The organism is Streptomyces sp. DH12, from assembly GCF_020873895.1.
In the GTDB taxonomy this organism is placed as follows: Bacteria; Actinomycetota; Actinomycetes; order Streptomycetales; family Streptomycetaceae; genus Streptomyces.
Map to the genome: position 1 here is coordinate 1 of NZ_JAHWGT010000002.1, position 57,671 is coordinate 57,671.

Sequence of the window (57,671 nt, forward strand, 5' to 3'; positions counted from 1 at the left end):
GGCGGGGGGAGGCCCCCCGGGAAGGCACTCCGACGGACGTGTTTATCGTCAGGAAGACGACTATGATCGCGGCATGCCCCCCTACGACCCCTCGGCCTTCCCGCCCTTCGCCGTGACCGTCGACCTGGTCGTCCTCACCGTGCGCCGGCACGCGCTGTGCGCTCTGGTCGTCCGGCGGGGGGAGCCGCCGTTCCAGGGCCGCTGGGCGCTGCCCGGGGGGTTCGTCCGGCCCGACGAGGACCTGGGCGCCGCCGCGGCGCGCGAACTCGCCGAGGAGACCGGGCTCTGCGTCCACGACCCGGGCGACCCGGCACCCGTCCCGGGCGCCGGCGCGCACCTGGAGCAGTTGGCGACGTACGGGGACCCCGAGCGCGACCCGCGTATGCGCGTGGTCAGCGTCGCCCACCTCGCCCTCGCGCCCGACCTGCCCGCGCCCCGGCCGGGCGGCGACGCCAACAGCGTCCGCTGGGCGCCCGTGGAGGAACTGCTCAGCTTCGGAGCGGGCCTCGACCGCGGCGATGAGCCGCCCGTCCCGCTCGCCTTCGACCACGGCCGCATCCTGGCCGACGGCGTCGAGCGCGCCCGGTCGAAGATCGAGTACTCCTCGCTCGCCACGGCTTTCTGCCCGCCCGAGTTCACCGTCGGAGAGTTGAGACGCGTGTACGAGGCGGTGTGGGGCGTGGCCCTGGATCCGCGCAACTTCCACCGCAAGGTGACCGGTACGCCCGGCTTCCTGGTTCCGGCGGGCGGTACGACCACCCGCCAGGGCGGGCGTCCCGCGCAGCTCTTCCGCGCCGGCGGTGCGACCCTCCTCAACCCGCCGATGCTCCGCCCCGAGGTCTGATGCGCCGCGCGGGGTGCCGGGTGAACCGGCGCCCCGCAACCGCCCAATGTGCGGTGAAAGTCCGAAATGCCGGGTTATTGTGCTGCGGTACCCGCCCTGCCGCCGAGCGGTCTCACCTACCGCGAGAGAAACGATGCTCCAGGCAATCGGACTCACCAGCACGCACCGCAGGAACCGCCCGCCCGCCGTGGACGACCTCACCTTCGAGGCACGGCCCGGAGAGGTCACCGCCCTCCTCGGGCCGCCCGGAGCGGGCAAGACCACGGCCCTGCGCCTGATGCTCGGACTCGAACGCGGCCAGGGAATCGCCTACTTCCGCGGTCGGCCCCTGCACCGCGTCACCCACCCGCTGCGTGAGGTCGGTGTCCTCCTCGGGGACGTGCCCGGGCACCCGGCGCGCACGGTCCGCGGCCAGCTCAGGATGGTGTGCGCGGTGGCGGGTGTCCCGGTCTCCCGCGCCGACGACCTCATCGACGCCGTCGGCCTCGAGGGTCTCGGCGACCAGCGCCTCGGTGCTCTCTCCCGCGGCATGGACCGCCGACTGGGCATGGCGGTGGCCCTGTTGGGAGACCCCCACACACTCGTGCTGGACGAGCCGACGGCGGGTCTCTCGGCACGCGAGGCGAACTGGCTGCACGGCCTCCTGCGGACCCACGCCCGCCACGGCGGCACCGTCCTCTACACCACCTCCGACAGCCGGGCGGCCGCCCGGACCGCGGACCACGTGGTGGCGATGGCCGCCGGCCGGCTCGTGGGCGACCAGGACGCCGCCACCTTCGCCCGTACGCGGCTGCGCCCCCGCGTCGCCGTCCGCACCCCGCACGCCGCCCGCCTCGCCGCCCAGCTCACCCGCGAGGCCCGCGCCGAACACCGCTCCGTCGAGGTCGTCCACGAGCGCGGCAACGGGCTGTACGTGTACGGCAGCGACTGCGCCCAGGTCGGTGAGACCGCCTACCGCCACGGCATCCTCCTCCACCGCCTCGCCGACGAGACCGGCCCCTCACCCACGCCCCCGTACGCCACCGCCCCCGCATTCCCGTACGCCACCCCCACCGCTACCGCCACGGCCGCCGCCCCGACCCCCGCGCCCCCGTACGCCCCGGCCCCCTCGCCGTCACGCGCGGACGACACCCCGGCGGCCCCCACCGGCCGCGCCACCCCCACCGGACAGGGCACCTCCGCCCCCACCGGACAGGGCACCCCCACCCCCGCCGGCCGCGCCACCGGACACGGCACCCCCGCCCCCGCCGCCATCCCGCCTCCCGCCCGCGCCACCCCGCGCCACCCCGCCCCACGCGCCGCCGCGAGGCGCCGTCGCAGGCGCGAGCGCTCGCGCGGGGCCCGGCGCGGGCCGCTGCGGCCGCTCCGCTACGAGCTGCGCCGCCTCACCGGTGTGCCGTCCACGCCGATCGCCCTCGGCGCCGCCGTCCTCGCCTCCGTCGTCCTCGCCGTGCTGATGGGACGGTTCGGCCGCACGCCGGTGCCCGTCGCCGTCGCCGCCTGGCCGGATCTGCTGCCCCTCCCGCCCGCGGCCCTGGGCGCCGGGCTCATCGGCGCGTTCTCCTTCGGCGACGAGTACCGCTACCCGGCGCTCCCCGCCGTCCTGGGGGCCGCGCCGCGCCGCGTCGGCCTCCTGGTGGCCAAGCTCGTCGTCACGGCCGCCACCGCCCTGCTGCTGGCCGTGGTGGTCGCCGTCGTGGACCTGGAGGCGCTGCGGCTCGTCTACGGCGGCACGTTGATCCCCGTCCCGGGCGACTGGCCGTCGCTCTGCGCGAGTTGGTTAGCGCTGGTCGTCGGCTGTGGTTGGGCGGGGTTGCTGGCGGCCGGGGTGTTTCGCGCCGCCGCGGCGGGGCTCGCGGCCGTCCTCGCCGTACCCGTGGTGATCGCGCCGGCCGTCGAGGGCGCCCTCCTCGGGCCCGCGGTCCGCAGCGTCGCCGGACTCCCGGCCCGGCTGCGGGAAACGGCCTGGCCCCGCTGGCCCGCGGAGGGCGACCGTTGGCTGGACGCTGCCCTGCGGGTCATGGCCCAACCGGTGGGCGCTGCGCTGGCCTTGTCCCTCACGGCGCTGCTGTGCGCGTTCCTGTTCGCGGGGGTGCGTCGTACTGCTCGGTGGTGATCAGTTTCCGTGCGAGAAGTGATCGTTGAACGTCAAACGCTCGGGCGCCCTTGGAATTTGCCCGCTTCCTTCCGATTACGCGTCAATTGCAGCGCAGGCGCCGATCACCCTTTCGTGTGCTTTTCACCAAAGACCTCAAGGGGGCCGGGAGCGGCGCCGACAAAGGATGCGTGAGTACCCTTGCGCACACCATGATGACCGCCGCCCGCCACGCCGAGGCCCCCCTCGCCGCCCCGGGCGGTCTCGACCGCTACCCCTACGCGGAGGCGCCGGCCGCCGACCGCGTCGGCGCACCGTCCTGGGACGCCTCCGATTCGGAGTTGGGCCGATTGGGCCGCCGGTCGGCGGGCAACCGCGGTCGCGGACTCCACGGGCAACTCGTCCAGCAGCTCGGTCAGATGATCGTCTCCGGCGACCTCGGTGCCGACCGCCCGCTCGTCCCCGAGGAGATCGGCCAGCGGTTCGAGGTCTCCCGCACCGTGGTCCGCGAGTCGCTCCGCGTCCTGGAGGCGAAGGGCCTCGTCAGCGCCCGGCCGAACGTCGGCACCCGCGTCCGCCCGGTCAGTGACTGGAACCTCCTCGACCCCGACATCATCGAGTGGCGGGCTTTCGGGCCGCAGCGCGACGACCAGCGCCGGGAGCTGGCCGAGCTGCGCTGGACCATCGAGCCGCTGGCCGCCAGGCTCTCCGCGGGCCACGGCCGCGAGGACCTCCAGCAGCGCCTCGCGGACATGGTGGAGATCATGGGCCACGCCTTCGCGCAGGGCGACGCGATCACGTTCTCGCGTGCCGACGCCGAGTTCCACTCCCTCCTCATCCAGCTCGCGGGCAACCGCATGCTGGAGCACCTCTCCGGGATCGTCTCCGCCGCCCTCCAGGTGTCCGGCGCCCCCACGATCAGCTGCGACCGCCCCGGCGAGTCCTGCATCTCCCACCACGCCCGCATCGTCGAGGCGCTCGCCGCCGGGGACGGCCCGGCCGCCGAGGCGGCCATGCGCCAGCTCCTCACCGTCCAGCCCGACGTGGAGCGGGTCGTCCCCGCCCCCCGCGAGCACTGAGCGCGGACCGTGGGCGCGGGGAGCGGCGCGCACGGTGTCCACACGGCACGCCGCGCCATCACGCGACACAGGTGCGCCGTCACACGGCCCGACCCCGCCGCCACACGGCCCGGCTCCGCCGCCACACGGCACAAGCCTGCTGTCGCACGGCGAAGGCCTCATCTCGTACGCCGCAGGCCTCGTCTCATGCGGTGCAGGGAATCGTCGCTCGGAGGCGTGTCACCGGTTCCACGGGGTACCCGAGGGGACCGGACCACCCGGGTCCGGCGGCACGGCCCGGTGACGGGCTTGCGGGGTGTTGCCCCCGTACGCCCCGTGTGCGCCGTTACGTGGTGTGACTCGGGCCACGTGGATTGGGCGTAACGCTCCTCGAAGCACGGCGATGACCTAAGAGGTGACAGCCGAGGAGGGAATACAGCCGCCGTTCACGGCGCTGTCCACCTCCGAGGTTCAGCCCGCGTCGTCGGCTCATTCCCCGCCGGCGGTCGTCGGCTCCGGCTCGATCATGAGCGGGGCCGGAAGCCGTTTCCATCGTTCCGAGAGGTTGTTCGTGTCGGCCAGCACATCCCGTACGCTCCCGCCGGAGATCGCCGAGTCCGAGTCTGTGATGGCGCTCATCGAGCGGGGAAAGGCTGATGGGCAGATCGCGGGCGATGACGTGCGTCGGGCCTTCGAGGCTGACCAGATTCCGCCAACCCAGTGGAAGAATGTTCTGCGCAGCCTCAATCAGATCCTCGAGGAAGAGGGTGTGACGCTGATGGTCAGTGCAGCGGAGTCGCCGAAGCGCGCCCGCAAGAGCGTCGCAGCGAAGAGCCCGGCGAAGCGCACCGCCACCAAGACCGTCACCGCCAGGACGACCGCGGCCAGGACGACCGCGTCCGCCCCGGCGGCGCCGGCGGCCCCGAGCGAGGACGCCCCGGGCGCCGAGGCCGGTACGCCGGCGAAGAAGGCCGCCGCGAAGAAGACCGCCGCCAAGAAGGCGACGGCCGTGAAGAAGACGACGGCCAAGAAGACGACGGCGAAGAAGACCGCGGGCAAGAAGGACGCCGACGAGGTCCTCGAGGGCGAGGAGCTGATCGAGGACGTCCAGCCCGTCAAGGGCGAGGAAGAGGAGCCCGAAGGCGAGGCCAAGGGCTTCGTCCTCTCCGACGAGGACGAGGACGACGCGCCCGCGCAGCAGGTCGCCGTCGCCGGTGCCACCGCCGACCCGGTCAAGGACTACCTCAAGCAGATCGGCAAGGTCCCCCTGCTCAACGCCGAGCAGGAGGTCGAGCTCGCCAAGCGCATCGAGGCCGGTCTCTTCGCCGAGGACAAGCTGGCGAACGCCGACAAGCTGGCGCCGAAGCTCAAGCGCGAGCTGGAGATCATCGCCGAGGACGGCCGCCGGGCCAAGAACCACCTGCTGGAGGCCAACCTCCGCCTGGTCGTCTCCCTCGCCAAGCGCTACACGGGCCGCGGCATGCTCTTCCTGGACCTGATCCAGGAGGGCAACCTCGGTCTGATCCGCGCCGTCGAGAAGTTCGACTACACCAAGGGCTACAAGTTCTCCACGTACGCCACGTGGTGGATCCGCCAGGCGATCACCCGCGCCATGGCCGACCAGGCCCGCACCATCCGCATCCCGGTGCACATGGTCGAGGTCATCAACAAGCTCGCGCGCGTCCAGCGCCAGATGCTCCAGGACCTGGGCCGCGAGCCCACCCCGGAGGAGCTGGCCAAGGAGCTCGACATGACCCCCGAGAAGGTCATCGAGGTCCAGAAGTACGGCCGTGAGCCGATCTCGCTGCACACCCCGCTCGGCGAGGACGGCGACAGCGAGTTCGGTGACCTGATCGAGGACTCCGAGGCGGTCGTGCCGGCCGACGCGGTGAGCTTCACCCTCCTGCAGGAGCAGCTGCACTCGGTGCTGGACACGCTCTCCGAGCGTGAGGCGGGTGTCGTCTCCATGCGCTTCGGTCTCACGGACGGCCAGCCGAAGACGCTCGACGAGATCGGCAAGGTCTACGGCGTGACCCGTGAGCGGATCCGCCAGATCGAGTCCAAGACCATGTCGAAGCTGCGCCACCCGTCCCGCTCGCAGGTCCTCCGGGACTACCTCGACTGAGTGATCCGCGGGCACGTCCCGCACCACGCGCGGAGGGCCCGGTTCCGGAAAAGGAACCGGGCCCTCCGGCGTTGCGGGGGTGCGGCCGACCCGTCGGTGTCTGACGCTGAGTGGGTGACATGCAACCCTGGGTCAGGAGGCCGAATGCGCGGAACGCGTCATCCCATCAGCAGCAGGCGGGCGGCGGTCGTGGTCCTGGCCGCGGCGGCGGCCGCGGCCGCACTCGTGGCGCCCGCCCCGGCCGTCGCGGACGGCGGCGTCGTCGGCGGGCACACGGCCCAGGTCGCGGACGCGCCGTGGGTGGTCGCGCTGTCCAGCCGTGACCGGTTCGGCCGTACGCGGGCCGGGCAGTTCTGCGGTGGCGTGGTCATCGCCCCGGCGAAGGTCGCGACGGCCGCGCACTGCCTCCGGGAGGACGTGCTCGGGGTGGCGCCGAGCCGGCTCAAGGACCTCAAGGTCATCGCGGGCCGCTCCTCGCTGCTGGGGTCGGGCGGACACGAGGTCCCGGTGAGCGGCGTCTGGGTCAACCCGGCCTACGACCCGGACTCGAACTCCGGGGACGTCGCCGTCCTCACCCTGGCCCAGCGGCTGCCGGACGGGTACGCCATCCCCATCGCGCCGGGCGGCGACCCCGCGTACCGCCCGGGTACGGCGGCGACCGTCTACGGCTGGGGCGACACCACGGGGCAGGGCGCGTACGCGTCCCGGCTCCACGCCGCCGACGTGTCCGTCCTGCCGGACGAGTCCTGTGCCCGCGCCTACCCGGCGGGGAAGGGGCCCGTGCGGTACCGCGCCGACACGATGCTCTGCGCCGGGACGGACCAGGGCGGCCGCGACGCCTGCCAGGGCGACAGCGGGGGCCCGCTGGTGGCGCGGGGGCGCCTGATCGGCCTGGTGTCGTGGGGCAGCGGCTGCGGCCGCGCGGACAGCCCGGGCGTCTACACCCGCGCCTCGATGCTCGTGCCCTCGCCGTGACCGCCGCCGTGCGCCGACGCGCGGTCGGGTCGGGACACACCGTCGTGTGAGGAGCAGGACTCCTCCCCGCGCCGACGGGGGCGAGAGGTGAGCCCGGGACGATCCAGCGGCTCGGGCTCGCCTCGGCGGGGGCCCGTCCGGCCCTCCGTACGACGGCGCGTGCGCGCGTGTGTGCCCCGCAGCCCCCCGTGCGCCGGCCCCGCCTGCCCGGCGGCAAAAGGGGTACCCAGGTCCCCTCCCGCCGCCCTCAGGGGGCGGTGGAGGCGGCGGAAGGGGCAAGTCCGGGCGTGGCCGTCGGTGTCCGCTCGGCGGGCGCACACCGACGGGACGCCCTGGCGAACGGAGCGGGGCGGCACCCCGCCGTCACTCAGGGTGCCGCCCCGCGTCACCGGTGGTCCGGGACGCTCCGGCGCGGGCCGGAAAAGCCGCGGGCGGCCTACCCCGCGGTGACGGGGGCGGCCGCCCGATGGCCGGTCCTGGACCGGTCTGGCTCGTCGTGGATGCGCGTGTCAGCGGTCCTCGTCGGGTGCTCCGGCCGGCACGGTGGTGAGCCGGTCCGTCTCATCCTGTATCTCCGCGGCGATCTTCTTCAGTTCCGGCTCGAACTTGCGCCCGTGGTGGGCGCAGAAGAGCAGTTCGCCACCGCTGGTCAGCACGACGCGCAGGTATGCCTGGGCGCCGCAGCGGTCACAGCGGTCGGCGGCCGTCAGCGGGCTCGCGGGGGTCAGAACAGTAGTCACGTCGCCTCTTCTCTAGCTCGACGAGCTGTCGTACCAGGGTCAACATCCAACCAGGCCGAAAACGTTCCCGCTCGCGGCTTTTCCTCGAAAGTTTTTCAAGGTGGCTGTCTGCTGCCGGTTGGCGGCGAATGAGCCGTATTGCGGTGTCGCTGTGCGTTACGGGTTTCGCGTTGCTTGTCTGGTATGTCCCCCCGGCTGGGTTGCCGGTTGTTCAGGAGGACGTGCCCGGAGCCTAAATGGTTCATGCCTGGAAGGGAACGTGATGTCCACGTCACCCGGACGAGGGATCGAACACCCATGCGAGCCTGGACTAGCATGACAGTTCACGTGGGTGGCGTGACAACCGCTCTACCAGGGCTCTGTACGCTCGGACCGGCACAGACGCCGACCGCCCTACCCCCGTGGGCAAGATCCCAAATTCAGCGAGGAGCGAACCGCGTGACCGCCGAGACGTCCGTTCCGTCCAGTGCGCTGCTGACCGCAGACCGTGACGGTTCCAACTACACCGCGCGGCACCTGCTCGTCCTCGAGGGGCTCGAAGCGGTCCGCAAGCGTCCCGGCATGTACATCGGGTCCACCGACAGCCGTGGCTTGATGCACTGCATCTGGGAGATCATCGACAACTCCGTCGACGAGGCCCTCGGCGGGTACTGCGACAACATCGAGGTGATCCTCCACGAGGACGGCTCGGTGGAGGTCCGGGACAACGGCCGCGGCATCCCCGTGGACGTGGAGCCGAAGACGGGCCTGTCCGGTGTCGAGGTCGTCATGACCAAGCTGCACGCCGGCGGGAAGTTCGGCGGCGGCTCGTACGCCGCGTCCGGCGGTCTGCACGGCGTGGGCGCCTCCGTGGTGAACGCCCTCTCCGCCCGCCTCGACGTCGAGGTCGACCGCAGCGGCTCCACCCACGCGATCAGCTTCCGCCGCGGCGTGCCCGGGATCTTCACCGAGTCCGGCCCCGACGCCCCCTTCGACCCGGGGAACGGCCTGCGCAAGACCAAGCGCGTGCCCAAGACGCGCACGGGCACGCGCGTGCGCTACTGGGCGGACCGGCAGATCTTCCTCAAGGACGCCAAGCTGTCCCTGGAGACCCTGCACCAGCGGGCCCGCCAGACCGCTTTCCTCGTGCCTGGCCTGACCATCGTCGTCCGCGACGACCGCGACCTGGACGGCGTGGGGAAGAGCCAGGAGATCTTCCGCTTCGACGGGGGCATCAGCGAGTTCTGCGAGTACCTCGCCCCCGACAAGCCCGTCTCCGACGTCCTGCGCCTCACCGGCCAGGGCACCTTCAAGGAGACCGTCCCGGTCCTCGACGAGCGCGGCCACATGACGCCCACCGAGGTCACCCGCGAGCTCGGCGTCGACGTCGCCCTGCGCTGGGGCACCGGCTACGACAGCACCGTCCGGTCGTTCGTCAACATCATCGCCACCCCCAAGGGCGGCACCCACGTCACCGGCTTCGAGCGGGCCGTGACCAAGACGGTGAACGAGGTCCTGCGCGCCGCGAAGCTGCTGCGCGTCGCCGAGGACGACATCGTGAAGGACGACGCCCTGGAGGGCCTGACCGCCGTCGTGACGGTCCGGCTCGCCGAGCCGCAGTTCGAGGGGCAGACGAAGGAGGTCCTGGGCACGTCCGCGGCCAACCGCATCGTCGCCAACGTCGTCGCCAAGGAGCTCAAGGCCTTCCTCACCTCCACCAAGCGCGACGCGAAGGCGCAGGCCCGCGCCGTCCTGGAGAAGGCCGTCGCCGCCGCCCGCACCCGCATCGCGGCCCGCCAGCACAAGGAGGCCCAGCGTCGGAAGACCGCGTTGGAGACCTCCTCCCTGCCGGCCAAGCTCGCCGACTGCCGCAGCGACGACGTGGAGCGCAGCGAGCTGTTCATCGTCGAGGGGGACTCCGCGCTCGGTACGGCCAAGCTCGCCCGCAACAGCGAGTTCCAGGCCCTGCTGCCCATCCGCGGCAAGATCCTCAACGTCCAGAAGTCCTCCGTGTCGGACATGCTGAAGAACGCCGAGTGCGGGGCGATCATCCAGGTCATAGGAGCGGGCTCGGGCCGGACCTTCGACATCGACGCCGCCCGTTACGGCAAGATCGTCCTCCTCGTGGACGCCGACGTCGACGGCGCGCACATCCGCTGCCTGCTGCTCACGCTGTTCCAGCGGTACATGCGGCCCATGGTGGAGTCGGGCCGCGTCTTCGCCGCGGTGCCGCCGCTCCACCGGATCGAGCTGGTCCAGCCCAAGAAGGGCCAGGACAAGTACGTGTACACGTACTCGGACGGTGAGCTGCGCCAGACGCTGCTGGAGTTCCAGCGCAAGGGCGTCCGGTACAAGGACTCCATCCAGCGTTACAAGGGCCTCGGCGAGATGGACGCCGACCAGCTGGCGGAGACCACGATGGACCCCCGCCACCGCACCCTGCGCCGTATCAACATCGGGGACCTGGAGGCGGCCGAGCAGGTCTTCGACCTGCTCATGGGCAACGACGTCGCCCCCCGCAAGGAGTTCATCACCAGCTCCGCCGCGACCCTGGACCGCTCGCGCATCGACGCCTGACCGCACCGCCGCGAACCTTGCGCGGCGACGGCACACGTCAGGAGCCCACCGGCCGGAACCGCTTCCGGCCGGTGGGCTCCTGTCGTTCCCGGCCGAATCGGGCCGTCCCCGGCCGGCCCGGGCTGACAACGCGTCCGGCCCAGGGCTGGAGCCGGGCCCGCCCCGGCGTGACACCGGGCCCGGCCCGGGCTGGTTACCGGGCCCGCCCCGGCGTCACCTGATGGGGTGAAACGACCGGGAGAAGAGTCCGGGAACTTCCCGTTCTGCCCATGCTTGCCACGCGGCCGAAACGGTTCGCTGACAAGGAGAGTTACCGGTGGACAACTGGGAAGGACGCGACGCCGCCGCGACGCGCATCGAAGACCCCTGGTACGACGCGCTGGCGTACGGGTGGGGCGAGCCGGGCCGTGAGGCACCCGGGGCGGGCGCCCCGGGCACGGCGGACCCGGCGGGCGCCGGGCCCGACGCCCGGGGCGCCTCGGCCACGGCGGGCGGCGCCGGGGAGCGACCGGGACCGTCCGCCGCCGACGTGCCCCGGGACCGCGCGGCCGACGTCTACCTGGAGGTCCACCGCAGCCCCGCCTTCCAGGAGGTGCGCGGCCGCTACCGCCGGTTCGTCGGCCCGGCCGCCCTCGTCTTCCTCGGCTGGTACCTCGGCTACGTCGTCACCGCGACCGCCGCGCCCGGCCTGATGGCCCGCCCGGTCATCGGCGCGGTGAACGTGGCGATGCTCGCGGGCCTCGGCCAGTTCCTCACCACCTTCGCGCTGACCTGGGCCTACACCCGGCACGCCCGGGTGCACCGGGACCGCGCCGCGCTGGAACTGCGCTGGGACACCCAGCAGATGACCCGGGAGGCGCGCCGTGACCGGTGACCACCAGACCCTGGCCCTGCTGCTGTTCGCCGCGTTCGTCGCGGTCACCCTCGCCATCACCACCTGGGCGAGCCGCCGCCGGCACGGCGGCGCGGAGGAGTTCTACACCGGCGGCCGGCTCTTCTCCCCCATGGAGAACGGTTTCGCCATCTCCGGCGACTACATGTCCGCCGCGTCCTTCCTCGGCATCTCCGGGCTGATCGCGCTCCACGGGTACGACGGGATGCTGTACTCGGTGGGCTTCCTCGTGGCCTGGCTCGTCGTCCTCCTCTTCGTCGCCGAAGCGGTGCGCAATTGCGGGCGGTTCACCCTCGCCGACGTCGTCGCCGCCCGCATGGGCGAGCGCCGCGTCCGTACCGCCGTGGGCCTCTCGTCCGTCGCCGTCTCCCTCCTCTACCTCGTGGCGCAGATGGTCGGGGCGGGCACTCTGGTCGCCCTCCTCCTCGGCGGTACCGGCGACGCCGCCCGCGGCTGGACGGTCGTCGGGGTGGGCGCGCTGATGGTCGTCCACGTCTCGCTGGGCGGCATGCGCGCCACCACCTGGATCCAAATCGTCAAGGCCGTGCTGCTGATGGCGGGCGCCGGCACCCTCACCGTGCTCGTCCTGCTGCGCTTCCGCGGCGACTTCGGCGCGCTGCTGACCACCGCGGCCGAACGCAGCGGGCACGGCCCGGCCTTCCTCGCCCCCGGCCTCGCCTACGGCGGGGGCTGGACCGCCGGCCTCGACTTCGTCAGCCTCGGCATCGCCCTCGTCCTCGGCACGGCCGGCCTGCCCCACATCCTCGCCCGCTTCTCCACCGTGCCCACCGCTCGGTCGGCGCGGAGCTCGGTCGTCTGGTCCATCGGCCTCATCGGCGGCTTCTACCTCATGACCATCGTCCTCGGGTTCGGCGCCGCCGCGATCGTCGGCACGGACTCCGTGCGCGCCTCCAACGCCGCCGGGAACACCGCCGTCCCGCTGCTCGCGCTCGACCTCGGCGGCGGAGCGGGCTCCATCGGCGGCGCCGTCCTCTTCGCGGTGGTCGCGGCCGTGGCGTTCGCGACGATCCTCGCGGTGGTCGCCGGCATCACCCTCGCCTCCTCCACGTCGGTCGCCCACGACCTGTACGCCTCGTTCACCCGCGGCCGGGACGGCCGTCCGGCCGGCCGGTACGGCGAGGTCGCGGTCGCCCGCGTGTCCGCCGTGGTGATCGGGGCGGCCGCCATCGGGCTCGGCCTGCTGGCCCAGGAGCTGAACGTGGCGTTCCTCGTCGGGCTCGCCTTCGCGGTCGCCGCCTCGGCGAACCTCCCCGTCCTGCTGTACGCGCTGTTCTGGCGCCGGTTCACCACCCGCGGGGCGGTGTGGTCCGTGTACGGGGGGCTGGTGCCGGCCGTCGTGCTCGTGGTGCTGTCGCCGGTGGTCTCGGGGAGCCCCGGTGCGCTCTTCCCTGGCGTCGACTTCCACCTCTTCCCGCTCCAGAACCCGGGGGTGGTCTCCATCCCGCTCGGCTTCCTGGCGGGGTGGCTGGGCACGCTCACCTCGCCCGAGCCGCCGGACCCGGCCAAGCACGCCGAGACGGAGGTGCGCGCCCTGACCGGTGCGGGCGCGGCGTGACGGGCGCCGGCTGACGGGTGACGAACGACGGGGACGGGCGCGGGGAGGGGTGTGACGGGCGAGGGCGGAGGGCGGCGAGGGGCGGCGCGGGCCAGGGTGTCGGCGCGGTGGCCGCGGCGTGGCGGGCGAGTCGGGAAGACGGAGGCGTGCTGGATGTCTTGACGACTCGTCACGCCCGCCACATATTACGTACCGGTAGTACGCACCAGTAACTGCGCGCAGTGCCTCGTGACACCGGCAGGCCGGACGGGACCGCCTGCCGTATCCCCGTCCGCTCCCCGGCCTCCCGCCCGCCGGGGGCGACGCCTCCGCCCCCACCCGAGAGGCACCGCCATGCGTTCCGTCCCCCCGGGCCGCCGCGCCCGTACCGTCCTCGCCGCCATCACCACCGCCGCGGCCGCCCTGGCCACGGCCGCGCTCGGCGCCGGGCCGGCCTCGGCCGCCGAGACGTCCGTCGGCCGCTACGTCGCGCTGGGCGACTCGTTCGCCTCGGCGGCCGGCGTGCCCGACCAGGTCGACTCCGCCTGCATGCGCTCCGACCGCAACTACCCCTCCCTGGTACGCGCCGCGCTGAACCCGGCCGCGCACCGGGACGTCTCCTGCGGCGGGGCCACCACCGTGCACCTGACGACGGCCCAGAACAGCTCCGCGCCGCCCCAACTCGACGCGCTCGGCGCGGACACGGACGTGGTGACCCTCACCATCGGGGGCAACGACGTGGGCTTCGCCGACATCATCGTGCGGTGCGTGAGCCTCGGCCTGTTCAACCCCTTCGGTTCGCCGTGCAAGGCCAGCTACACCTGGACCGGCACCGACCAGTTGGCCGCCACCGTCAACGCCACGGCCCCCAAGATCGCGGCGGCCATCGACGGCGTCCGCCAGCGCGCGCCGCACGCGAGGATCCTGGTGACCGGCTACCCCGCGATCCTGCCCGACGACGGGACCAACTGCCCGTCCGTCGTCTCGATCGCCAAGGGTGACGCCCCCTGGCTGCGCGACACCCACAAGCGGCTGAACGCCATGATCGCCGCCCAGGCGGCCCAGCGGGGCGCGGTGTACGTCGACACGTACACGAAGTCCATCGGCCATGACGCCTGCAAGCCGGCCGGGACGCGGTGGATGGAACCGCTCTTCACCAACGCCGCCGCGCCGTTCCACCCGAACGCCGCGGGGGAGCGGGCGATGGCCGACGCGGTCCTCGCGGCCCTGCGCTGACCGGGCGGCGGAACCTGGGGCCTGTCTTGCCGGATCTCGCCGGGACCGGCCTGAACCTGAAGACAGGCCCTACGGGCAGGGTGCCCAGGCAGCCCAGGCAGCCCAGGCAGCCCAGGCAGCCCAGGCAGCCCAGGCAGCCCAGGCAGCCCAGGCAGCCCAGGCAGCCCAGGCAGGTCAGGTGCCGGGCCCGGCCGCCGAGCTCGGTGCCGGTGCGCCCACCGGCCCGGCGGCCTCGCCGCCGGGCCCCGCTCCGCCCCGGGGCCCGGCGGCCCCGGTCCCCGCCTCGGGACCCGCCGGGGCCGGTGCGGCCTCCGCGAGGGCCTCCGTGAGGGCCTCCGGCAGGGTCACCGTGAACTCCGCGCCACCGCCCGCCGCCCCGCCCACCCGTACGCCGCCCCCGTGGCGCTCCGCGAGCCGGCGGACGAGGGGGAGGCCCAGGCCGCGGCCGGCGCCGTGGGAGGGCTCGCGCTTGGTCGACCAGCCCTCCGTGAACACCGCCTCCCGGTGGTCAGCCGGGACGCCCGGCCCGGTGTCGGACACCCGCAGCACCGCCGTGCGCCCCCGGGCCGCGAGCCCCACCTCGACCGCGGCGTCCCGCGAACCGGCCGCCGCGTCCACGGCGTTGTCCACGAGGTTGCCCAGCACCGTGACCACCTCGCCCGGCGCGACCAGGCGGTCGGGCAGCAGCGACCCGGGGGAGACCCGCAGCGCGACGCCGCGTTCGGCCGCCACCGTGGCCTTGCCCACCAGCAGCGCCGCCACCAGCGGGTCGTGCACCTTCTCGGTGACCTGCTCGGCGGTGGCCCGCCGCACCCCCGCCACCTCCACCAGGTACTCCACCGCGTCGTCGTACATCTCCAGCTGCAACAGCCCCAGGAGGGTGTGCAACCGGTTGGCGTGCTCGTGGTCCTGCGCCCGCAGCGCGTCGATCAGCCCGTGCGTCGCGTCCAGCTCGCGCCCCAGCCGCTCCAGCTCGGTACGGTCCCGCAGGGTCACCACCGCGCCGCCGTCGTGCGTCGGCATGCGGTTCGCCACCAGCACCCGCCGACCCCGGACCGCCACCAGGTCCCCGCCCGTGACCCGGCCGCCCAGCACGTCCGCGGTACGCCCGCCGCCGAGCACCTCCTCCAACGGCCGCCCGATCACCTCGGGCCCGAGCTCCAGCAGCCGCTGCGCCTCGTCGTTGACCAGCCGGATGCGGTCGGCCCCGTCCAGCGCGACGACCCCCTCGCGGATGCCGTGCAGCATCGCCTCCCGCTCGGCCAGCAGCGCCGCGATGTCGGAGAACGCCAGGTCCCGCGTCTGCCGCTGGATCCGCCGGGCGATCAGCCACGCGGCCAGCGCCCCCGCCGCCAGGGCCCCGCCCGCGTACGCGAGCAGCGGGGGTATCGCCGCGAGGAACCGGTTCCGCACGCTGTCGTACCCGATGCCCACCGAGACCGCCCCGACGATCCGCCCGTCCCCGTCGCGCAGCGGCGCCTTGCCGCGGGCGGAGCGCCCGAGCGTGCCGCTGTCGATCTCCAGGACGTCCCGGCCCGCCAGCACGCCGCTGGGGTCCGTCGACACCACCTGGCCGACCCTGGCCGGGTCCGGGTGGGACCAGCGGACGCCGCGCACGTCCATGACGACCACGTACTCCGAGCCCGTCGCCCGCCGGATCCGCTCGGCCTCCGCCTGGACCGGGCCGTCAGGCGCGGGGGCCGACGCCAGCAGCTCGCCGGCCAGCCGCGACGACGCCGTGGTCTGCGCGACGGCCAGCGCCCGCCGCATCGCCTGGTCGTCGAGCTGGCTGCTCAGCGGCGCCAGGAACAACCCGGTGACCAGGACCGTCACGCCGGCGGCCACCGCCACCTGGATCAGCAGCACCTGCGAGAACACCCGGCGGGGACGGCCGAACGGCAGCAGGGGCGGCCGGACGCGCGCGGGACCGCGGGTCGGCGGGGCGGGTGAGAGGACCGGGCACATGGCGGAACACGCTAGACGGCCCCGCCGCCGGACGGAACGGCCGCCGCCGCCCCGGCGACGCGCCCGCCTATCCTGAGGAACCCTCCGTTCCTCCACGGCCGAGTGAGAAAGGTGCCCCTTGAGCGCGCAGCAGATCCCCGTCGTCGTCCTCGCGGGATTCCTCGGGTCCGGCAAGACCACCCTGCTCAACCACCTCCTGCGCAGCGCCCGGGGCACCCGGATCGGCGTGATGGTCAACGACTTCGGTTCCATCGAGATCGACGCCATGACCGTCGCCGGCCAGGTCGGCTCCACGGTGTCCCTCGGCAACGGCTGCCTGTGCTGCGCCGTCGACACGAGCGAACTCGACACCTACCTGGACACGCTCACCCGGCCCGGCATGGGGCTCGACGTCATCGTCATCGAGGCCAGCGGCCTGGCCGAGCCGCAGGAGCTGGTCCGGATGATCCTCGCGAGCGAGAACGCCCGGGTGGTGTACGGCGGGCTCGTCGAGGTCGTGGACGCCGCCGAGTTCGACGCGACGCGCGCCCGGCACCCCGAGACGGACCGGCACCTCGCGCTCGCCGACCTCGTCGTCGTGAACAAGGCCGACCGGGTCCCGGAGGACGGACTGCGGCGCGTCGTGGACGCCGTGACGGGCGTCGCCGACCGGGCCGCGGTGATCGGCGCGGCGTACGGGCGGGTCGACCCGGAGCTGCTCTTCGACCGCGCCGCCCGCCCGGACGAGGGCCCCGGCGGTGTCCGGCAGCTCTCCTTCGAGGACCTGTACGCCGACGCGTACGAGCGCGACCACCGGGAGCACCCGCACGCCGCCTACGAGACGGTGTCGTTCACGTCCGGGGAGCCGATGCACCCGCGGCGGCTGATGGACTTCCTGGACTCGCGGCCGGAGGGGCTGTACCGGATCAAGGGGTTCGTCGACTTCGGCGCCGCCGACCCGGACCACCGGTACGCCGTCCACGCCGTGGGCCGCTTCCTGCGCTTCTACCCGCAGCCCTGGCCGCCGGGGGAGCGGCTGACCCAGCTCGTCCTGATCGGGGCCGGCACGGACGGGGCCGCCCTGCTGCGGGGCCTCGACGCCTGCCGGGTCGCGGGCCCGAAGGACGCGCCGGAGGAGCACGCCCTGTGGGGGGTGCTGCGGTACGTGCCCGAGCCGGAACCCGAGAAGGAAGCCGACGGTGCCACCGCCGCCACGGACGGCGCCCCGGTACCGGAGGCCCCCACCCCGGCCCCCGACCCGGACCCGTACGCGGAGCCCGACCCCTACGCGGAACCGGATCCGGACCTCGACCCCTACGCGGATCCGGACCCCTACGCGGATCCGGACCCGGACCAGGACCTCGACCCCTACGCGGACCCCGGCCCCGCCCCGGACGCCCCCGGTACCTCCCCGTACGGCCGCCCGCACCCCCCGTACGGCGCCTGACGCACGGCGGCCGGGGCCCGCGGGCGCCCACCCGCCCGGCGGGCGGCGCGCCCCGGCCCCTCACGCCCGCTACGCGACGGGCCCCGCCAGTACCGCCACCGGCTTGACCAGCGGCGTGCCCGAGCCGTCCCGGCGCGGGTCGACGTCCGGCAGCTCGACCGGCGTCCCGTTCTTCTGGGCCGCCTTGGCCGGAGCCGCGCCCGCCCAGGCCAGCACGAGCACGTCCTCGCCCTTCAGGAAGCGCTGGCAGCGCACGCCGCCGGTCGCCCGCCCCTTGCGCGGGTACTGGTCGAACGGCGTCAGCTTCGCCGACGTGCCGACCGAGGCGTCCAACTGCCCCGTCGCCCCCGCCACCGTGAACACCACGGCGTCCGCCGCCGGGTCGACCACCGAGAACGAGAGGACCCGCGCGCCCGCCGACAGCTTGACCCCCGCCACCCCGCCCGCGGGACGGCCCTGCGGGCGCACCTGGGCGGCCTGGTAGCGCAGCAGCTGTGCGTCGGACGTGATGAAGACCAGGTCCTCCTCGCCGGTCCGCAGCTCGGCGCCGCCGACGATCCGGTCGCCCTCCTTGAGGGTGATGACCTCCAGCTCGTCCTTGTTCGCCGGGTAGTCCGGGACGACCCGCTTCACCACGCCCTGGAGCGTGCCCAGCGCGAGGCCGGGCGAGGACTCGTCCAGCGTGGTGAGGCAGACGACCGTCTCGTCCTTCTCGAGCGTCAGGAACTCCGACAGGGGCGCGCCGCCCGACAGGTTGGGCGCCGTCGCCGTGTCCGGAAGCTGCGGCAGGTCGATCACCGGGACGCGCAGCAGCCGCCCGCCGGACGTCACCGCGCCGACCGTGCCGCGCTGCGTCGCCGGCACGGCCGACACGATGACGTCGTGCTTCGTACGCTTGCCCTCGCCCTCCGGCAGCGGCTCCGCCGTCGCCGTGCGCGCCAGCAGGCCCGTCGAGGACAGCAGCACCCGGCACGGGTCGTCGGCGACCTCCAGCGGCACGGCCGCGGCGGGGGAGCCCGCCGACTGGAGCAGGACCGTGCGCCGCTCCGTGCCGAACTTCTTCGCCACCGTGGCCAGCTCCGTCGACACCAGCCGGCGCAGCTCGGCGTCCGAGTCCAGGATGCGCGTCAGCTGCTCGATCTCGCCCTGCAGCCGGTCCCGTTCGCCCTCCAGCTCCAGCCGGTCGAACCGGGTGAGCCGGCGCAGCGGCGTGTCGAGGATGTACTGCGTCTGGACGTCGCTCAGCGAGAAGCGCTCGATCAATCGCTCCTTGGCCTGCGCGGAGTTGTCGCTCGACCGGATCAGCCGGATCACCTCGTCGATGTCGACGAGCGCCACCAGCAGCCCCTCGACCAGGTGGAGCCGGTCGCGCTTCTTGCCGCGCCGGAACTCGCTGCGCCGCCGGACCACCTCGAAGCGGTGGTCCAGGTAGACCTCCAGCAGCTCCTTGAGGCCCAGCGTGACGGGCTGGCCGTCGACCAGGGCGACGTTGTTGATGCCGAAGGACTCCTCCATCGGCGTGAGCTTGTACAGCTGCTCCAGCACCGCCTCGGGAACGAAGCCGTTCTTCACCTCGATGACCAGCCGCAGTCCGTGCTCGCGGTCGGTGAGGTCCTTGACGTCGGCGATGCCCTGGAGCTTCTTCGACCCGACCAGGTCCTTGATCTTGGCGATGACCTTCTCCGGGCCGACGGCGAACGGCAGCTCGGTGACGACGAGGCCCTTGCGGCGCGCCGTCACGTTCTCCACGGTCACCGTCGCGCGGATCTTGAACGAGCCGCGGCCCGACTCGTAGGCGTCCCGGATGCCCGACAGGCCCACGATCCGGCCGCCGGTCGGCAGGTCCGGGCCGGGCACGAAGCGCATGAGCGTCTCGAGGTCGGCGCCGGGGTGCTTGATCAGGTGCCGGGCGGCGGCGATCACCTCGCCCAGGTTGTGCGGGGGCATGTTGGTGGCCATGCCGACGGCGATCCCGGAGGCGCCGTTGACCAGAAGGTTGGGGAACGCGGCGGGCAGCGCGATGGGTTCGCGCTCCTGCCCGTCGTAGTTCGGGACGAAGTCGACGGTGTCCTCTTCGATCGACTCCGTCATCAGGGACGTCGCGTCGGCCATCCGGCACTCGGTGTACCGCATGGCCGCCGGCGGGTCGTCGTTGCCCAGGGAACCGAAGTTGCCGTGGCCGTCGACGAGCGGCAGGCGCATCGAGAAGGGCTGTGCCATGCGCACCAGCGCGTCGTAGATCGACGCGTCGCCGTGCGGGTGGAGCTTGCCCATCACCTCGCCGACGACGCGGGCGCACTTGACGAAGCCGCGCTCGGGCCGCAGGCCCATCTCGTTCATCTGGTACACGATCCGGCGGTGCACCGGCTTCATGCCGTCCCGCGCGTCCGGCAGGGCCCGGGAGTAGATCACCGAGTACGCGTACTCGAGGAAGGAGCCCTGCATCTCGTCGACGACGTCGATGTCGAGGATGCGCTCCTCGAAGTCGTCGGGCGGCGCGGTCTTCGTGCTGCGGCGGGCCATCGCTGCTGCGGCTCCTTCACCAAGGTGGATCTGACGCCGACCATTGTGGACCGTCCCACTGACAGGACCGACCGCGACCCGGAAGAGGGACCCCGCAGCTTGCCGGGAACTTCGCCGGGCGGTGGCGCGCTTGCATACAGTGGCAGGACTTTTCCATGACGCGATCGAAGGGACGTACATGCCCATGGGTCACACGGCCACGGCCGAGGCCGGCTCCGGCGGCCTGACAGCGACCGAGCACCGGCTGGCCAACGGCCTGCGCGTGGTGCTCTCCGAGGACCACCTGACCCCGGTCGCCGCGGTCTGCCTCTGGTACGACGTCGGCTCCCGCCACGAGGTCGAGGGCCGCACCGGCCTGGCGCACCTCTTCGAGCACCTGATGTTCCAGGGGTCCCGGCAGGTCCGGGGGAACGGGCACTTCGAGCTGGTGCAGGGCGCCGGCGGCTCGCTCAACGGCACCACCAGCTTCGAGCGGACCAACTACTTCGAGACCATGCCCGCCCACCAGCTGGAGCTCGCTCTCTGGCTGGAGGCCGACCGCATGGGCTCCCTGCTCGCCGCCCTGGACGACGAGTCGATGGAGAACCAGCGGGACGTCGTCAAGAACGAGCGCCGCCAGCGGTACGACAACGTCCCGTACGGCACCGCCTTCGAGCGCCTGACGGCCCTCGCCTACCCGGAGGGCCACCCCTACCACCACACGCCGATCGGCTCCATGGCGGACCTGGACGCGGCCACCCTCGACGACGCCCGCGCCTTCTTCCGCACCTACTACGCGCCGAACAACGCCGTGCTGTCCGTCGTCGGCGACATCGACCCCGAGCAGACGCTCGCCTGGGTCGAGAAGTACTTCGGCTCCATCCCCTCCCACGACGGCAAGCCCGCCCCGCGCGACGGCACCCTGCCGGACGTCATCGGCGAGCAGCTGCGCCAGGTCGTCGAGGAGGAGGTGCCGGCGCGCGCCCTGATGGCCGCCTACCGCCTGCCGCACGACGGCACCCGCGCGTGCGACGCCGCCGACCTCGCGCTGACCATCCTCGGCGGCGGCGAGTCGTCCCGGCTGCACAACCGGCTCGTGCGCCGCGACCGCACCGCCGTCGGCGCGGGTTTCGGCCTGCTGCGGCTGGCCGGCGCGCCCTCGCTCGGCTGGCTGGACGTCAAGACGTCCGCCGGCGTGGAGGTGCCGGAGATCGAGACGGCCGTCGACGAGGAGCTGGCCCGGTTCGCCGCCGAGGGCCCCACGGCCGAGGAGATGGAGCGGGCCCAGGCGCAGCTGGAGCGCGAGTGGCTGGACCGCCTCGGCACGGTCGCCGGCCGCGCGGACGAACTGTGCCGCTTCGCCGTCCTCTTCGGTGACCCGCAGCTCGCCCTCACCGCCGTCCGGCGCGTCCTCGACGTCACGGCGGACGAGGTCCGGGAGGTGGCTGCCGAGCGGCTGCGCCCGGACAACCGCGCGGTGCTCGTCTACGAGCCCGTCAAGGGCGCCGACGGCGACCCGACCGACAGCGACGACGAGGAGGGAACGGACCAGTGAGCGACGCTGCCGTGTCTCTGACCAGTATGGACTTCCACCCGCAGCCGCAGCCGGGCACGCCCCGGGTGTGGGCCTTCCCCGCCCCCGAGCGGGGCCGCCTGGACAACGGGCTGACCGTGCTGCGCTGCCACCGCCCCGGCCAGCAGGTCGTCGCCGTGGAGATCGTCCTGGACGCCCCGCTGGACGCCGAGCCGGAGGGCCTCGACGGCGTCGCCACGATCATGGCGCGCGCCCTGTCGGAGGGCACCGACAAGCGCTCCGCCGAGGAGTTCGCCGCCGAGCTGGAGCGGTGCGGCGCCACGCTCGACGCGCACGCCGACCACCCGGCCGTGCGGGTCTCCCTGGAGGTGCCGGCCTCCCGGCTGCACAAGGCACTCGGGCTGCTCGCCGAGGCGCTGCGGGCCCCCGCCTTCGCCGACGGCGAGGTCGAGCGGCTCGTGCGCAACCGGCTCGACGAGATCCCGCACGAGACGGCCAACCCGGCGCGGCGCGCCGCCAAGCAGCTCTCCGCCGAGCTGTTCCCGGCCACCTCGCGGATGTCCCGCCCCCGCCAGGGCTCCGAGGACACCGTCGCCCGGATCGACGCCGCGGCCGTGCGCGCCTTCTACGAGGCCCACGTCCGCCCCGCGTCGGCGACGGCCGTCGTCGTCGGCGACCTGACCGGGATCGACCTGGACGCCGTCCTCGGCGACACCCTCGGCGCGTGGACGGGCGACGCGCCCCGTGAGCGCGCCGCGGCGGCCGTCACCGCCGACGACACCGGCCGCGTCGTCATCGTCGACCGGCCGGGCGCCGTGCAGACGCAGCTGCTCATCGGCCGCGTCGGCCCCGACCGGCACGACAGCGTGTGGCCGGCCCAGGTCGTCGGCACGTACTGCCTGGGCGGCACCCTCACCTCGCGCCTGGACCGCGTCCTGCGCGAGGAGAAGGGCTACACCTACGGCGTACGGGCCTTCGGCCAGGTCCTGCGGTCGCTGCCGGACGGTTCCGGCGCGGCGATGCTCGCCATCAGCGGCTCGGTGGACACCCCCAACACCGGCCCCGCCCTGGACGACCTGTGGACCGTGCTGCGGACGCTCGCCGCCGAGGGGCTGACCGACGCCGAGCGTGACGCCGCCGTGCACAACCTGGTGGGCGTGGCGCCGCTCAAGTACGAGACGGCGGCGTCCGTCGCCGCCACCCTCGCCGACCAGGTCGAGCAGCATCTCCCGGACGACTTCCAGGCCCGGATGTACCAGCGCCTGGACGCGACGGGCACGGTAGAGGCCACGGCCGCGGTCGTCAGCGCCTTCCCGCCGGACCGCCTCGTCACGGTCCTCGTGGGGGACGCCACGCAGATCAAGGCACCGGTCGAGGCCCTTGGCCTGGGCGAAGTCACCGTCGTCCCCGGCTGATTGACGCCGGGTCCGGAGTCGCGAGGGGCCAGGCCCCCGTGCGGCCCCGGACCCGAGAGGGGACACCGTGGAGCCCCGGCATCCGTTTCGGATGCCGGGGCTCTTCCCGTCCCGCCCGGGTGTCCGTTTTGTTGGCAAGGCGGGGTGTCTGCACTGTGGCGTGCGCTACAAAAATCCGCGTCCGTTTGGTGATTGAATGATCAGCCGCTTAGCGTCTTAGCCGCTGTCCGCCCGCATGACCGCCGCACCCGCGGCACCGGGCAGCGATCGCCGAATCCCCGTCAGGCGCGAGCCTGGGGAGCCGGGGACCCACCGTCCCCTGGGGTGAATCGGACGCCTTCGCCGCCGCGTGGAGGGGCCCGTAGGAGACCTTCCTGCTCCGAACCCGTCAGCTAACCCGGTAGGCGAGAGGGAAGGAAAGGACACGTCCACTTCATGGCGTTCACCCGTGCCACCGGGAAGCACCGCGCCCCCAGCCGTCTGAGCCGCAAGAGCGCCCACGCCGCCGGCGTCGCCGCACTCGCCACCTCCGGCGTCATCGGAACCCTCGCCTCCCCGGCCTTCGCCGGCGAGGCCGACCGGGCCGCGGCCCCTGAGGACACCGGGCTCACCACCGCCATCGCCGACTACGACCTGGCCGACGAGGTCGCGGACCAGGCGTCGGCGCAGGAGCTGGCCGCCGAGGTCGCCGAGCGCCAGGCGGAGGCCGAGATGGCCGCCAAGCGCAAGGCCGAGGCCCGCGCCGAGGCCGCCCGCCAGGCGCAGGAGCGTGCCGACCGCGAGCAGGAGCGCGCGGACCGCGAGGCCGAGCGCAAGCGCCTGAACAGCTTCCAGCTGCCCGTGGCCGGCTCGTACGTGTCCACCGCCTACCAGTCGGGCGGCGCGCTGTGGTCCTCCGGCAGCCACTCCGGGGTCGACTTCCACGCCGCCTACGGCTCCACCGTCGTCTCCGTGGGCGCCGGCACCGTCGTCGAGGCCGGCTGGGGCGGCGCCTACGGCAACAACGTCGTCATCCGCATGAACGACGGCACGTACACGCAGTACGGCCACCTCGCCTCGGTCAGCGTCGCGGTCGGCCAGAGCGTCGCGCCGGGCCAGCAGATCGGCGTCTCCGGCTCCACCGGCAACTCCACCGGCCCGCACCTGCACTTCGAGGCCCGTACGAGCGCCGAGTACGGCTCGGACATCGACCCGGTGTCCTACCTCCGGGCCCGCGGCGTCAACGTCTGACCCGCCACCCGCTTGACGGAGGCCCCCGCTCGTCGACGAGCGGGGGCCTCCGCGCCGTTTCCGGCCCCCTCCGCACGCCCGCGCACGTCCAAAAAAGCACCATGAATTCCGGCCTGCCATCGGAAAATCCGTGTGGTTGCCATAGAGTCACCGCAACAGCGTCGAACTCCTGGGTGTCGCGCGGATAAAACGGTGGGCGGAGTGGTTCGGAGGTTCGGTATGCGCGTTCCCGCGCATTCGGTGTGCACGGCGATCCGAGCGGACATCGTCTCCGGGGCGCTGCCCCGCGGCAGCCGTCTGACGGAAGAACAGCTCGCCCGCCGCTACGGCGTCTCGCGCGTACCGGTCCGCGAGGCGCTGCGCACCCTGGAGTCCGAGGGCTTCGTCACCTCCCGCCGCCACGTCGGCGCCTGCGTCGCCGAGCCGTCCGAGCAGGAGGCCGCCGACCTGCTGGAGATGCGCGCGGTGTTGGAGCCGCTCGGCGCCGCCCGTGCCGCCCAGCGGCGCACGGACGCCCATCTGAAGGTGCTGCGCGGCCTCGTCCGGCTCGGCCAGGAGGGAGCCCGCCGCGGCACCGGGGAGGACCTGCGGGCGCTGGGGGGCTGGTTCCACGAGACGCTGGCCCAGGCGTCGGCGAGCCCCGGCCTCACCTCGCTGCTCACCCAGCTGCGCCACAAGATCGCCTGGATGTACGTGGTCGACGAGCCCGCCCGCCCGGCGGACGCGTGGGCCGAGCACGGCGCCATCGTCGACGCCGTGGCCCGCGGCGACGCGGAGCGCGCCCGCGCGCTCACCGCGCAGCACGCCGAGCGCTGGCGCGGCTCACACCGGTTGCGCCGCGCGAGCGGTGTGAGGGGTCCGCAACCTCCCGTAAACACCGCCGGAGCACGGCATTAACAGCGGCGTCGTATACAGAGTCGTATCGGAGTCGTATGCGGGGAAAGGGCGGGAACCCGCGCCTTTTCCGCTTGCGTCGGGCCTTTTCCCGTCCCCGCGAACTCCGCGCCGAACTCCGCGCCGAGCGCCGGGAAAAGGTGACGGTCGAATGCGGGACGGAACAATGGCGACGGGCGGTCGCGCCGTAATCCCGTGACGCCTTGGTGCGCCGGCCGCGCGGGGAACAGGCTCCGGCGCGAAAAGCCCCCCGACGGCCCACGGCCACGGCCCGCGGCCCACAGTCCACGGCCACGGCCACGGCCACGGCCACGGCCCACAGTCCACGGCCCGCGGTCCCCGCGACCCGCCGTGCCGGACCGCCCTCCCCCCCCGCAACGCGAGAGCCGCACCCCCGATCGGGGGTGCGGCTCTCGTGTTGCTGCGACCGGGGCCGTCAGACGGTCTCGGGCAGCTCCTCCAGGCCCTCGGCGACCAGCTTCGCCAGCCGGTCCAGCGCCGCGTCCGCTTCCGCGCCCTCGGCGTCGGAGGCGAGGACGACCTCCTCGCCGCCCTGCGCGCCGAGACCGAGCACGGCGAGCATCGACGCGGCGTTGACCGGGGTGCCGCCGGCCTTGGCGATCGTCACGGGAACGCCGGACGCCGTGGCGGCACGGACGAAGATGGAGGCGGGGCGGGCGTGCAGGCCCTCGGCCCAACCCACGTGGACGCGGCGCTCAGCCATGGTGTTGTCCCTCACGTGCTAGTGGTTGTCTAGACCAGTCTCTCATGTTCGGAAGAGTGGGGGAACCCGACTCCGCGTTCCTCCCGGCCCCCTCCCGTACCACGCCGCGCGCCGTACCCTTGGCCCATGCTGAACCCGTCCGATCAGTCGGCGCACGCCTATCCAGACCACTGGGAAGCGGACGTGGTGCTCCGCGACGGCGGCACCGCGCGGATCAGACCCATCACCACGGACGACGCCGAACGCCTGGTCAGCTTCTACGAGCAGGTCTCCGACGAGTCGAAGTACTACCGGTTCTTCGCACCCTACCCCCGGCTCTCCGCCAAGGACGTGCGGCATTTCACCCACCATGACTACGTGGACCGGGTGGGTCTGGCCGCCACGATCGGCGGCGAGTTCATCGCGACCGTCCGCTACGACCGGATCGACGAGAACGGCCACCCCGCCGCCGCCCCGGCCGCCGACGCCGAGGTCGCCTTCCTGGTCCAGGACGCCCACCAGGGCCGGGGCGTCGCCTCCGCCCTCCTCGAACACATCGCCGCCGTCGCCCGCGAGCGCGGGATCCGCCGGTTCGCCGCCGAGGTCCTGCCCGCCAACACCAAGATGATCAAGGTGTTCACGGACGCCGGGTACACCCAGAAGCGCAGCTTCGAGGACGGCGCCGTCCGCCTCCACCTCGACCTGGAGCCCACCGACCGCTCCCTCGCGGTCCAGCGCGCCCGCGAGCAGCGCGCCGAGGCCCGGTCCGTGCAGCGCCTCCTCGCCCCCGGCTCGGTCGCCGTCGTCGGCGCGGGCCGCAGCCCCGGCGGCGTCGGCCGGACCGTCCTGCGCAACCTCGTCGAAGCCGGCTTCACCGGTCGCGCGTACGCCGTGAACAGCGCCCTCCCGGAGGGGCCGGCCACCCTGGAGGGCGTCCCCGCGTACCGCTCCGTCGGCGACGTCGGCGAGCCGGTCGACCTCGCGGTCGTCGCCGTGCCCGCCGAACGGGTCCCGCAGGCCGTCGCCGACTGCGGCGAGCACGGCGTACGCGGCCTGGTCGTCCTCTCGGCCGGCTACGCGGAGAGCGGCCCCGCGGGCCGGGAGCGCCAGCGCGCCCTGGTACGGCAGGCCCGCTCGTACGGCATGCGCGTCATCGGGCCCAACGCCTTCGGCGTCATCAACACCGCGGACGGCACCCGGCTCAACGCCTCCCTCGCCCCGCAGCTCCCCGCCGCCGGCCGCATCGGCCTGTTCACGCAGTCGGGCGCGATCGGCATCGCGCTCCTCGCGGGACTGCACCGGCGCGGCGCCGGGGTGTCGTCGTTCGTCTCGTCCGGCAACCGGGCGGACGTCTCCGGCAACGACATCCTCCAGTACTGGTACGAGGACCCCGACACCGACGTCGTCCTGCTCTACCTGGAGTCGATCGGCAACCCCCGCAAGTTCACCCGGCTGGCCCGCCGGACCGCCGCCGTCAAGCCGGTCGTCGTCGTCAAGGGCGCCCGGCACAGCGGCAGCGCGCCGCCCGGCCACGCCGTGCCCGTCACCCGCATCCCGCACGCCACGGTCTCGGAGCTGCTCCGGCAGGCGGGGGTGATCCGCGTCGACACCGTCACCGAGCTGGTCGACGCGGGGCTGCTCCTCGCCGGGCAGCCGCTCCCCGCCGGCCCGCGCGTCGCGATCCTCGGCAACTCGGAGTCGCTCGGCCTGCTCACCTACGACGCCTGCCTCACCGAGGGCCTGCGGCCGCTGCCGCCCCGGGACCTGACCACGGCCGCGGCCCCGGACGACTTCCGCACCGCCCTTGCCGAGGCGCTCCACGACGACGCCTGCGACGCGGTCGTCGTCACGGCCATCCCGTCGGTCGGCCCGCACGGGGGCGTCGACCCGTCCGGCGAGGGGGAGGTCCTGGCGGCGGCGCTGCGCGCGGCCCGCGCCACCGCGCCCGCGAAGCCGGTCGTCGTCGTCCACGTGGAGCTGGGCGCGCTGGCCGACGCCCTCGCCGCCGCCGCCAGCACCGCCCCCGCCCCGGAACACGCCGCCGGCCCGCCCGCCCGTGCGGCCACCGCCCCACCGGCGACGCGGCCCCCCGCTCACGCGCCACCCCTCCCGCGGACCACCCCCCGGCCCGCCGACGCCCCGCACACCCCCGAAACCCCGCGAACCGCCGGCAGCCCGTACGCCACCGACAGCCCGTACGCCACGGGGGGCCCCGACACCGCGGACGGCGCCCCGGGAACCGCCGACACCCCCGACACCCCCGACACCTCGGGTCGCATCCCCGCCTACCCCGCCGCCGAACGCGCCGTCCGGGCCCTCGCCGAGGCCGTCCGGTACGCCGAGTGGCGCCGCAAGGTCGCCGACCCCGGCCGGGTCCCCGAGTACGAGGGGATCGACGAGAGCGGGGCCGCCGCGCGGATCCAGGAACTGCTGGACGCGCCCGGCGCGGGGGAGCGGGGCGTCACGCTCACGCCGGACGACACCCACCGGCTGCTCGCCCGCTACGGCATCCCCGTCCGGCCCACGCTCCCCGCGCCCGACCCCGACACCGCCGTGCGGGCCGCCGCCCGGCTCGGCTACCCCGTCGCCCTGAAGACCACCGCGCCGCACCTGCGCCACCGCCCCGACCTCGGCGGCGTACGCCTGGACCTCGCCACGGAGGAACAGCTGCGCACCGCGTACACCGAGCTGACGGACGCCCTCGGCAAGCCCACCGAGCTCCAGCCGGTCGTCCAGGCCATGGTCCCGCGCGGCGTCGACACCGTCGTGCGCGCCGCGATCGACCCCGGTGTGGGCGCCGTGCTCTCCTTCGGCCTCGCCGGCGCCCCCTCCGAACTCCTCGGGGACACCGCCCACCGACTCGTCCCGGCCACCGACCGGGACGTCGCCGAGCAGATCCGATCCATCCGGACCGCCCCGCTCCTCTTCGGTTGGCGCGGCTCCGCCCCCGTCGACACCGCCGCCCTGGAGGAGCTGCTCCTGCGCGTGTCGCGGCTGGTGGACGACCATCCGGAGGTGGTCGCCGTGGCCCTCGAACCCGTCGTCGTCGCCCCCCGGGGCCTCGCCGTCCTCGGTGCGACCGTCCGCCTCGCCCCGCCGCCGGCCCGCACCGACCTCGGCCCCCGCCGGCTCCCCAGCTACTAGGAGCGCCCGGGGACTCCCTCCCCCGCGGCGCCCTCACGACCGTCACCGGCGGCCCGGACGCCCCTTAGGATGGAGTCCATGGCGAAGACCGGTACGACGACCCAGGGGCTGCGCGCGGCCATCGAGCGCAGCGGCTACTACCCGGCCCTCGTGGCCGAGGCGGTGGAGGCCGCCGTCGGCGGCGAGCCGATCTCGTCGTACCTCGTCCACCAGGAGACCACCTTCGACGCCAACGAGGTGCGGCGCCACGTCACCGTCCTCGTCCTCACCTCGACCCGCTTCATCGTCAGCCACACCGACGAGCAGAACGCCGACACCAGCTCCCCGACGCCGTACGCGACCACGTCCACCGAGTCCGTCAAGCTCGACCGGATCTCGTCGGTGGTCGTCAGCCGCGTCGTGGCGAACCCCGAGGCGTACACGCCCGGCTCGCTCCCGCGCGAGGTGGTCCTCACGGTCGGCTGGGGCGCCGTCGCCCGCCTCGACCTGGAGCCCGCCGCCTGCGGCGACCCGAACTGCGACGCCGACCACGGCTACACCGGCAGCTCCACCGCCGACGACCTCAGCCTGCGCGTCAGCGAGGCCGGCGACGGCCCCGAGACGGTCCGCCAGGCGCTGCGCTTCGCGCAGGCCCTGTCCGAAGCCACCGCGGCCGCCCGCTGATGGTCCAGCCCGCCGCCCCGGCCTCCGCCTGGCCCGACGACCCGGTACCGCTGGCCCTCGACACCGCGCCGGTGCCCGAGTACGGCACCGGGTCCCTCGCCGACCTGCTGCCGACCGTCGCGGCCGGACTCGGCGTGCCGGAGTTCACACCGCGCATCGAGGAGCTGACGCCGGCCGACCGGGTCTGCGTCTTCCTCATCGACGGGCTCGGCTGGGAGCAGGTGCGGGCCCACCCGGCCGAGGCGCCGTTCCTGACCTCGCTCCTCGGCACCTCGCGCGGCGGCACGGGACGCCCCCTCACCTCGGGCTTCCCCGCCACCACCGCGACCTCCCTCGCCTCGGTCGGCACCGGACTGCCCCCGGGCGCCCACGGCCTCGCCGGGTACACCGTCCGCGACCCGGACAGCGGGCAGCTGATGAACCAGCTGCGCTGGCGCCCCTGGACCCCGCCGCACGTCTGGCAGCCCTACCCGACGGTGTTCCGGCTGGCCGACGCGGCGGGCGTCCACACGGCGCAGGTGTCGTCCCCCGCCTTCCAGGACACGCCGCTCACCAAGGTCGCGCTCAGCGGCGGCACCTTCCACGGGCGGCTCTCCGGCGAGGAGCGCATGGACTTCACCGCCCGGCAGCTGGCCGCCGCCGACCGTGCGCTGCTCTACACGTACTACAGCGAGGTGGACGGCGCCGGCCACCGCTTCGGCGTCGACTCGGACGCCTGGCGCGGGCAGCTGATGCACGCCGACCAGCTCGTCCAGCGGCTCGCCGAGCAGCTCCCGCCGCGCTCCGCGCTGTACGTCACGGCCGACCACGGCATGGTGGACATCCCCTTCGACGAGGAGTCGCGGATCGACTTCGACGAGGACTGGGAGCTGCGCGCCGGCGTCGCCCTGCTCGGCGGCGAGGGCCGCGCCCGCCACGTGTACGCGGTGCCCGGCGCCGCGTCGGACGTCCTCGCCTGCTGGCGCGAGGTGCTCGGCGACCGCTTCTGGGTCGCCGGCCGTGACGAGGCGGTGGCGGCCGGCTGGTTCGGTCCGCACATCGACGCGCGGGTCCTCGGCCGGATCGGTGACGTCGTCGCGGCCGCCCACGACGACGTGGCCCTGACGGCCTCCATCGAGGAGCCGCACGAGTCGGCGATGGCCGGCATGCACGGCTCGATGACCGCCGCCGAACAGCTCGTCCCGCTGCTCGAAGTGCGCCCGTAGCCGCCGCCCGCCCCCGCCCCGCCCTTCCCGCCCCCGTCCCGTTGACCCGAAAGGTCGTCGCCTCCCCATGCCCGAGCTGGTGTTCTTCTCCGGAACGATGGACTGCGGAAAGAGCACCCTGGCTCTGCAGATCGAGCACAACCGGTCCGCGCGCGGCCTCCAGGGCATGATCTTCACCCGGAACGACCGGGCGGGGGCGGGCAAGCTCTCCTCCCGCCTCGGGCTGGTCACGGAGGCCGTCGAGGCCGCCGAGGAGTTCGACTTCTACGGCTACCTCGTCGACCACCTGTCGCGCGGCGGCCGCTGCGACTACGTCATCGCGGACGAGGCGCAGTTCCTCGCCCCCGAGCAGATCGACCAGCTCGCCCGGGTCGTCGACGACCTGGAGCTGGACGTCTTCGCGTTCGGCATCACCACCGACTTCCGCTCCAAGCTCTTCCCCGGCTCGCAGCGGCTCGTGGAGCTCGCGGACCGGGTCGAGGTGCTCCAGGTGGAGGCGCTGTGCTGGTGCGGGGCGCGGGCCACGCACAACGCCCGCACCGTCGGCGGCGTGATGGTCGTCGAGGGCGCGCAGGTCGTCGTCGGCGACGTCAACGCGGGGGACGAGGTGGGGTACGAGGTGCTGTGCCGACGCCACCACCGGCGCCGCATGACGGCCGCGAGCGCCCACGCCGCCGCGCTCTCCCCGGACGTCCTCCCCGTCGAACCGACGGAACCGACGGAACCGGCGGGACCGCCTGGACCGACGGGGTCGATGGAAGCCCCGGGACCGACGGACCCCACCGGACCGGCGGACCGCACCGGACCGACAGGACCGGCGGCAGCGACAGGACCGACGGTGCGACCTACCGAGCGCGCCGCCCGGCCGCCCCGCCCGGCCGCGCGCGTCCAGCCCGCCTGACGCGCGCGCCGTACGCCTGCCCGCCGCCCCCCGGCGGTCCGCCCTGGTGCCACCGGGGCCGGCCCGCCGGGCCCCGCGGATCAGCGACCGGCCGACCGCACGAGCGTGAACACGGCGCCCTCCGGGTCCGCCACCACCGCGTGCCGCCCCTCCGGCGCGTCGGCCGGCGGCCGCAGCACCCGCCCGCCCAGCTCCTCGACCCGTCGGGCGGCGCCGTCCGTGTCCGCCACCTCGAACCACGTCATCCAGTGCGCGCCCCGGTCGCGCGGCAGGGCGCTGCCCATCCCGCGCAACCCCGCGACGGGCCGCCCGCCCGCGCGCAGCGTGACGAGGTCCGTGCCGGCGGGGGCCGACGGCTCCGGCTCGCAGCCGAAGACCGTCCGGTAGAACTTCGCGACCGACTCCGTGTCGTGGGTCAGCAACTCGTTCCAGACGGGCGCGCCCGGCACCCCCCGCACGGCCGTCCCCAGGTGGGCGGCGGCCTGCCAGACGCCGAAGACGGCCCCCGACGGGTCGGAGCAGATCACGATCCGCCCGGCGTCGCCCGCGTCGATCGGCCCGACGGCGACGGTCCCCCCGGCGCAGCGGATCGATTCGGCGGCGTCACAGGCGTCGCGGGACGACAGGTACGTGGTCCAGGACACGGGCAGGTCCCGGCCGGCGGGCGACTGCCCGAGGCCGGCGACCTCCAGTCCGTCGAGCAGGGCGCGCACGTACGGGCCGAGCTGCCGCGGGCCGGGCCGGAACTCCCAGCCGAAGAGGTTCCCGTAGAACTCCTGCGTCGCGTCAAGGTCGTGCACCATCAAGCTCACCCAACAGGGTGTACCCGGCTCGCGCCGAGTCGCCTCGGTCATCGTCACACTCTCCTCGGACCATCATCGTGGCCGTACGGGGGGACGGGGCGTGGACCGCCCACGCCAACTGGCTTCACGCCTCGTCAGATGCTCGCACCGCAGGCCGGACGGTGCGCCCGGGCCGCGCCGCGGTTTGGCGCGATCCCGCAGGAGGATGCCCGGATTTCCGTGACCCATCCGCGCGCGGACGCCCCGGCACGGCCGGTGTCTGCGCGAGGATGGCACGTATGAAGCCCAACGCAAGCACCGACTCGAACCCCTTGGTCTCCCCGGCGGACCTCGCGGCCGAGCTGGCGGCACCGGGCCCCGGCGGGGCCCCCGTCCTGCTCGATGTCCGCTGGGAGCTGGGCGGCCCGCCCGGACGCCCGGCGTACGAGGCCGGCCACCTCCCGGGCGCCGTGTACGTGGACCTCGACGCCGAGCTGGCCGGCGAGCCCGGTCCGCGCGGCCGCCACCCGCTGCCGGACCTCGCCGTCTTCGGCGCGGCGATGCGCGCGGCGGGCGTCTCCGCCGGGACGCCCGTGGTCGTGTACGACGGCGGCCAGGGGTGGGCGGCGGCACGGGCCTGGTGGCTGCTGCGCTGGGCGGGCCACCCCGACGTCCGCGTCCTGGACGGCGGCCTGGCCGCCTGGCGGGGCGAGCTGTCGCTGGACGTCCCGCGCCCGGCGCCGGGCGACTTCCGGCCGGTACCGGGCGGACTGCCGCTGCTGGACGCGGACGGCGCGGCCGCCGTGGCCCGGTCCGGGCTGCTGCTGGACGCCCGGGCGGGGGAGCGGTACCGGGGCGAGGTCGAGCCGATCGACCCGGTGGCCGGTCACGTTCCGGGCGCGGTGTCGGCCCCCACCAGCGGCAACGTCGGACCGGACGGGCGCTTCCTGCCCGTCGAGGCGTTGGAGGCGCGGTTCAAGGAGCTGGGCGTGCTCGACGCGCCCGAGGTGGGCGTGTACTGCGGCTCGGGCGTCTCCGCGGCCCACGAGGTGCTCGCCATGGAGGCCGCGGGGATCAGGGCGGCGCTGTACGCCGGCTCCTGGTCCGAGTGGTCGCGCGACCCGTCGAGGCCGGTCGCCACGGGCCCCGACCGGGGCTGACGGCACGGCGGCCAGCTGAGCTGACGGCCGCCGGCCTCAAGGGCCGGCGGCGCCGGACCGGGGCCGCCGGACCGGGGCCGGTGTTCCAGGACCGCGGGCTTCAGGGCCGGTGGTGTCACCGGTGGCGCCGGGTACGGGGGGCCGGTGTCGGCGGCGCCCGTCCCGGGGCGCGAGCCGCCGGTCGCTACTCCTGCTTCTTGCGGCGGGTGCCGAAGACGATCTCGTCCCAACTGGGGACGGCGGCCCGACGCCCGGGGCGGACCCCGTCCGCCTCGGCCTGGCGGTCGGTCGTGCCGACCAGCCGGTCCCGGTGGCCGCTCACCGACCGCGGCATCAGCACGTCGGCGTACGCCGACCCCGCACCGGCCGAGGCGGCGGGCGCCGGCGGCTCCTCGGCCTCCGGCTCCGTGCCGTCCTCGGCGGCCGCCGCGTCCGAACCGGTGGGACGCTCCGGGACGACCATGTCGCCCCGGAAGCTCGGCACCGCCTCCAGCAGGCTGGTCAGCGAGTCGCGTTCCGACTCCTCCGCCGGCTCGGCGCTGGGCGCGGGCGCCGCGGGCCGGTCCAGGGTCCGCTCGCGCGGCAGCCGCGCGATGCGCGGGACGAAGGGGAAGCTCGGCTCCGGGACGGCCACGGCGTCGTCGGTCTCGCCGATGAGGGCGCGCGCCTCGTCGTCGACGGCCTGCACCAGCCGCCGCGGCGGGTCGTAGGTCCAGCTGGCGGTGTGCACCTCGCCGGCGACCCGGTAGACGAGCAGGACCTCCCAGGTGCCGTCGTCGCGGCGCCAGGAGTCCCACGCCACGGTGTCCTTCTCGGCGCCGCGCAGCAGCAGCCGCTCCTGCACGGCCTCGCCGAGCTGGGGGCCGGCGTTCTCACCGGGGCGGCGGACGGGCGTCTTGCGGGCCCGCTCGGCCATGAACGCGCGCTCCGCGAGCACGGGGCCCTCGAACCGGCGCACCCGCTCGACCGGGATGCCGGCGAGCTGGGCGACCTCCTCGGCGGAGGCACCGGCCCGTATCCGCGCCTGGATGTCCCGGGGGCGCAGGTGGCTCTCCACCTCGATCTCGATCTGGCCGAGACGGGGGCGGTCGTTGCGGACGGCGGCGCGCAGCCGCTCGTCGATCGGAAGCGTGTACTCCGTGCTGTCAGCAGCCTTCAGCACCAGTCGTGTGCCGTCGTTGGAGACGGCCACGACACGCAGTTCGGGCATGGGGACCTCCCGGGTGGTGCCTGCCGACGTCACGTGCGTCGCTGCTTCCGCTAGTCGAGTGTGGCCTGCCCGGGTGCAGCCTGCCACAACCTTGCCGAGTTGCCCGGCGTGTCGGGCATGGGCCCTGAAACGCCGTTATGGCACGGTAACCTATTCCGCAACCTGGCGTGACTGGTCGGTCACAGCCGGTCACGGGCTTCCGTGCGGTATCGCGGCGCCGCCGGATCGAGTGCCATTTTCGGCCCCTCCCGTTGATCCCGGACATCCGTAAGGGACCGATGCCCAGGGTTCGCCACAGTACTCCATTCGGGCCATGTCAGTGGACCGGCGCGCCGCCGAAGTTCTCCGGGCGTCCGGTAGTTGACCCTCCGACACGGCCCGTCGAGCGGTGTTCCGCGGGTGGAAAACGGCCGAAAGGGAACTAAGCGCGCCTCCCGTGGACGGCAGCGGACGAGGCGTCAGTCACCCAGTACCCGCCGCAGGTAGGCGTTGGCGAAGAGACGGTCGGGATCCAGCCGGTCGCGCAGCGTCGTGAACTCGCCGAACCGGGGATAGACCTCGGCCAGGTACCCGGCGTCCCGCGTGTGCACCTTCCCCCAGTGCGGCCGGCCGCCGTGCGCCGTCATGATCCGCTCGACCGCCGTGAAGTACGCCCGGTAGGGCGCCCCCCGGTACATGTGCACCGCGATGTAGGCGGTGTCCCGGCCCGACGCCGTGGAGAGCGTGATGTCGTCGGCGGGCGCCGTCCGCACCTCCACGGGGAACCCGACCCGCAGCGGCGAGCGCTCCAGCATCGCCTTCACCTCGCGCAGCGCCGCCACGGCCGCCTCGCGCGGGAGGGCGTACTCCATCTCCATGAAGCGCACCCGGCGGGGACTGGTGAAGACCTTGTACGGGATGTCGGTGTACGTCCGCGCCGACAGCGCCCGACTGGAGATCCGGGCGATCGACGGGACGGCCGCCGGCAGCGCGCGCCCGAAGGAACTGGCCACCTGGAAGACCCCGTTGGAGAGGAACTCGTCCTCGAACCAGCCGCTCACCGGCCCGAGCGGGGCGGCCGGACCGTGGCTGCGGTTGTTGCGCTTGGTGCTGCAGTTCTCCGTGTGGGGGAACCAGTAGAACTCGAAGTGCTCGTTCTCGGCGTGCAGCGCCTCGAACTCCGCGGTGACCCGGTCGAACGACATCGGCTCCTCGCGCGCGGTGAGCAGGAACAGCGGCTCCACCGCGAGCGTGACCGCCGACACCACGCCCAGCGCGCCCAGGCCGATCCGCGCCGCCGCGAAGACCTCCGGCTCCTCCTGCGCCGAACAGGCCAGCACCCGCCCGTCCGCCGTCACCAGCTCAAGCCCGCGGACCTGGGCGGCGAGCGAGCCGGAGTCGCGGCCCGTGCCGTGCGTCCCGGTGCTGATCGCGCCCGCGACCGTCTGCTCCATGATGTCGCCCATGTTCGCCAGCGACAGGCCCTCCCGGGCCAGCGCGGCGTTCAGCCGCTTCAGCGGCGTGCCCGACTCCACGGTCACCGTCATCGCCGAGCGGTCGACGTGCCGGATGCCGGTGAGCAGGTCGGGGCGGATCAACAGCCCGTCCGTCGCCGCTATCGACGTGAAGGAGTGGCCGGTGCCGACGGTCTTCACGCGCAGGCCGTCGTCGGCGGCGTTCCTGATCGCCTCGGCCAGCTCGTCCACCGAGGCCGGCCGGGCCTCCCGCGCCGGGCGGACCGCGACGTTCCCCGCCCAGTTGCGCCAGGTGCCGTCCGCCGCGCGCCGGCCCAGCCGGCTCGCGAAGCCGCTACTGCTCGGACCGCCCCGATCGCTCCAACCGCTCCGGCCGCTCGGACTGTTCCGGGTCCTGCTGCTCACGCTGCCCCTCCCGCGTCGGCACCGGCTGGGTCAGCCGGCGGTACCCCAGGAACGCCACCACGGCCGCCAGCACCCCCGCCACACCGGGCACCGCGTACCCCACGGAGGCCCCGTGCTCGGCGACCACCCAGCCGGAGGTCGACGTGCCCAGCGCCACGCCCACCGCGAGCCCGGTCCCTGTCCAGGTCATGCCCTCGGTGAGCTGGCCGCGCGGTACGTGCGCCTCCACCAGGGCCATGGTGGTCACCATCGTCGGTGCGATGGCGAGGCCCGCGACGAAGAGCGCGACGGCCAGCAACGGAAGGTTCCCGGCCAGTTGGAGGGGGATCATACTCACGGACATCGCGATGACGCCCAGGAGCCAGCGGCGGGCGGGGGCGCCCTTCGGCCGCATCGTCCCGAAGACGGCGCCCGCGAGGCACGAACCGGCCGCGTACACCGCCAGCACCAGGCTCGACGCCGTCTTGTGGCCCTGCTCCTCGGCGAACGCCACCGTCACCACGTCGACCCCGCCGAAGACGGCCCCCGTCGCGACGAACGCGGCGACGAGGACCTGCAGGCCGGGGGAGCGCAGCGCGCTGGTCCGGGCGCCGGCGTGCGTGCCGACCGGGTGGGGCGCCGGCTCCGTGGCCCGCTGCGCGGTCAGCCACCAGACGCCGACCAGCAGGAAGAGCGCGGCGAGCAGCGGGCCGGCCGCCGGGAACCACATCGTCGACAGGCCGATCGACAGCGGCGGGCCCACGATGAAGCAGACCTCGTCGACGATCGACTCCAGCGAGTATGCCGTGTGCAGCTCCTGCGGCCGGCCCCGGTGGATCTCCGCCCACCTGGCCCGCGTCATCGCGCCGAGGCTCGGCACGCAGCCCGCGCCCGCCGTGCACACGAAGAGCGTCCAGTCCGGCAGCCCCTTCTCGGCGCAGATCAGCAGCGCTCCGGCCGCCACGACCGACACGAGCGTCGCCGGACGCAGGACCCGGCGCTGCCCGTACCGGTCGACCAGCCGGGACACCTGCGGGCCCAGCACCGCGGCGGAGAGCGCCAGCGTCCCGGTCAGCAGCCCGGCCAGCCCGTACCGCCCCGTCAGCTCGGTGATCATCGTGAGGACGCCGACGCCCATCATCGCCAGCGGCATGCGCCCGAGGAGGCCGGCGGCGGAGAACCCGAGGGTGCCGGGGACGGCGAAGAGCGCACGGTAGGGACTGGCCAAGGGGGTTCTCCGAGGGTGGTGCGAGGCGGGCCGCGGTCGGCGCGCGCGGACCGGGCGGGGTGAGGCGTTTGGTACAGCCTTCACAGATTACGGCCGAAAGAGTGGCGACGCACGGCGGTTTCCCGGCTGTCGGTGCCGGGTGGCAGGATCGGGACCATGTCCGATCAGCGTGTGTCCGACCAGCGAGACCCGGCCCCGTACGACGCCCTGCTGCTGCTCTCCTTCGGCGGCCCGGAGGGGCCCGACGACGTCGTGCCGTTCCTGGAGAACGTGACGCGGGGCCGCGGCATCCCCACGGAGCGGCTGAAGGAGGTCGGGCAGCACTACTTCCTCTTCGGCGGCGTCAGCCCCATCAACGACCAGTGCCGGTCCCTGCTGGCGGCGATCCGCGAGGACCTCGCCACCGCCGGCGTGGACCTGCCCGTGCACTGGGGCAACCGCAACTGGGCGCCGTACCTGACGGACACGCTGCGCGAGATGGTCCGCGCCGGACACCGCCGCATCGCCGTCCTCGCCACCAGCGCCTACGCCTCGTACTCCGGCTGCCGGCAGTACCGCGAGAACCTCGCGGACGCGCTCGCCACCCTGGAGGCCGAGGGCCTGCCGCTGCCGAGGGTCGACAAGCTGCGGCACTACTTCAACCACCCCGGCTTCGTCGAGCCGATGGTCGAGGGCGTCCTGGCCTCCCTCTCCGAGCTGGACGACGCCGTCCGCGCGGGCGCCCACCTCGCCTTCACCACCCACTCCATCCCCGAGTCCGCCGCCGACACCTCGGGCCCGGTCGAGGGCCACGGCGAGGGCGGCGCGTACGTCGCGCAGCACCTGGACGTCGCCCGCCTGATCGCCGGGGCGGTACGGGAGCGCACCGGCGTCGACCACCCCTGGGAGCTCGTCTACCAGTCGCGCAGCGGCGCCCCGCACATCCCGTGGCTGGAGCCCGACATCGGCGACCACCTCGAGGCGCTCCACGGCAAGGGCGTCCCGGCCGTCGTCATGGTCCCCATCGGGTTCGTCTCCGACCACATGGAGGTCCTGTACGACCTCGACACCGAGGCCATGGCCAAGGCCGCCGAGCTGGGCCTGCCCGTCCGCCGCTCCGCCACCGTGGGGGCCGACCCGCGGTTCGCCGCCGCCGTGCGCGAGCTGCTGCTGGAGCGCGCGGCCGCGGAGCGGGGCGCCGCCCCGCAGCGGTGCGCGCTGGGCGCCCTGGGGCCCTCGCACGACCTGTGCCCGGTCGGCTGCTGCCCCGCCCGCGCCGAGCGGCCCGCCGCGGCCGGCGCCGACAGCCCCTACGCCTGAGGAGGCCCCGTGACCGACCCGCTGCCGCCCCGCACGGCCGACGACCCGCTGCTGGACGAGCTGCTGGACGCCGCCCTGGAGGCGGCCCGCAGGGCCGGCGCCCTGCTGCGCGACGGGCGCCCGGCCGACCTCGGCGTCGCCGCCACCAAGTCGAGCCCCATCGACGTCGTCACCGAGATGGACATCGCCGCCGAGAAGCTGATCACGGGGTACCTCGCCGAGCGCCGCCCGCAGGACGGCCTGCTCGGCGAGGAGGGCGGCGCCACCGAGGGCACCAGCGGCATCCGGTGGGTCGTCGACCCGCTCGACGGCACGGTGAACTACCTCTACGGCCTGCCCACCTGGGCGGTGTCCATCGCGGCCGAGCGCGACGGCGAGGCGCTCGTCGGCGTCGTCGAGGTCCCGATGCGGGGCGAGACCTTCCACGCGGTGCGCGGTCGCGGCGCCCACCTGGGGGAGCGGCGGCTGAGCTGCCGCCCCGCCCCGCCCCTGGACCAGGCCCTGGTGTCGACGGGCTTCAACTACGTCGCCGAGGTCCGCGCCCACCAGGCGGAGGTGGCCGGCCGGCTGGTCCCGCTGCTGCGGGACATCCGCCGGGGCGGCTCCGCCGCCGTCGACCTGGCCGACGTCGCCGCCGGCCGCCTGGACGGCTACTACGAGCGCGGGCTGCGCCCCTGGGACCGCGCCGCCGGCGTGCTCCTCGCGCGCGAGGCGGGCGCCCTCACCGGCGGACGCCCCGGCGCGCCCGCGGACGACGACCTCACGGTGGCCGCGAGCCCCGGCGTCTTCACGCCGCTGCAGGCCCTGCTGGAGGACCTGGGCGCCTGGCACGACTGACGTGCCGAAGGCCCCGGTGTCCGGGGGACACCGGGGCCTTCGGCGGGCCCGTGAAGGGACGCGGGCGTCAGACGGTCATCGCGGAGACCTCGACGCCGTGCTCCTCCGCCAGCCGGCGGAGGTCGTCCAGCTCCGCCTGCTCGACATCGGCCAGGAAGTCGTCTCCCGTCTCCCGCGCCCGCGTCAGATCGCTCTGCGTGGCCCTTATGCGCTGGAGGAGTCCTGCGGTGAAAGCGTCCATGATGCGCCCCCTCGTCATGGGTCGGTGGCACGGGGGTGTGCCGGGGGTGGGTCGGATCACGCGCAGCGCCTCTGGGGGACAGAGCGGCCCGTGGCAAACCGCGTACGGGGCGTGATCTCGGGTGTGCAGTCGTCCTCCCCAGAGGAAACCTCAGGGAAACCTCAAAAATCCGCGCCTGTCGCGAATGCGTCGCCCCCGCCCCGCGGCCCGCCCCCGCCCCGCCCCCGGCTCCGCCCCTGCTCCGGTACGGCGTCGGGACCGCCCGCCGGCCGCCGCCTTACAGCCGGTTTACGCGCGTAAGGGGCAGGATGAGCGGGACACCGTCCGTCCCGCGGTGTCGTGGATCTGCCCGGATCCGGGCTCGGAGAAAGGAACAGCGCCGTGCGCGTACTCGTCGTCGAGGACGAGCAGCTGCTCGCCGATGCGGTGGCCACCGGACTGCGCCGGGAGGCCATGGCCGTCGACGTCGTGTACGACGGGGCCGCCGCCCTGGAGCGGATCGGCGTCAACGACTACGACGTCGTCGTCCTGGACCGCGACCTGCCCCTCGTCCACGGTGACGACGTCTGCCGCAAGGTCGTCGAGCTCGGCATGCCCACCCGCGTGCTGATGCTCACCGCGTCCGGCGACGTCAGCGACCGCGTCGAGGGGCTGGAACTCGGCGCCGACGACTACCTGCCCAAGCCCTTCGCGTTCAGCGAGCTCATCGCCCGGGTCCGCGCGCTGGGCCGGCGCACCACCGTGCCCCTGCCGCCGGTGCTGGAGCGGGCCGGGATCAAGCTCGACCCCAACCGACGCGAGGTCTTCCGCGACGGCCGGGAGATCCAGTTGGCCCCGAAGGAGTTCGCGGTGCTGGAGGTGCTCATGCGCAGCGAGGGGGCCGTGGTCTCCGCCGAGCAGCTGCTGGAGAAGGCCTGGGACGAGAACACCGACCCGTTCACCAACGTCGTCCGGGTCACCGTCATGACCCTGCGCCGCAAGCTCGGCGAGCCCCCGGTGATCATCACCGTACCCGGCTCCGGTTACCGGATCTGACCCCGTGGCCGGCACCCCCACCCCGCCACAGGCGCCCCCGAAGCCCACCTGGGACCCGCGGATCCCGGCACGCCCCCTGCTGCGCCCCACCATCCGCATACGCCTCACCCTGCTCTACGGCGGGATGTTCCTGATCGCCGGCGTCCTGCTGCTGTCGATCATCTACCTGCTCACCCGGCAGGCGCTGTCCATCAGCACGGACGACCTGCCCTTCAAGCTGCTGAAGGGCGAGGTCGAACCCAACTTCTCCTGGTGCAGGCTGCCCGTCGAGGGCGTCACGCCCGACCAGTTCAACGACGCCATGGCCGCCTGCCTCCAGCACCAGCGCGACCTCGCCCAGGACGAGCTGCTGCGCCGCTCGCTCTTCGCGCTGCTGGGCCTCAGCATCATCGCGTTCGCCTTCGGCTACGCGATGGCGGGCCGCGTGCTCTCCCCGCTGGGCCGCATCACCCGCACCGCCCGCCAGGTGGCCGGTTCCGACCTGAGCCGCCGGATCAAGATGGCCGGGCCCGACGACGAGCTCAAGGAGCTCGCGGACACCTTCGACGACATGCTGGACCGGCTGGAGCGGGCCTTCACCGCGCAGCAGCGGTTCGTGGCCAACGCCTCGCACGAACTGCGCACGCCGCTGGCGATCAACCGCACGCTGCTGGAGGTCCACCTCTCCGACCCGGCCGCCCCCGTCGAGATGCGGGAGCTCGGCAAGGCGCTGCTCGCCACCAACGAGCGCAGTGAGCAGCTCGTCGAGGGCCTGCTGCTGCTCGCCCGGAGCGAGAACCAGATCGTGGAGCGCAAGCCCGTGGACGTCGCCGAGGTCGCCTCCCGCGCCATCGACCAGGTGCGGGGCGAGGCGGAGGCCAAGGGCGTGGAGATCCGCGGCGAGTGCGCCCCGGTGGTCGTCCAGGGCAACGGCGTGCTTCTGGAGCGCGTCGCCCTCAACCTGGTGCAGAACGCCGTGCGGTACAACGTGCCGGAGGACGGCTGGGTGGAGGTCACGACCACCGCCGAGCAGGGCCGGGCGGTGCTGGTGGTGTCGAACACGGGGCCGGTCGTGCCGGCGTACGAGATCGACAACCTCTTCGAGCCGTTCCGCCGACTCCGCGAGGAGCGGACCGGGAGCGACCGGGGGGTCGGGCTCGGGCTGTCGATCGTCCGCTCCGTGGCGCGCGCCCACGGCGGCCGCATCACCGCGGAGCCCCGGGAAGGCGGCGGCCTCGTGATGCGCGTCACCCTGCCGCAGTGACGGACGTGGACCGGCGACCGTGACCTGTTCGCTCTCAGCGGAATTTCCCGGGGTCGCCCGGATGGCGTCACTGTGTGATCGATCACAGCCGTCACTGGTCGAACGATCACGCTCCGTGAAGGGAAATGGCCCCGGAAAACCAGGAGATGTCCGGGTTTCCCGGGGGTGGGATCACGGGAAGTACACGGGGTGGTGCGTGTGAAGCACGCGGCCCCGACCGTGTACGGTCCCGTTCGCCACCCAAAGCCGAGCACCCGAGAGGGCCCCGGTTGGGTGTCGATTGAGTAACAGACCTTGATGTGAGGCAAAATCTCCGCCTCAGGTCGGGCACAAGTCCGGCCTCTCACGCGTTACGTGCGCTGGAGACACCGCAAACACCCAGAGGGGGAGAGTGACATGGCTACGGACTACGACACCCCACGCAAGACCGATGACGACGTCGACCAGGACAGCCTCGAAGAGCTGAAGGCCCGGCGGAACGACAAGTCGACCTCAGCGGTCGACGTCGACGAGTTCGAGGCCGCCGAGGGCCTGGAGCTGCCGGGTGCCGACCTCTCCAACGAGGAGCTCGCCGTCCGCGTCCTGCCGAAGCAGGCGGACGAGTTCACCTGCATGAGCTGCTTCCTGGTGCACCACCGCAGCCAGCTGGCCAAGGAGAAGAACGGCCAGCCCATCTGCCGAGACTGCGACTGAGGTCCGGTCGGACGTGGCAGGCGACACTCCGTCCAGGAAGAGGCGCTTCCGGCTCCCAGGGAAGCCGGAGGCCCACGAGGGCGGCACCGGCCCGGCACAGGGCGCCCAGGGGGCGTCCGCCGAGCGGCCCGCCTTGTCCTCCCCCGGCACGCGTGACGACGAGCGGGGCCCCGGGGCCTCGCTCGAACCGGCGGCGCACGGCGCCGCACCCGACCGGGCCGACCGGCCGACAGTCCGCTCCCGCGGTCTGGACGCCGTCCGGCGCGGCGTGCGCAAGAGCGGCGCGGGCGCCCGGGCCGGCCTCGCGTACGTGGCCGACCGCATCATCGAGACGGCGCCGCGCATCGCCGTCCGGGACCTGGCCGCCCTGCGCCGGCAGTTCCCCGGCCTCGGCCCCGAGCAGCTCGCCGACAAGCTCGTCGCCGGCGCGGCGAACGCCACCGCGACCGTCGGCGCCGGAGTCGGCGCCGCCGCCATGCTGCCCGTGCCCCCGGCGATGCCGGCCGAGCTGGCCGCGGAGGTCACCGGCGTGGCCGCGATCGAGCTGAAGCTGATCGCGGAACTGCACGAGGTCTACGGCCAGCGGCCACCGGGCGGCCTCAGGGAGCGCTCCACCGCCTACCTGACCGCCTGGACGGAGGAGCGGGGCATCGACGTCACCAAGCCCACCACCGTCAACGCCGCCCTCGGCGGCCGCGTCAAGCGGGAACTGCGCCAGCAGATCATGAAGCGCACCGTGCGCAACCTGCCGAACCTGCTCCCCTTCATGGTCGGCGCCACCGTCGGCGCCGTGATGAACCGCCGCGACACCAGGAAGCTCGCCGAGCAGATCAGGGCCGACCTGCGCACCCGCCAGGTGCCCTGGGACGCGCTGCCGGAGCTGCCCCCGCTGGAGCAGCCCGAGAACCCCAAGCAGCTGGGCTACTGAGGCGGCCGCACCGCGCGCGGCGGGCGGCTCCCGCCACCGCCGTCGCGGAGCACCGCACGCCCGTCTCCGGGCCGCCCCCCGGCTCAGGCGAGGCGACCCGCCCCCCGGGGCCCCCGCAGCGGCCGCCGTCAGCCGCGCACCGCCGCCTCGCGCGCCCGCATCAGGGCGCCCGCCAGGGCCTCCGGGTCGCGGGTCGACAGGTACACGTACGGCGTCGGGTCGGACGGGTCCGTCACCTCGACGCGCAGCGCGCCCGGGATGTAGCTGCGCAGCAGCATGAAGGCCCGCGGGTCCGCCTTGTGCGTGCGCCAGGCGCGCGCCTCCCGCGCGTCCAGCACCTCCGGCTCGCCCAGCGCCTCCACCGGGATCCGGGCGTCCCCCGCGACCAGGGAGCCCGCCACCACGCGGATGCGCGCCGAGCCGTACGAGCTGACGCAGATCGACGCCAGGGCGCCGGCGGCGATGACGCCCCCCAGCATCGGGACCGCGCCCAGCGGCATGAGCACCAGGCCCCCGGAGAGGCCCAGCAGGGCGGCGAGGAACCACCACTGGCCGGGTGCCGTGAGACGTTCGTCGTACTGCGGGGCCGAAGGACGGTCGGAAGGCTGCATACACCCAAGCTTGGCACGGTGCGACCGGTGCGCCCCCGCGCGGGTAAGGTCTGCGGCTGTGAGCACTGCACTGACGCCTCCCGCCGGCGCCCGGCCGCCGGTACGGCACCCCGAAGCCCCCGCCCCGGGTGAGCTCCTCGGGGCCCACTACGCGCACTGCTTCGGCTGCGGCGGCGGCCAGCCGCACGGACTGCACCTGGAGGCCAGGGCCGGCGAGGGCGTGGCCGTCACGGCCGAGTTCACCGTCACGGCCGACCACCAGGGCGCGCCGGGCCTGGCCCACGGCGGCGTGCTGGCCACGGCGCTCGACGAGACGCTCGGCTCGCTCGGCTGGCTGCTGCGGGTCATCGCCGTGACCGGCCGACTGGAGACGGACTTCTCGCGGCCCGTGCCCGTCGGCACGGTCCTGCACCTGCAGGCCGAGGTGACCGCCGTCCACGGCCGCAAGATCTACTCCACCGCGACCGGCCGGATCGGCGGGCCCGACGGCCCCGTCGCGGTCCGCGCCGACGCGCTCTTCATCGAGGTCAAGGTCGATCACTTCATCGACAACGGCCGCCCGGAGGAGATCCGCGCGGCCATGGCCGATCCCGACCAGGTCCGGCGCTCCCGCGCCTTCGAGGTGAACCCCTGATGCGCCATCCCGTGGACGTGCTGATCCGCCGCCTGGACCCGGAGGTGCCGATCCCGGCGTACGGGCACCCCGGCGACGCCGGAGCCGACCTCGTCACCACCGAGGCCGTCGAGCTGGCGCCCGGGGAGCGCGCGGTCCTCCCCACCGGGGTGTCGATCGCCCTCCCGGACGGCTACGCGGCCTTCGTACACCCGCGCTCCGGGCTCGCCGCCCGGCTGGGCGTCGGTCTGGTGAATGCCCCGGGGACGGTCGATGCCGGGTACCGTGGAGAGATCAAGGTGATCGTGGTCAACCTGGACCCGCGTGAGAGCGTGCGGTTCGAACGGTTCGACCGGATCGCCCAACTGGTCGTTCAGCAGGTCGAGAAGGTCCGCTTCCACGAGGTGGCGGAGCTCCCCGGCTCCGCCAGGGGCGAGGGGGGCTTCGGGTCCACCGGCGGTCATGCCGCCGTGGGCGGCTGGACGGGTGGGAATCAATACGCTGCGGTCGTATCCGACCGGGAAGGACAGTGACGTGTTCGGACGTCGCAAGAAGAGCAGTGCCGCCGAGAACGCGGCGGGCGAGGCCGAGCAGGTCGTCGACGCGGTCGACACCGACGAGGTGGCGGAGGAGGACGGCCCGCGCCGCGTGAACCTCCCGCCGGCGCCCCGCCCGGACGGTCCCTGGGACGTGTCCGAGGTGGCCAAGCCCGAGGAGGGCCGCGTCGACCTCGGCGGCATGTTCGTGCCGGGGGTCGAGGGCATGGAGCTGCGGGTGGAGGTCGCGGGCGACGCCATCGTCGCGGCGACCGTCGTCCTGCGGGACAGCGCGATCCAGCTGCAGGCCTTCGCCGCCCCCAAGAAGGAGGGCATCTGGGGCGAGGTCCGCGAGGAGATCGCCTCCGGCATCACCCAGCAGGGTGGCGTCATCGACGAGGTCGAGGGCTCCCTCGGCTGGGAGCTGCGCGCCCAGGTCCCCGTCCAGCTGCCGGACGGCACGGGCGGCGTCCAGCTGGTGCGCTTCGTCGGCGTCGACGGCCCGCGCTGGTTCCTGCGCGGCGTCATCTCCGGCCAGGGCGCGGTGCAGCCGCAGGCCGCCGGGCTGCTGGAGCAGATCTTCCGCGACACGGTCGTCGTCCGCGGCGAGGGCCCGATGGCCCCGCGCGACCCGATCGTCCTGAAGCTGCCCGAGGACGCGCAGATGGTCCCCGAGGGCGTCCAGACCGACGCCGAGGGCGGCTCCCGCTTCTCCGGCGACATGGGCCAGCTCCACCGCGGCCCGGAGATCACCGAGGTCCGCTGACCACGCCGCACGGGGGCGGCCGGCCGGGGTGTCAGAATCCTGTCAAGACCGCCCGGAAACCACCGCCCCCGTCCGGTTCGCCCCACCCCTGGCCTTAGGGTCGACGCTGCGCAGTCGCCTTAGGGTCGACGCTGCGCAGTCGGCAGTGCTCGGAAGACGATGAGGCCATGGGACGCGGCAAGCTACGGATCTACCTCGGCGCGGCGCCGGGCGTCGGCAAGACGTACGCGATGCTCTCCGAGGCCCACCGCCGGGTCGAACGCGGCACCGACTGCGTCGTCGCCCTCGTCGAGCACCACTCCCGGCCCCGCACGCGGGCCCTGCTGACCGGCCTGGAGCAGGTCCCGCGCCGGACCGTCGAGCACCGCGGCGCCGTCCGCACCGAGATGGACGTGGACGCCGTCCTGCGGCGGCGCCCCGCCGTCGCCCTCGTCGACGAGCTCGCGCACACCAACGTCCCCGGCTCCCGCAACGCCCGGCGCTGGCAGGACGTCGAGGAGCTGCTCGCCGCCGGCATCGACGTCGTCTCCACCGTCAACATCCAGCACCTGGAATCCCTCGGCGACGTCGTCGAGTCGATCACCGGCGTACGCCAGCAGGAGACCGTCCCCGACGAGGTCGTCCGCCACGCCGACCAGATCGAGCTGGTCGACATGGACCCGCAGGCCCTGCGCCGCCGCATCGCCCACGGCAACGTCCACCAGCCGGACCGCGTCGACGCCGCGCTCGCCGACTACTTCCGCCCCGGCAACCTCACCGCCCTGCGCGAACTGGCCCTGCTGTGGACCGCAGACCGCGCCGACGAGCACCTCCAGCGGTACCGCAGGGACCACGGCGTCTCCGCGATCTGGGGCTCCCGCGAGCGGATCGTCGTCGGCCTCACCGGCGGGCCCGAGGGGCGCACCCTCGTCCGCCGTGCCGCCCGGCTCGCCGAGAAGGGCGCCGGCGGCGAGCTCCTCGCCGTGTACGTCGCCCGCAGCGACGGCCTGACCGGCGCCTCACCGGGGGAACTGGCCCTCCAGCGGACCCTCGTCGAGGACCTCGGCGGCACCTTCCACCACGTCGTGGGCGACGACGTGCCGTCCGCGCTGCTGGAGTTCGCCCGCGGCCGCAACGCCACCCAGATCGTGCTCGGCACCGGCCGCCGCAGGACCTGGCGCCACCTCTTCGGGCCCGGCGTCAGCACCGTCGTCGCCCGCGACTCCGGCCCCGACCTCGACGTCCACATCGTCACCCACGGCACCGCCGGCGCGGGGCGGGGCCTGCCGGCCGCCGGCCGCGCCCGGCTCGGCCGCGGCCGCGGCGTCTGGGCCTGGACCGTCGGAGTCCTCGGCCCGGCCCTGCTCACCGGGGTCCTGTCCGGCGTCGACGCGGGGCCCGGCATCGCCACCGACATGCTGCTGTTCCTGGCGCTCACCGTCGCGGCGGCCCTCCTCGGCGGGCTCTGGCCGGCCCTCGCCTCCGCCACCGCGGGCTCGCTCTTCCTCAACTGGTACTTCGCCCCGCCGACGCACACCTGGACCATCGCCGACCCCGAGAACGCGGCCGCGATGGCCGTCTTCCTCGCGGTCGCCCTCTCCGTCGCCTCCGTCGTGGACCTCGCCGCCCGCCGCACCCAGCAGGCCGCGCGGCTGCGGGCCGAATCGGAGATCCTCTCCGCGCTCGCGGGCAGCGTGCTGCGCGGCGAGACCACCCTCGACGGCCTCCTCCAGGGGGTGCGCGACACCTTCGCCATGGAGTCCGCCGCGCTCCTCGAACGCCCCGACGACCACACCCCCTGGAGCTGCGCCGCCCACGTCGGCCCCGGACGTCCGCCGGCCCGCCCCGAGGACGCCGACGTCGACATGCCCGTCGGCGACCACCTCGCGCTCGCCCTCACCGGCCGCGTGCTGCCCGCGGAGGACCACCGCGTCCTCGGCGCCTTCGCCGCCCAGGCCGCGGCCGTCCTCGACCGCCGAAGGCTCGTCGGCGAGGCGGAGGAGGCCCGCGGCCTCGCCGAGGGCAACAAGATCCGCACCGCGCTGCTCGCCGCCGTCTCCCACGACCTGCGCACCCCGCTCGCCGCCATCAAGGCCGCCGTCTCCTCCCTCCGCTCCGACGACGTCGACTGGTCCGACGAGGACCGGGCCGACCTCCTGGAGGCCATCGAGCACGGCGCGGACCGCCTCGACCACCTCGTCGGCAACCTCCTCGACATGTCGCGCCTCCAGACCGGCACCGTCACGCCCCTGCTGCGCGTGACCGACCTCGACGAGGTCGTCCCCGTCGCCCTCGGCGGCGTCCCGGAGGGCGCCGTCGGCCTCGACATCCCCGAGACGCTGCCCATGGTCACCGTCGACCGCGGCCTCCTCGAACGGGTCGTCGCCAACCTCGTCGAGAACGCCGTCAAGTACGCCCCCGCCGACCGCCGCGTCCTGGTCTCCGCCAGCGCCCACGCCGACCGCGTCGAGCTGCGGGTGATCGACCGGGGCCCCGGCGTGCCCGACGAGGCGAAGGAGCGGATCTTCGCGCCCTTCCAGCGGTACGGGGACGCCCCGCGTGGCGCCGGGGTGGGGCTCGGCCTCGCCGTCGCCCGGGGCTTCGCCGAGGCCATGGACGCCACGCTGACCGCCGAGGACACCCCGGGCGGCGGCCTCACCATGGTCCTCACCCTCCGGGCCGCCCCCGCCGCACCCGGGCCCGCCGCCACACCCGCGCCCGCCTCCGCCGCGCCCCGGTCCGCCGCACCCGGGCCCGCCGCCGCGCCCGCGCCCGACGCACCCCGGTCCGCCGCACCAGGCCCCCTCCAGGGCCCCTCCCATCCCCGACGACAGAAAGCAGGACCCTCATGACGCGGGTGCTCGTGGTCGACGACGAGCCGCAGATCGTACGCGCCCTCGTGATCAACCTGAAGGCGCGCAAGTACGAGGTCGACTCCGCCCCCGACGGCGCGACCGCCCTCGCCGCGGCCGCCCGGCGCCACCCCGACGTGGTCGTCCTCGACCTCGGCCTGCCCGACATGGACGGGATCGACGTCATCCGCGAGCTGCGCGGCCGGACCCGGGTGCCCATACTCGTCCTCTCGGCCCGCCACTCCTCCGACGAGAAGGTCCGGGCCCTCGACGCCGGCGCCGACGACTACGTCACCAAGCCGTTCGGCATGGACGAACTGCTGGCCCGGCTGCGTGCCGCCGTCCGCCGCGCCGAGCCCGTCGGCGCGGTGGAGGAGGGCCCCGCGGTGGTGGAGACGGCCGGGTTCACCGTCGACCTCGCCGCGAAGAAGGTCAACCGGGCGGGCGCCGACGTACGGCTGACCCCGACCGAGTGGCACCTGCTGGAGGTCCTCGTGCGGAACGCGGGCCGGCTCGTCGGCCAGAAGCAGCTCCTCCAGGAGGTGTGGGGACCCTCGTACGGCACCGAGACCAACTACCTGCGCGTCTACATGGCGCAGCTGCGGCGGAAGTTGGAGGCGGACCCCTCGCACCCCCGGCACTTCGTCACCGAGCCCGGCATGGGGTACCGGTTCGAGCGCTGAGGCCGCCCCCGTCCGCCCCCGTCCGCACCAGTACGGGGCGGCGCGGGGCGGGCGCCCGAGGCCGGGTCCGCGCCGGGGCGTCCCGGTAGGCTTTCCGTATGAGTGCTGCACCGCGTACAGGGAAGCCGACCGGCCGCTTCCGCCGGATGCTGGACCGCCTGGCCAGCTCCCAGGGCGACCTCGAGTCCGAGGAGCTCCAGGAGGACGCGGAGGCGACGGGGTGCACGCGCATCTGTGACTGCGGTGACCGGCAGATCGTGAAGGTGACTGGTACCTTGCGGACGGTCACCCTGCGTCCGAGGGCCGGAGTGCCGGCGCTCGAAGCCGAGCTCTTCGACGGTACGGCCCCCCTGGACGTCGTGTGGCTGGGCCGCCGCTCCATCGCGGGCATCGAACCGGGCCGCAGGCTCATAGCCTCGGGCCGGATCGCCATGAGCCAGGGGCGCAGGGTCCTCTTCAATCCGAAATACGAGCTCCGACCGCTCGGACAGGAGTAGCCGGTGACGTCACTCGACAAGCCGACCGCCGACCACGACGGCCCGCAGGACCCGTACGGCCCGCAGGGCGCCGGACACGGCGCCGCCGCCCCCGACGGCACCGTACGCACCGACGCCGCGGTCGCCGACCCCGTGGACGCCGACGCGCGGGCCGTGACCGAGGCCGCGCTGTTCGAGGCGTTCGGCGGGGTCCGGGGCATGGTGGAGACGGTCCTGCCCGGCCTCCTCTTCGTCACGATCTACACGATCAACAAGGACCTGCACGTCTCGGCGCTCGCCGCCCTCACGGTGTCGCTGCTGCTCGTCGCCGTCCGGCTGATCCGCCGCGACACCATGAAGCACGCCTTCAGCGGCGTCTTCGGCGTCGCCTTCGGCGTGGTGTTCGCGATGATGACGGGCGACGCCAAGGACTTCTACCTCCCCGGCATGCTCTACACGCTGGGGCTCGGGATCGCGTACATCGCCACGACCCTCGCGGGCGTGCCGCTGATCGGCCTCGTCCTCGGCCCGGTCTTCAAGGAGAACCTCTCCTGGCGCACCCGCAACCCCGGCCGCAAGAAGGCGTACGCGAAGGCCAGCTGGGCGTGGGGCCTGATCCTGCTGGGCAAGTGCGCGATCCTCTTCCCGCTGTACTGGTGGGCCGACACCACCCAGCTCGGCTGGGTGCTCGTCGCGCTGAAGATCCCGCCGTTCCTGCTCGCCGTGTACCTGACGTGGATGTTCCTCGCCAAGGCGCCGCCGCCGATCGACGTCTTCGCCGAGATGGAGGCGGCCGAGCGCGCCGAGGAGGAGCGCGAGGCCGCCCGTGCCGCGGCCCGGCACGCCCGGACGGAGCCGGAACCCGAGCCCGATCGCGGCGCGTGAGCGGGGCGCGTGAGCACCGCGCCTGAGAAGCGCCGCGCCTGAGAAGTACCGCGTCCGAGGCGCCCGCGCACGCCGCCTGAGCGCCGCCCGCGCCCACGGAGAGGGGCCGGGGACCCGTCCGTACGACGGGTCCCCGGCCCCTCCCGCCGCCCGGACGGCCGCTCGCACGGCCCGTCCGGGCGGCTCGCCGTCAGCCGGCGGCGTCCTCGCGCCGCACCGACAGCAACTCCTCCAGCTGCTCCTCGCGCGCCTGCGCCGCGACGAACAGCAGCTCGTCACCGGCCTCCAGGGTCTCCTCCGGGGTCGGCGTCAACACCCGCGAACCGCGGATGATCGTGACCAGCGAGGTGTCCTCCGGCCACGCCACGTCTCCGATCTGCGTACCGGCGAGCCCCGACTCCGGGGGCAGCGTCAGCTCGACGAGGTTGGCGTCGCCGTGGCTGAAGCGCAGCAGCCGGACCAGGTCGCCGACGCTCACCGCCTCCTCCACCAGGGCCGACATCAGCCGCGGCGTCGACACGGCCACGTCCACGCCCCACGCCTCGGTGAACAGCCACTCGTTCTTCGGGTTGTTCACCCGCGCGACGACGCGCGGCACCCCGTACTCGGTCTTCGCGAGCAGCGACACGACGAGGTTCACCTTGTCGTCACCCGTCGCCGCGATGACGACGTGGCACCGCTGCAGCGCCGCCTCGTCCAGGGAGGTGATCTCGCACGCGTCGGCCAGCAGCCACTCCGCCTGCGGCACCCGCTCCACCGAGATGGCGGTCGGCGCCTTGTCGACCAGCAGGACGTCGTGACCGTTCTCCAAGAGCTCACCCGCGATGGAGCGCCCCACCGCGCCGGCGCCGGCGATGGCGACCCGCATCAGTGCTCGCCTCCCTCGGGGCCGTAGGCGAACGCCGCCTCGACCTTCTCGACCTCGTCCGTCCGCATCATCACGTGCACCAGATCGCCCTCCTGCAGCACCGTCTGCGACGTCGGCAGCATCGCCTCGCCCAGCCGGGTCAGGAACGCCACGCGGACACCCGTCTCCTCCTGGAGCGTGCTCACCTTGTGGCCGATCCACGCGGGGGAGGTGTGCACCTCCGCGAGCTGCACCCCGCCGCTCGGGTCGCGCCACACCGGCTCCGACCCCGACGGCAGCAGGCGCCGCAGCATCTGGTCGGCGGTCCACCGCACCGTGGCGACCGTCGGGATGCCCAGCCGCTGGTACACCTCCGCGCGCCGCGGGTCGTAGATACGGGCCGCGACGTGCTCGATACCGAACATCTCGCGGGCGACACGCGCGGCGATGATGTTGGAATTGTCACCGCTGCTGACCGCGGCGAACGCCCCGGCGTCCTCGATGCCCGCCTCGCGAAGGGTGTCCTGGTCGAAGCCGACGCCGGTGACACGCCGGCCACCGAAGCCGGAGCCGAGACGCCGGAAGGCCGTGGGGTCCTGGTCGACGACCGCGACCGTGTGCCCCTGCTGCTCCAGGGCCTGCGCGAGCGCCGCCCCGACCCGGCCGCAGCCCATGATCACAATGTGCACGTCCGCCTACCCCGCACTCCGGGTCCCTTGCTGACCTGCGAAAACACCCTGCTCACTCTTCTCTCTCAGCCTGCGTGCGGTGCTGTCTCGTCACGAGCTTATGCCCCGACGGATCGGTTGCCCTCATCCGCCCGCGCACGCGGCTGACGCGTCGAACGGGCCACCCGCGTGTGGGCGTGGCCCATTTCGAACGCTTACGATCCTCTCCGTGTCCAAACTGACCGACGTGCCCAAACGGATCCTGATCGGCCGGGCTCTCCGGAGCGACAGGCTGGGCGAGACGCTCCTCCCGAAGCGCATCGCGCTACCCGTCTTCGCCTCCGACCCCCTCTCCTCCGTGGCGTACGCGCCGGGCGAGGTCCTGCTGGTCCTCTCCATCGCGGGCGCGTCGGCCTACACCTTCAGCCCCTGGATCGCCGCCGCCGTCGTCGTCCTGATGTTCACGGTCGTCGCCTCCTACCGGCAGAACGTCCACGCCTACCCCAGCGGCGGCGGCGACTACGAGGTCGCCAACACCAACCTCGGCCCGAAGGCCGGCCTCACCGTCGCCAGCGCCCTCCTCGTCGACTACGTCCTGACCGTCGCCGTCTCGATCTCCTCCGGCGTGGAGAACCTCGGCTCGGCCGTCCACTTCGTCATCGAGCACAAGGTCTTCTGCGCCATCGGCATCATCGTGCTGCTGACGCTGATGAACCTGCGCGGCGTGAAGGAGTCCGGCAAGCTCTTCGCCATCCCGACGTACGTCTTCGTCACCGGCGTCGTCATCATGATCGGGTGGGGCGCCTTCAAGGGCCTCGTCCTGGACGAGACCATGCAGGCCCCCACCGCGGACTTCACGATCCGGCCCGAACACGAGGGCATCGCCGGCTTCGCCCTCGTCTTCCTGCTGCTGCGGGCGTTCTCGTCCGGCTGCGCCGCCCTCACCGGCGTCGAGGCCATCAGCAACGGCGTCCCCGCCTTCCGCAAGCCCAAGTCGAGGAACGCCGCGACGACCCTCCTGCTCATGGGCGCCCTCGCCGTCACCATGTTCTGCGGGATCATCGGCCTGGCCATGGCCACCCACGTGAAGATGGCCGAGAAGCCCGCCCACGACCTGATCCACGACGGCGCCCCCGTCGGCCCCGACTACGTCCAGGACCCGGTGATCTCCCAGGTCGCGGCGGCCGTCTTCGGCGACGGGACGTTCTTCTTCGTCGTCCTCGCCGCCGCCACCGCCCTCGTGCTCTTCCTGGCCGCCAACACCGCGTACAACGGCTTCCCGCTGCTCGGCTCGATCCTCGCCCAGGACCGGTACCTGCCCCGCCAGCTCCACACCCGCGGCGACCGCCTCGCCTTCTCCAACGGCATCGTGCTCCTCGCCGGCGCGGCGATCCTGCTCGTCTGGATCTACGAGGCCGACTCGACCAAGCTCATCCAGCTGTACATCGTCGGCGTCTTCGTCTCGTTCACGCTCAGCCAGACCGGCATGGTCCGCCACTGGAACCGCCTGCTCCGCACCCAGCAGGACCCGGCCAGGCGCCGCCGCATGATCCGCTCCCGCGCGATCAACGCCTTCGGCGCCTTCTTCACCGGCCTGGTCCTCATCGTCGTCCTCGTCACCAAGTTCACCCACGGCGCCTGGGTCGCGCTCCTCGGCATGGCGATCTTCTTCGTGACGATGAGCGCCATCCGCAAGCACTACGACCGCGTCGCCCGCGAGCTCGCCGCCCCCGAGGGCCCCAGCGACGACAGCGTCCGCCCCGCCCGCGTCCACTCCATCGTCCTGGTGTCGAAGATCCACCGCCCCACGCTCCGCGCGGTCGCCTACGCCAAGCTGATGCGCTCCGACAAGCTGGAGGCGCTCAGCATCAACGTCGACCCCGCCGAGACCAAGGCCCTCACCGAGGAGTGGGAGCGCCGCGGCATCAACGTCCCGCTGAAGGTCCTCGACTCCCCGTACCGCGAGATCACCCGGCCCGTCGTCGACTACGTCAAGAGCCTGCGCCGCGAGAGCCCCCGCGACGTGGTCAGCGTCATCATCCCCGAGTACGTCGTCGGCCGCTGGTACGAGCACCTGCTGCACAACCAGAGCGCCCTGCGCCTCAAGGGACGCCTGCTCTTCACCCCCGGCGTCATGGTCACCTCCGTGCCCTACCAGCTGCGCTCGTCCGAGGTGGCCAAGCAGCGCGCGAAGAAGCACCAGGACTGGAACGCGCCCGGCTCGGTCCGCCGCGGCCTCGTCGAGACCGGCCCCAAGCGCCCCTCCACCCCGCGGGAGCCGAACGGCGAGGAGTGACCCGGGAGGGACGTAGACTGGTGGGCTGGCGCCACGCCCGACGCGAGCCCGCCAACGGATCTCTCCGCCCCCTTCTTTTGGAGTCACCCCGCCATGCCGAAGAACGCAGCCGAGTCCTCGCTGGTCGGCGAGGAGTACGAGGTCGAGGTCGGCCCCGTCGCGCATGGCGGCCACTGCATCGCCCGCACCGCGGAAGGCCGGGTCCTGTTCGTCCGCCACGCGCTGCCCGGCGAGCGGATCGTCGCCCGGGTCACCGAGGGCGACGAGACCTCCCGCTTCCTGCGCGCCGACGCCGTCACCGTCCTCGACCCGTCCAAGGACCGCATCGAGGCGCCCTGCCCGTACGCCGGCCCCGGCAAGTGCGGCGGCTGCGACTGGCAGCACGCCAAGCCGGGCGCCCAGCGCCGCCTCAAGGGCGAGGTCGTCGCCGAGCAGCTCCGCCGCCTCGCCGGCCTCACCCCCGAGGAGGCCGGCTGGGACGGCACCGTCGTCCCCGCCGAGGGCGACAAGGTCCCCGCCGGCGAGGTACCCGCCTGGCGGACCCGCGTCCAGTACGCCGTCGACGCCGACGGCCGCGCCGGCCTGCGCAAGCACCGCTCGCACGAGGTCCAGCCGATCGACCGCTGCCTCATCGCCGCGCCCGGCGTCAGCGAACTCGGCGTCGAGAACCGCGACTGGCCCGGCATGGACTCCGTCGAGGCCATCGCCGCCACCGGCTCCCAGGACCGCCAGGTCGTCCTCACCCCGCGCCCGGGCGCCCGCCTCCCCCTCGTCGAACTGGACAAGCCGGTCTCGGTGCTCCGCGTCGACGAGAAGGACGGCGGCGTCCACCGCGTCCACGGCCGCGCCTTCGTCCGCGAACGCGCCGACGACCGCACCTACCGCGTCGGCAACGGCGGCTTCTGGCAGGTCCACCCGAAGGCCGCCGACACCCTCGTCCGCGCCGTCATGCAGGGCCTCCTCCCGCGCAAGGGCGACACCGCCCTCGACCTGTACTGCGGCGCCGGCCTCTTCGCGGGCGCCCTCGCCGACCGCGTCGGCGAGGCGGGCGCCGTCCTCGGCATCGAGTCCGGCAAGCGCGCCGTCGAGGACGCCCGCCACAACCTCCGGGACTTCGACCGGGTCCGCGTCGAACAGGGCAAGGTCGAACAGGTCCTGCCGCGGACCGGCATCACCGAGGTCGACATCATCGTCCTCGACCCGCCCCGCGCCGGCGCCGGCAAGCAGACGGCCCACCACCTCGCCTCCCTGGGCGCCCGCCGCATCGCCTACGTCGCCTGCGACCCGGCCGCCCTGGCCCGAGACATCGCCTACTTCGCCGAGAAGGGCTACCGGGTACGGACCCTGCGCGCCTTCGACCTGTTCCCGATGACGCATCACGTGGAGTGCGTGGCGATTCTTGAGCCTGCCGAGAAGGGCCTCTGACCTGTGGTTTTGTTGTTCGGGCGAGTTACTCGACCTGTTTCCCTCCGTGTAGCGGTTCGAGCGGGCGGATCGATCTTTGAGGGCTCTCTGACCTGCAAATTCGTGAGTGAGGCGCTTGCAACGGCGACGCCTCAAGTGATTCTTGACGCTCGGATGGCGCTCGAAATGGAAGTCTTTGGACCTCCGCGGTAGCGATGTGCACGGCCGCCTGGTTCCACGCTCCGCGGAGCCGAGTGCGGCCCGACCGCCCCACTTGATACCGGCTTGGTATCATCTCTGTATGGCGATGACACTTCGACTCCCCGACGACCTTGACGCGAAGCTCACCGAGCGGGCTCGTCGGGAGGGTCGCAGCAAGCAGGAACTTGCCATTGAGGCCATCCGTGAAGCCCAGGACCGAGCCGAGCTGAAGGTCGATGACGTCCTGGCCGAGCTCATGGACAGCGATGCGGAGATCCTGGACTACCTGAAGTGACCGACGTGCGCTACATCCAGCTCGACGAAATCCTGGCCATCGCCCGTACGGTCAACGGTACGGAGCACAGCGTGCGTGACATGGGCCTTCTGGTGTCGGCGATCGAGCGACCCCGGACGAACGTGTTCGGAGCCGAGCTGTATCCCGCGCTGCACGATAAGGCTGCGGCGCTGCTGCACTCTGTCGCCCGCAACCATGCGCTGATCGACGGCAACAAACGCACCGCCTGGCTCGCCATGCGTGTCTTCCTGCGGTTCAACGGCGTCAGCGCGAGTACCGTCCCGCCGCCCGTTTCTGTGGCCGGCCCGTTCGTCGAGGAAGTCGCGCAGGACAACGTCGATGTACCGGCGATCGCCAAGCGCCTCGCAACCTGGTTCCCCGTTTCCTGACGTTCGACGAGGCAAGGG

General features: G+C 73.8%; 48 protein-coding genes, 1 pseudogene and 1 riboswitch. Of the genes and pseudogenes, 36 read left to right on the forward strand and 13 right to left on the reverse strand.

Annotation, left to right across the window (positions count from 1 at the left end):
- Positions 1-73: 73 nt before the first annotated feature.
- The 3 genes from LPA54_RS01755 (at position 74) to LPA54_RS01765 (ending at position 4,018) form a co-directional block, all read left to right on the forward strand.
- Entirely contained in the window at positions 74-844 is a 771-nt protein-coding gene (locus LPA54_RS01755) for an NUDIX domain-containing protein (RefSeq protein ID WP_228973269.1), read from the forward strand.
- Positions 845-977: 133 nt separating this feature from the next.
- Positions 978-2,960 (forward strand): ABC transporter ATP-binding protein, encoded by a 1,983-nt coding sequence (locus tag LPA54_RS01760; RefSeq protein WP_228973270.1) that lies wholly within the window; start codon positions 978-980, stop codon positions 2,958-2,960.
- Between the two features lie 116 nt (positions 2,961-3,076).
- Complete coding sequence (locus tag LPA54_RS01765; protein WP_308112786.1) at positions 3,077-4,018, forward strand: FadR/GntR family transcriptional regulator; 942 nt, start codon at positions 3,077-3,079, stop codon at positions 4,016-4,018.
- Positions 4,019-4,486: 468 nt separating this feature from the next.
- Here the strand turns inward: LPA54_RS01765 and LPA54_RS01770 are convergent, their stop codons facing one another.
- Positions 4,487-4,636: a hypothetical protein gene (locus tag LPA54_RS01770; protein ID WP_162494746.1), complete on the reverse strand. Its 150-nt coding sequence runs from the start codon at positions 4,634-4,636 to the stop codon at positions 4,487-4,489.
- Here LPA54_RS01770 and LPA54_RS01775 point away from each other — a divergent pair.
- Positions 4,569-6,122 carry an RNA polymerase sigma factor gene (locus tag LPA54_RS01775; protein ID WP_228973272.1) on the forward strand — a complete coding sequence of 518 codons (1,554 nt, stop codon included), beginning with the start codon at positions 4,569-4,571 and terminating at the stop codon, positions 6,120-6,122. The genes LPA54_RS01770 and LPA54_RS01775 overlap by 68 nt on opposite strands.
- Before the next feature lie 144 nt (positions 6,123-6,266).
- A complete protein-coding gene (locus LPA54_RS01780) occupies positions 6,267-7,097 on the forward strand; it encodes a serine protease (RefSeq protein ID WP_228973273.1) in 831 nt (276 codons plus the stop codon).
- Positions 7,098-7,606: 509 nt separating this feature from the next.
- Here the strand turns inward: LPA54_RS01780 and LPA54_RS01785 are convergent.
- On the reverse strand, positions 7,607-7,837 hold the full coding sequence (locus tag LPA54_RS01785) for a hypothetical protein (protein ID WP_228973274.1): 231 nt from the start codon (positions 7,835-7,837) through the stop codon (positions 7,607-7,609).
- A 438-nt stretch (positions 7,838-8,275) separates the two neighbouring features.
- Here LPA54_RS01785 and LPA54_RS01790 point away from each other — a divergent pair, with 438 nt between their 5' ends.
- The 4 genes from LPA54_RS01790 to LPA54_RS01805 all read left to right on the forward strand — a co-directional run bounded on the left by LPA54_RS01790 (position 8,276) and on the right by LPA54_RS01805 (position 14,076).
- Positions 8,276-10,393, forward strand: coding sequence for a type IIA DNA topoisomerase subunit B (locus LPA54_RS01790; RefSeq protein WP_228973275.1), 2,118 nt, complete (start codon positions 8,276-8,278; stop codon positions 10,391-10,393).
- Positions 10,394-10,709: 316 nt separating this feature from the next.
- On the forward strand, positions 10,710-11,267 hold the full coding sequence (locus LPA54_RS01795; protein ID WP_228973276.1) for a DUF485 domain-containing protein: 558 nt from the start codon (positions 10,710-10,712) through the stop codon (positions 11,265-11,267).
- A complete protein-coding gene (locus tag LPA54_RS01800) occupies positions 11,257-12,861 on the forward strand; it encodes a cation acetate symporter (RefSeq protein ID WP_228973277.1) in 1,605 nt (534 codons plus the stop codon). Before LPA54_RS01795 ends, LPA54_RS01800 begins: the two co-directional genes overlap by 11 nt.
- A gap of 333 nt (positions 12,862-13,194) precedes the next feature.
- Entirely contained in the window at positions 13,195-14,076 is an 882-nt protein-coding gene (locus LPA54_RS01805; RefSeq protein ID WP_228973278.1) for an SGNH/GDSL hydrolase family protein, read from the forward strand.
- A 174-nt stretch (positions 14,077-14,250) separates the two neighbouring features.
- Here the strand turns inward: LPA54_RS01805 and LPA54_RS01810 are convergent, their stop codons facing one another.
- Positions 14,251-16,041 (reverse strand): sensor histidine kinase, encoded by a 1,791-nt coding sequence (locus LPA54_RS01810; protein WP_228973279.1) that lies wholly within the window; start codon positions 16,039-16,041, stop codon positions 14,251-14,253.
- A 118-nt stretch (positions 16,042-16,159) separates the two neighbouring features.
- On the opposite strand from LPA54_RS01810, the gene LPA54_RS01815 reads away from it, so the two are divergent.
- Positions 16,160-17,467 carry a GTP-binding protein gene (locus LPA54_RS01815; RefSeq protein ID WP_228973280.1) on the forward strand — a complete coding sequence of 436 codons (1,308 nt, stop codon included), beginning with the start codon at positions 16,160-16,162 and terminating at the stop codon, positions 17,465-17,467.
- A 69-nt stretch (positions 17,468-17,536) separates the two neighbouring features.
- Here the strand turns inward: LPA54_RS01815 and LPA54_RS01820 are convergent, their stop codons facing one another.
- The gene (locus LPA54_RS01820; protein WP_228973281.1) at positions 17,537-19,990 is read right to left on the reverse strand and encodes a DNA topoisomerase (ATP-hydrolyzing) subunit A; all 2,454 of its coding nucleotides are present in this window, start codon (positions 19,988-19,990) and stop codon (positions 17,537-17,539) included.
- A 184-nt stretch (positions 19,991-20,174) separates the two neighbouring features.
- Here LPA54_RS01820 and LPA54_RS01825 point away from each other — a divergent pair, with 184 nt between their 5' ends.
- The 4 genes from LPA54_RS01825 to LPA54_RS01840 all read left to right on the forward strand — a co-directional run bounded on the left by LPA54_RS01825 (position 20,175) and on the right by LPA54_RS01840 (position 25,045).
- Positions 20,175-21,524 (forward strand): pitrilysin family protein, encoded by a 1,350-nt coding sequence (locus LPA54_RS01825; RefSeq protein ID WP_228973520.1) that lies wholly within the window; start codon positions 20,175-20,177, stop codon positions 21,522-21,524.
- 26 nt (positions 21,525-21,550) lie between these two features.
- A complete protein-coding gene (locus LPA54_RS01830; protein ID WP_228973521.1) occupies positions 21,551-22,918 on the forward strand; it encodes a pitrilysin family protein in 1,368 nt (455 codons plus the stop codon).
- A gap of 258 nt (positions 22,919-23,176) precedes the next feature.
- Positions 23,177-23,340, forward strand: a riboswitch (cyclic di-AMP (ydaO/yuaA leader).
- A gap of 13 nt (positions 23,341-23,353) precedes the next feature.
- Positions 23,354-24,148, forward strand: a complete 795-nt coding sequence (locus tag LPA54_RS01835) for a M23 family metallopeptidase (RefSeq protein ID WP_228973282.1) — start codon at positions 23,354-23,356, stop codon at positions 24,146-24,148.
- 219 nt (positions 24,149-24,367) lie between these two features.
- Entirely contained in the window at positions 24,368-25,045 is a 678-nt protein-coding gene (locus tag LPA54_RS01840; protein ID WP_228973283.1) for a GntR family transcriptional regulator, read from the forward strand.
- A 433-nt stretch (positions 25,046-25,478) separates the two neighbouring features.
- On the opposite strand, the gene LPA54_RS01845 is transcribed toward LPA54_RS01840, so the two are convergent.
- On the reverse strand, positions 25,479-25,766 hold the full coding sequence (locus LPA54_RS01845; RefSeq protein ID WP_228973284.1) for an HPr family phosphocarrier protein: 288 nt from the start codon (positions 25,764-25,766) through the stop codon (positions 25,479-25,481).
- 126 nt (positions 25,767-25,892) lie between these two features.
- On the opposite strand from LPA54_RS01845, the gene LPA54_RS01850 reads away from it, so the two are divergent.
- From LPA54_RS01850 to LPA54_RS01865, 4 genes and pseudogenes are all read left to right on the forward strand, one after another.
- Positions 25,893-28,889 (forward strand): bifunctional GNAT family N-acetyltransferase/acetate--CoA ligase family protein, encoded by a 2,997-nt coding sequence (locus LPA54_RS01850; RefSeq protein ID WP_228973285.1) that lies wholly within the window; start codon positions 25,893-25,895, stop codon positions 28,887-28,889.
- 78 nt (positions 28,890-28,967) lie between these two features.
- Positions 28,968-29,552 carry a DUF5998 family protein gene (locus tag LPA54_RS01855; RefSeq protein ID WP_228973286.1) on the forward strand — a complete coding sequence of 195 codons (585 nt, stop codon included), beginning with the start codon at positions 28,968-28,970 and terminating at the stop codon, positions 29,550-29,552.
- On the forward strand, positions 29,552-30,757 hold the full coding sequence (locus tag LPA54_RS01860) for an alkaline phosphatase family protein (RefSeq protein ID WP_228973287.1): 1,206 nt from the start codon (positions 29,552-29,554) through the stop codon (positions 30,755-30,757). Before LPA54_RS01855 ends, LPA54_RS01860 begins: the two co-directional genes overlap by 1 nt.
- A 67-nt stretch (positions 30,758-30,824) precedes the next feature.
- Positions 30,825-31,463 (forward strand): annotated as a pseudogene (locus LPA54_RS01865) (thymidine kinase); the annotation flags it as partial.
- Positions 31,464-31,738: 275 nt separating this feature from the next.
- On the opposite strand, the gene LPA54_RS01870 reads toward LPA54_RS01865, so the two are convergent.
- Positions 31,739-32,512 carry a VOC family protein gene (locus tag LPA54_RS01870; protein WP_228973288.1) on the reverse strand — a complete coding sequence of 258 codons (774 nt, stop codon included), beginning with the start codon at positions 32,510-32,512 and terminating at the stop codon, positions 31,739-31,741.
- 227 nt (positions 32,513-32,739) lie between these two features.
- On the opposite strand from LPA54_RS01870, the gene LPA54_RS01875 reads away from it, so the two are divergent.
- Positions 32,740-33,600 carry a sulfurtransferase gene (locus LPA54_RS01875; protein ID WP_228973289.1) on the forward strand — a complete coding sequence of 287 codons (861 nt, stop codon included), beginning with the start codon at positions 32,740-32,742 and terminating at the stop codon, positions 33,598-33,600.
- Between the two features lie 184 nt (positions 33,601-33,784).
- Here the strand turns inward: LPA54_RS01875 and sepH are convergent, their stop codons facing one another.
- The 3 genes from sepH to LPA54_RS01890 all read right to left on the reverse strand — a co-directional run bounded on the left by sepH (position 33,785) and on the right by LPA54_RS01890 (position 37,876).
- Positions 33,785-34,843: a septation protein SepH gene (sepH, locus tag LPA54_RS01880; protein WP_228973290.1), complete on the reverse strand. Its 1,059-nt coding sequence runs from the start codon at positions 34,841-34,843 to the stop codon at positions 33,785-33,787.
- 425 nt (positions 34,844-35,268) lie between these two features.
- Positions 35,269-36,582, reverse strand: coding sequence for a D-arabinono-1,4-lactone oxidase (locus LPA54_RS01885; protein WP_228973522.1), 1,314 nt, complete (start codon positions 36,580-36,582; stop codon positions 35,269-35,271).
- Positions 36,583-36,598: 16 nt separating this feature from the next.
- Positions 36,599-37,876 carry an MFS transporter gene (locus LPA54_RS01890; protein ID WP_228973291.1) on the reverse strand — a complete coding sequence of 426 codons (1,278 nt, stop codon included), beginning with the start codon at positions 37,874-37,876 and terminating at the stop codon, positions 36,599-36,601.
- 171 nt (positions 37,877-38,047) lie between these two features.
- On the opposite strand from LPA54_RS01890, the gene LPA54_RS01895 reads away from it, so the two are divergent.
- Both LPA54_RS01895 and LPA54_RS01900 read left to right on the forward strand, forming a co-directional pair.
- Positions 38,048-39,175: a ferrochelatase gene (locus LPA54_RS01895; protein WP_228973523.1), complete on the forward strand. Its 1,128-nt coding sequence runs from the start codon at positions 38,048-38,050 to the stop codon at positions 39,173-39,175.
- 9 nt (positions 39,176-39,184) lie between these two features.
- Entirely contained in the window at positions 39,185-40,012 is an 828-nt protein-coding gene (locus LPA54_RS01900; RefSeq protein ID WP_228973292.1) for an inositol monophosphatase family protein, read from the forward strand.
- Between the two features lie 67 nt (positions 40,013-40,079).
- Here the strand turns inward: LPA54_RS01900 and LPA54_RS01905 are convergent, their stop codons facing one another.
- Complete coding sequence (locus tag LPA54_RS01905) at positions 40,080-40,253, reverse strand: hypothetical protein (RefSeq protein WP_228973293.1); 174 nt, start codon at positions 40,251-40,253, stop codon at positions 40,080-40,082.
- A 381-nt stretch (positions 40,254-40,634) separates the two neighbouring features.
- Between LPA54_RS01905 and LPA54_RS01910 the strand changes: the two genes are divergently transcribed.
- The 4 genes from LPA54_RS01910 to LPA54_RS01925 all read left to right on the forward strand — a co-directional run bounded on the left by LPA54_RS01910 (position 40,635) and on the right by LPA54_RS01925 (position 44,152).
- Positions 40,635-41,288, forward strand: coding sequence for a response regulator transcription factor (locus LPA54_RS01910; protein ID WP_228973294.1), 654 nt, complete (start codon positions 40,635-40,637; stop codon positions 41,286-41,288).
- A 4-nt stretch (positions 41,289-41,292) separates the two neighbouring features.
- On the forward strand, positions 41,293-42,531 hold the full coding sequence (locus LPA54_RS01915; RefSeq protein WP_228973295.1) for a cell wall metabolism sensor histidine kinase WalK: 1,239 nt from the start codon (positions 41,293-41,295) through the stop codon (positions 42,529-42,531).
- 396 nt (positions 42,532-42,927) lie between these two features.
- Positions 42,928-43,224, forward strand: a complete 297-nt coding sequence (locus LPA54_RS01920) for a DUF4193 domain-containing protein (RefSeq protein ID WP_058943822.1) — start codon at positions 42,928-42,930, stop codon at positions 43,222-43,224.
- A gap of 13 nt (positions 43,225-43,237) precedes the next feature.
- Complete coding sequence (locus LPA54_RS01925) at positions 43,238-44,152, forward strand: hypothetical protein (protein ID WP_228973296.1); 915 nt, start codon at positions 43,238-43,240, stop codon at positions 44,150-44,152.
- Between the two features lie 128 nt (positions 44,153-44,280).
- Here LPA54_RS01925 and LPA54_RS01930 read toward each other — a convergent pair whose 3' ends face one another.
- Positions 44,281-44,763: a DUF3093 domain-containing protein gene (locus LPA54_RS01930; RefSeq protein ID WP_228973297.1), complete on the reverse strand. Its 483-nt coding sequence runs from the start codon at positions 44,761-44,763 to the stop codon at positions 44,281-44,283.
- 58 nt (positions 44,764-44,821) lie between these two features.
- Between LPA54_RS01930 and LPA54_RS01935 the strand changes: the two genes are divergently transcribed.
- The 7 genes from LPA54_RS01935 (at position 44,822) to LPA54_RS01965 (ending at position 51,553) form a co-directional block, all read left to right on the forward strand.
- Positions 44,822-45,397, forward strand: coding sequence for a PaaI family thioesterase (locus tag LPA54_RS01935; protein WP_228973298.1), 576 nt, complete (start codon positions 44,822-44,824; stop codon positions 45,395-45,397).
- Entirely contained in the window at positions 45,397-45,909 is a 513-nt protein-coding gene (gene dut / locus LPA54_RS01940) for a dUTP diphosphatase (RefSeq protein ID WP_228973299.1), read from the forward strand. The genes LPA54_RS01935 and dut overlap by 1 nt, the downstream gene beginning before the upstream one ends.
- 1 nt (position 45,910) lies before the next feature.
- Positions 45,911-46,678 (forward strand): DUF3710 domain-containing protein, encoded by a 768-nt coding sequence (locus LPA54_RS01945; protein ID WP_228973300.1) that lies wholly within the window; start codon positions 45,911-45,913, stop codon positions 46,676-46,678.
- 167 nt (positions 46,679-46,845) lie between these two features.
- Positions 46,846-49,509: an ATP-binding protein gene (locus LPA54_RS01950; protein WP_228973301.1), complete on the forward strand. Its 2,664-nt coding sequence runs from the start codon at positions 46,846-46,848 to the stop codon at positions 49,507-49,509.
- The gene (locus tag LPA54_RS01955; RefSeq protein WP_228973302.1) at positions 49,506-50,192 is read left to right on the forward strand and encodes a response regulator; all 687 of its coding nucleotides are present in this window, start codon (positions 49,506-49,508) and stop codon (positions 50,190-50,192) included. Before LPA54_RS01950 ends, LPA54_RS01955 begins: the two co-directional genes overlap by 4 nt.
- 98 nt (positions 50,193-50,290) lie before the next feature.
- On the forward strand, positions 50,291-50,689 hold the full coding sequence (locus LPA54_RS01960; protein ID WP_228973303.1) for an OB-fold nucleic acid binding domain-containing protein: 399 nt from the start codon (positions 50,291-50,293) through the stop codon (positions 50,687-50,689).
- A gap of 132 nt (positions 50,690-50,821) precedes the next feature.
- The gene (locus tag LPA54_RS01965; RefSeq protein ID WP_228973524.1) at positions 50,822-51,553 is read left to right on the forward strand and encodes a DUF3159 domain-containing protein; all 732 of its coding nucleotides are present in this window, start codon (positions 50,822-50,824) and stop codon (positions 51,551-51,553) included.
- A 190-nt stretch (positions 51,554-51,743) separates the two neighbouring features.
- Here the strand turns inward: LPA54_RS01965 and LPA54_RS01970 are convergent, their stop codons facing one another.
- Together LPA54_RS01970 and LPA54_RS01975 are read right to left on the reverse strand one after the other, a co-directional pair.
- Positions 51,744-52,421 carry a TrkA family potassium uptake protein gene (locus LPA54_RS01970; RefSeq protein WP_228973304.1) on the reverse strand — a complete coding sequence of 226 codons (678 nt, stop codon included), beginning with the start codon at positions 52,419-52,421 and terminating at the stop codon, positions 51,744-51,746.
- On the reverse strand, positions 52,421-53,089 hold the full coding sequence (locus LPA54_RS01975; protein WP_228973305.1) for a TrkA family potassium uptake protein: 669 nt from the start codon (positions 53,087-53,089) through the stop codon (positions 52,421-52,423). Before LPA54_RS01975 ends, LPA54_RS01970 begins: the two co-directional genes overlap by 1 nt.
- A 208-nt stretch (positions 53,090-53,297) precedes the next feature.
- Here LPA54_RS01975 and LPA54_RS01980 point away from each other — a divergent pair, with 208 nt between their 5' ends.
- The 4 genes from LPA54_RS01980 (at position 53,298) to LPA54_RS01995 (ending at position 57,653) form a co-directional block, all read left to right on the forward strand.
- Positions 53,298-55,364 (forward strand): APC family permease, encoded by a 2,067-nt coding sequence (locus LPA54_RS01980; protein ID WP_228973306.1) that lies wholly within the window; start codon positions 53,298-53,300, stop codon positions 55,362-55,364.
- Between the two features lie 93 nt (positions 55,365-55,457).
- A complete protein-coding gene (locus LPA54_RS01985) occupies positions 55,458-56,789 on the forward strand; it encodes a class I SAM-dependent RNA methyltransferase (protein WP_228973307.1) in 1,332 nt (443 codons plus the stop codon).
- 280 nt (positions 56,790-57,069) lie between these two features.
- Positions 57,070-57,264, forward strand: coding sequence for a ribbon-helix-helix protein, CopG family (locus LPA54_RS01990; RefSeq protein ID WP_030862426.1), 195 nt, complete (start codon positions 57,070-57,072; stop codon positions 57,262-57,264).
- Positions 57,261-57,653 (forward strand): type II toxin-antitoxin system death-on-curing family toxin, encoded by a 393-nt coding sequence (locus LPA54_RS01995; RefSeq protein ID WP_228973308.1) that lies wholly within the window; start codon positions 57,261-57,263, stop codon positions 57,651-57,653. Before LPA54_RS01990 ends, LPA54_RS01995 begins: the two co-directional genes overlap by 4 nt.
- Positions 57,654-57,671: the final 18 nt, after the last annotated feature.

What these genes read in the sequence shown, in the direction of transcription:
- LPA54_RS01755 (WP_228973269.1), top strand. Translation starts at nt 74, where the DNA reads ATGCCCCCCTACGACCCCTCGGCCTTCCCGCCCTTCGCCGTGACCGTC.
- LPA54_RS01760 (WP_228973270.1), top strand. Translation starts at nt 978, where the DNA reads ATGCTCCAGGCAATCGGACTCACCAGCACGCACCGCAGGAACCGCCCG.
- LPA54_RS01770 (WP_162494746.1), bottom strand. Translation starts at nt 4,636, where the DNA reads ATGAGCGCCATCACAGACTCGGACTCGGCGATCTCCGGCGGGAGCGTA.
- LPA54_RS01780 (WP_228973273.1), top strand. Translation starts at nt 6,267, where the DNA reads ATGCGCGGAACGCGTCATCCCATCAGCAGCAGGCGGGCGGCGGTCGTG.
- LPA54_RS01805 (WP_228973278.1), top strand. Translation starts at nt 13,195, where the DNA reads ATGCGTTCCGTCCCCCCGGGCCGCCGCGCCCGTACCGTCCTCGCCGCC.
- LPA54_RS01810 (WP_228973279.1), bottom strand. Translation starts at nt 16,041, where the DNA reads ATGTGCCCGGTCCTCTCACCCGCCCCGCCGACCCGCGGTCCCGCGCGC.
- LPA54_RS01820 (WP_228973281.1), bottom strand. Translation starts at nt 19,990, where the DNA reads ATGGCCCGCCGCAGCACGAAGACCGCGCCGCCCGACGACTTCGAGGAG.
- LPA54_RS01825 (WP_228973520.1), top strand. Translation starts at nt 20,175, where the DNA reads ATGGGTCACACGGCCACGGCCGAGGCCGGCTCCGGCGGCCTGACAGCG.
- LPA54_RS01830 (WP_228973521.1), top strand. Translation starts at nt 21,551, where the DNA reads ATGGACTTCCACCCGCAGCCGCAGCCGGGCACGCCCCGGGTGTGGGCC.
- LPA54_RS01835 (WP_228973282.1), top strand. Translation starts at nt 23,354, where the DNA reads ATGGCGTTCACCCGTGCCACCGGGAAGCACCGCGCCCCCAGCCGTCTG.
- LPA54_RS01840 (WP_228973283.1), top strand. Translation starts at nt 24,368, where the DNA reads ATGCGCGTTCCCGCGCATTCGGTGTGCACGGCGATCCGAGCGGACATC.
- LPA54_RS01845 (WP_228973284.1), bottom strand. Translation starts at nt 25,766, where the DNA reads ATGGCTGAGCGCCGCGTCCACGTGGGTTGGGCCGAGGGCCTGCACGCC.
- LPA54_RS01850 (WP_228973285.1), top strand. Translation starts at nt 25,893, where the DNA reads ATGCTGAACCCGTCCGATCAGTCGGCGCACGCCTATCCAGACCACTGG.
- LPA54_RS01855 (WP_228973286.1), top strand. Translation starts at nt 28,968, where the DNA reads ATGGCGAAGACCGGTACGACGACCCAGGGGCTGCGCGCGGCCATCGAG.
- LPA54_RS01860 (WP_228973287.1), top strand. Translation starts at nt 29,552, where the DNA reads ATGGTCCAGCCCGCCGCCCCGGCCTCCGCCTGGCCCGACGACCCGGTA.
- LPA54_RS01870 (WP_228973288.1), bottom strand. Translation starts at nt 32,512, where the DNA reads ATGACCGAGGCGACTCGGCGCGAGCCGGGTACACCCTGTTGGGTGAGC.
- LPA54_RS01875 (WP_228973289.1), top strand. Translation starts at nt 32,740, where the DNA reads ATGAAGCCCAACGCAAGCACCGACTCGAACCCCTTGGTCTCCCCGGCG.
- LPA54_RS01905 (WP_228973293.1), bottom strand. Translation starts at nt 40,253, where the DNA reads ATGGACGCTTTCACCGCAGGACTCCTCCAGCGCATAAGGGCCACGCAG.
- LPA54_RS01920 (WP_058943822.1), top strand. Translation starts at nt 42,928, where the DNA reads ATGGCTACGGACTACGACACCCCACGCAAGACCGATGACGACGTCGAC.
- LPA54_RS01930 (WP_228973297.1), bottom strand. Translation starts at nt 44,763, where the DNA reads ATGCAGCCTTCCGACCGTCCTTCGGCCCCGCAGTACGACGAACGTCTC.
- dut (WP_228973299.1), top strand. Translation starts at nt 45,397, where the DNA reads ATGCGCCATCCCGTGGACGTGCTGATCCGCCGCCTGGACCCGGAGGTG.
- LPA54_RS01950 (WP_228973301.1), top strand. Translation starts at nt 46,846, where the DNA reads ATGGGACGCGGCAAGCTACGGATCTACCTCGGCGCGGCGCCGGGCGTC.
- LPA54_RS01955 (WP_228973302.1), top strand. Translation starts at nt 49,506, where the DNA reads ATGACGCGGGTGCTCGTGGTCGACGACGAGCCGCAGATCGTACGCGCC.
- LPA54_RS01960 (WP_228973303.1), top strand. Translation starts at nt 50,291, where the DNA reads ATGAGTGCTGCACCGCGTACAGGGAAGCCGACCGGCCGCTTCCGCCGG.
- LPA54_RS01970 (WP_228973304.1), bottom strand. Translation starts at nt 52,421, where the DNA reads ATGCGGGTCGCCATCGCCGGCGCCGGCGCGGTGGGGCGCTCCATCGCG.
- LPA54_RS01985 (WP_228973307.1), top strand. Translation starts at nt 55,458, where the DNA reads ATGCCGAAGAACGCAGCCGAGTCCTCGCTGGTCGGCGAGGAGTACGAG.
- LPA54_RS01990 (WP_030862426.1), top strand. Translation starts at nt 57,070, where the DNA reads ATGGCGATGACACTTCGACTCCCCGACGACCTTGACGCGAAGCTCACC.